The sequence below is a fragment of the Pseudomonas syringae genome (genome assembly GCF_021605415.1).
Classification (GTDB): Bacteria; Pseudomonadota; Gammaproteobacteria; order Pseudomonadales; family Pseudomonadaceae; genus Aquipseudomonas; species Aquipseudomonas syringae_S.
In genome coordinates this window covers 57,672-115,342 of sequence record NZ_WKEQ01000010.1, presented here as the reverse complement: position 1 = coordinate 115,342, position 57,671 = coordinate 57,672, and the positions used below count along the sequence as shown (strand labels likewise).

The following is a 57,671-nucleotide window of genomic DNA, read 5'->3' as shown; positions in this document are numbered from 1 at the left end:
GGCCAGTTCGCGTACGCGCTCTTCTTCGGTGTCCCACGAGCACATGAAGCGGGCGCCGCCCTTGCCGATGAAGGTGTAGAAGCGCCAGCCGCGTGCGGTGAGGGCGGCGATGGCCGGTTCCGAGAGCTGCAGGAATACGCCGTTGGCCTGTACCGGGAACATCAGTTCGACGCCGTCGATGTCGCTGACCAGTTCGGCGAGCAGTTGCGCGCAGTGGTTGGCGTGGCGGGCGTATTTGAGCCAGGCGTCGTTTTCGAGGATGCCGACCCACGGCGCCGACAGGAAGCGCATTTTCGAGGCCAGTTGACCGGCCTGTTTGCAGCGGTAGTCGAAGTCTTCGGCCAGTTTGTGGTTGAAGAACAAAATCGCCTCACCCACCGCCATGCCGTTTTTCGTGCCGCCGAAGCACAGTACGTCGACGCCGGCCTTCCAGGTCAGATCCGCCGGCGAGCAGCCGAGGAATGCGCAGGCGTTGGAGAAGCGCGCGCCATCCATGTGCAGGTTCAGGCCGAGTTCTTTACAGGTGGCGCTGATGGCGCGGATTTCTTCCGGGGTGTAGACGCTGCCGACTTCAGTGGCCTGAGTCAGGGTCACCACGCGTGGTTTCGGGTAGTGGATGTCCTGGCGCTTGAGCGCGACTTCGCGGATCGAGGCCGGGGTGATCTTGCCGTTTTCGGTGCCGGCGATCAGCAGTTTGGAGCCGTTGGAGAAGAATTCCGGCGCGCCGCATTCGTCGGTTTCGACGTGGGCGGTTTCCGAGCAGATCACGCTGTGGTAACTCTGGCACAGCGACGACAGGGCCAGGGAGTTGGCGGCGGTGCCGTTGAAGGCGAAGAACACTTCGCAGTCGGTTTCAAACAATTTGCGGAAATGATCAGCGGCGCGTGCTGTCCACTCATCGTCACCGTAGGCGCGCTGGTGGCCGTGGTTGGCTTGTTCCATGGCGGCCCAGGCTTCCGGGCAAATGCCCGAATAATTGTCACTGGCGAATTGTTGGCTCTTGTCGGTCATGGCCGGCTTCCGTGATCGATGCGCTTGTGGCGCGTCGTGGGGTCAATAAAGGGTGCGTCACTTTACCGAAGATCGTCCGGGGGAGCACACAGGATGTCGAAGTCAGAAAATTACCAGCTTGCCGGCCGATTATGCACCTGAGCCGACGCGACGGTGCGCTGGATCTGCTCAAGTGGCTGGCGTTGTTGTGCATGCTGCTGGATCACTTGCGCTATGTCGGATTCTCCGCCGACTGGCTGTTTGTACCGGGGCGGCTGGCGTTCCCGTGGTTCTGTCTGGCAATGGCGGCGAACCTGGCGCGCGGTGCTGCGCAAAAAAATGAATGGCGATATCTGGGCTGGTTGTCGCTGTTCAGCGCGGTGAGCGAGATTCCCTATCGTTTATTTATGCCTGATCCCGACACTTTGAACGTCATGCCGACCCTGGCACTGGGGTTGCTGGTGGCGCGGGGCTGGCAGGATCGAACGCTGACAGCGCGATTGCTCGGCGGTGGATCGCTTCTGCTGGCAGGGCTCTTTTCAACCCATTTGATGTTCGGCTTCTTCGGCGTACTGCTGCCATTGATGACGCTTTTGATTCTCCGCAAGCCCTGGTATTTCGCCCTGCTGCCGGGGCTGGTGTGCCTGGCCGCCAACCAATGGCAGGTGCTGTACCACTCGGCGCGATTGGGCAGTCAGGTCGCTATGCTCAGCGTAGTCACGTGCCTGATCGCGCCATGGCTGGGAGTGTTCCTGTTGCGACATGCCAAAAGCCTGTACCCGACACCGATGCGGCGTTGGGCGTATGCCCTGTATCCGGCGCATTTCCTGTTGTTGCTCGCCATCCGCCAAATCCTTGCTTAACCCCTGTAGAAGCTGCCGCAGGCTGCGATCTGTTGATCTTAAAAAAACAACATCAAAAGATCGCAGCCTGCGGCAGCTCCTACGGGGGCGGGGTTGATTCAGGCAATTGTGTCCATGTCGTAAACGAACCTTTGCGTGGCGTCCGCAGGCATTTGACCTGTCGGCGCCAGCCCTACCATCGCATCAAAGGGCACGGCCGCAACGCCGGTGCCTGAACCCCATACAAAATGGCGCACCGCCGCCGCCGGGAGAGACGCGATGTTCAGCAAGCAAGACCAGATCCAGGGTTATGACGATGCACTGCTGGCGGCGATGAATGCCGAGGAGCAACGTCAGGAAGATCACATCGAGCTGATCGCGTCGGAAAACTACACCAGCAAGCGCGTGATGCAAGCGCAAGGCAGCGGCCTGACCAACAAATACGCCGAAGGCTATCCCGGCAAGCGTTACTACGGCGGCTGCGAGCACGTCGACAAGGTTGAAGCCCTGGCCATCGAGCGCGCCAAGCAGCTGTTCGGCGCCGACTATGCCAACGTCCAGCCGCACTCCGGTTCTTCCGCCAACAGCGCCGTTTACCTCGCGCTGATCAATGCCGGCGACACCATCCTCGGCATGAGCCTGGCCCACGGCGGTCACCTGACCCACGGCGCCAAAGTGTCGTCCTCGGGCAAGCTGTACAACGCCGTCCAATACGGAATCAACACCGACACCGGGCTGATCGATTACGACGAAGTCGAGCGTCTGGCCGTCGAATGCCAGCCGAAGATGATCGTGGCCGGTTTCTCCGCTTATTCCAAGACTCTGGATTTCCCGCGCTTCCGCCAGATTGCCGACAAGGTGGGCGCGCTGCTGTTCGTCGACATGGCCCACGTCGCCGGTCTGGTCGCCGCCGGTCTGTACCCGAACCCGCTGCCGTACGCCGACGTGGTCACCACCACGACGCACAAAACCCTGCGCGGCCCGCGTGGTGGTCTGATCCTGGCCAAGTCCAACGAAGCGATCGAGAAAAAGCTCAACGCGGCCGTGTTCCCCGGTGCCCAGGGTGGCCCGCTGATGCACGTCATCGCCGGTAAAGCGGTGTGCTTCAAGGAAGCGCTCGAACCTGGCTTCAAGGCCTATCAGCAACAGGTGATCGACAACGCCCAGGCGATGGCGAGCGTGTTTATCAACCGTGGCTACGATGTCGTGTCCGGCGGTACCGATAACCATCTGTTTCTGGTCAGCCTGATCCGTCAGGGCCTCACGGGCAAAGAGGCGGACGCCGCCCTCGGTCGCGCCCACATCACCGTCAACAAGAACGCAGTGCCGAACGACCCGCAGTCGCCGTTCGTGACCTCGGGCCTGCGCATCGGCACCCCGGCGGTGACCACGCGTGGCTTCAAGGTTGCCCAGTGCGAGACGCTGGCCGGCTGGATCTGCGACATCCTCGACAACCTCGGCGATGCTGATGTCGAGGCGAATGTCGCCGAACAGGTTTCGGCCCTGTGCGCTGACTTCCCGGTTTATCGCTGAGCGTTCTGGAGTAAATGACTATGCAACGCTATTCAGGCTTCGGCCTCTTCAAACACTCGCTCAGCCACCATGAAAACTGGCAGCGCATGTGGCGCACGCCGACCCCGAAAAAGGTCTACGACGTGGTCATCGTCGGCGGTGGCGGGCATGGTCTGGCAACAGCCTACTACCTGGCGAAAGAGCACGGCATCACTAACGTGGCCGTGGTCGAGAAAGGCTGGCTGGGCGGCGGTAATACCGCGCGCAACACCACCATCGTCCGCTCCAACTACCTGTGGGACGAGTCGGCGCACCTGTACGAACACGCGATGAAATTGTGGGAAGGCCTGTCGCAGGATCTGAACTACAACGTGATGTTCTCCCAGCGTGGCGTTTACAACCTGTGCCACACCCTGCAAGACATTCGTGATTCCGAGCGTCGGGTCAGCGCCAACCGCCTCAACGGCGTCGACGGCGAGCTGCTCAACGCCAAGCAAGTCGCGGACGAGATTCCGTACCTCGACTGCTCGAAGAACACCCGCTACCCGGTAATGGGCGCGACCGTCCAGCGTCGCGGCGGCGTCGCTCGTCACGATGCCGTGGCCTGGGGCTTCGCCCGTGCTGCCGACGCCCTTGGCGTGGACTTGATCCAGCAGACCGAAGTGATCGGTTTCCGCAAAGAAAATGGCGTGTGCATCGGCGTGGAAACCAACAAGGGCTTCATCGGCGCCAAGCGCGTCGGCGTGGTCACTGCCGGTAACTCCGGGCACATGGCCAAGCTCGCCGGCTTCCGCTTGCCGATCGAATCCCACCCGCTGCAAGCGCTGGTGTCGGAGCCGATCAAACCGATTATCGACAGCGTGATCATGTCCAACGCCGTGCACGGTTACATCAGCCAGTCCGACAAGGGCGACCTGGTGATCGGTGCCGGTATCGACGGCTACAACGGCTACGGCCAGCGCGGTTCGTACCCGGTGATCGAGCACACCATCCAGGCCATCGTCGAGATGTTCCCGGTGCTCTCGCGAGTGCGCATGAACCGGCAGTGGGGCGGCATCGTCGACACCACGCCGGACGCTTGCCCGATCATTTCGAAAACCCCGGTGCCGAACATGTTCTTCAACTGCGGTTGGGGCACCGGCGGCTTCAAGGCCACACCGGGCTCGGGCAACGTATTTGCCGCGAGCCTGGCCAAGGGTGAAATGCACCCGTTGGCCGCACCTTTCTCCATCGACCGTTTCCACAACGGTGCGTTGATCGATGAACACGGCGCTGCTGCGGTTGCCCACTAACAGGAGAAATCCCCATGTTGCATATCTTCTGTCCTCACTGCGGCGAGCTGCGCTCCGAAGAGGAATTCCACCCATCCGGCCAGGCGCACATTCCGCGTCCACTGGATCCGAACGCCTGCACTGATGAAGAGTGGGGCGACTACATGTTTTTCCGTGACAACCCGCGCGGCCTGCACCACGAGTTGTGGGATCACGTCGCCGGTTGCCGCCAGTACTTCAACGTCACCCGCGACACCGTGACCTACGAGATTCTCGAAAGCTACAAAATCGGCGAGAAGCCGCAATTCACCGACAAGACCGACAGCCCGAAAGCGGCCGCGACGGCGCTGGGAGAGAAGGTATGAGCCAGATCAATCGCCTGTCCAACGGTGGCCGGATCGACCGCAACAAAGTGCTGAGTTTCACCTTCAACGGCCAGAGCTACAAAGGCTTTGAAGGTGATTCGCTGGCCGCTGCGCTGATCGCCAACGGTGTCGATATCATCGGTCGCAGCTTCAAGTACTCCCGTCCGCGCGGCATCTTTGCCGCCGGTGCCGAAGAGCCGAACGCGGTGCTGCAGATCGGCGCCACCGAAGCCACGCAAATTCCCAACGTGCGCGCCACGCAACAGGCGTTGTATCAAGGCCTGGTCGCCACCAGCACCAACGGCTGGCCGAGTGTCAACAACGACATGATGGGGATTCTCGGCAAGGTCGGCGGCAAGCTGATGCCGCCGGGTTTCTACTACAAAACCTTCATGTACCCGCAATCGTTCTGGATGACGTACGAGAAATACATCCGTAAGGCTGCCGGTCTGGGCCGCTCGCCGACCGAGAACGATCCGGACACCTACGACTACATGAACCAGCATTGCGACGTGCTGATTGTCGGCGGCGGGCCGGCCGGTCTGGCGGCGGCGCTGGCGGCAGCACGCAGCGGCGCCCGAGTCATTCTGGCCGATGAGCAGGAAGAGTTCGGCGGCAGCCTGCTCGACTCCCGCGAAAGCCTCGACGGCAAGCCTGCCGTGGAATGGGTCGCCGGCGTCATCGCCGAACTGAAGAACACCCCGGACGTGCTGCTGTTGCCGCGCGCCACGGTCAACGGCTACCACGACCATAATTTCCTGACCATTCACGAGCGCCTGACCGATCACCTCGGCGACCGCGCGCCCATCGGCCAGGTGCGTCAGCGCATCCACCGGGTTCGCGCCAAGCGTGTGGTGCTGGCGACCGGCGCTCACGAGCGTCCACTGGTTTACGGCAATAACGACGTGCCGGGCAACATGCTGGCTGGTGCGGTCTCGACTTACGTGCGCCGTTACGGTGTGGCGCCGGGCAAAAAACTTGTCCTGAGCACCAACAACGATCACGCCTACCGCGTGGCGCTGGACTGGCTCGACGCCAGCCTGCAAGTGGTCGCTATCGCCGACGCCCGCAGCAACCCGCGCGGTGCGCTGGTGGAAGAAGCCCGCGCCAAAGGCATCCGCATCCTTACCGGCAGCGCCGTGATCGAGGCCCGTGGCACCAAGCGCGTGACCGCTGCCCGTGTCGCCGCCATTGATGTCAAAGCCCACAAAGTCACCAGCCCGGGCGAATGGCTCGACTGTGACTTGGTCGCCAGTTCCGGCGGTTACAGCCCGGTGGTTCACCTGGCCTCGCACTTGGGCGGCAAGCCGACCTGGCGTGAAGACATCCTCGGCTTCGTACCGGGCGAAGCCCCGCAGAAACGCGTGTGCGTCGGCGGCATCAACGGTGTTTACGGCCTCGGCGATTCGCTGGCCGATGGTTTCGAGGGTGGCGTGCGCGCTGCCGCCGAAGCCGGTTTCCAGACCGTCGAAGCGGTGTTGCCCAAAGCCCTGAGTCGTCACGAAGAACCGACCCTGGCGCTGTTCCAGGTGCCGCACGAAAAGAACTCCGCGCGTGCGCCGAAGCAATTCGTCGACTTGCAGAATGACGTCACCGCTGGCGGTATCGAACTGGCCACCCGCGAGGGTTTCGAGTCGGTCGAACACGTCAAACGCTACACCGCGCTGGGCTTCGGCACCGATCAGGGCAAGCTCGGCAACGTCAACGGTCTGGCCATCGCGGCCCGTTCGCTGAACGTGACCATCCCGCAGATGGGCACCACGATGTTCCGGCCGAACTACACACCGGTGACATTCGGCGCGGTGGCCGGTCGTCACTGCGGACACATCTTCGAGCCGGTGCGTTACACCGCGTTGCATCAATGGCACCTGAAAAACGGCGCCGAGTTCGAAGACGTCGGCCAGTGGAAGCGTCCGTGGTATTTCCCGAAAAACGGTGAAGACTTGCATGCAGCGGTCAAGCGCGAATGCAAAGCCGTGCGCGACAGCGTCGGCCTGCTCGATGCTTCAACCCTGGGCAAGATCGACATTCAAGGCCCGGATGCCCGCGAATTCCTCAACCGCGTCTACACCAACGCCTGGACCAAGCTCGACGTGGGCAAGGCCCGTTACGGCTTGATGTGCAAAGAAGACGGCATGGTCTTCGACGACGGCGTGACGGCGTGCCTGGCCGACAACCATTTCGTCATGACCACCACCACCGGCGGCGCGGCCCGCGTGCTGCAATGGCTGGAGCTGTACCACCAGACTGAATGGCCGGACATGAAGGTCTACTTCACCTCCGTCACCGACCACTGGGCAACCATGACCCTGTCGGGTCCGAACAGCCGCAAATTGCTCAGCGAAGTCACCGACATCGATCTGGACAAGGACGGCTTCCCGTTCATGACCTGGAAAGAAGGCCAGGTCGGCGGCGTGCCGGCGCGGGTGTTCCGTATTTCGTTTACCGGTGAGCTGTCGTACGAAGTCAACGTGCAGGCCGACTACGCGATGGGCGTGCTGGAAAAGATCGTCGAGGCCGGCAAAAAGTACAATCTCACGCCGTACGGCACAGAGACCATGCACGTTCTGCGGGCCGAGAAGGGTTTCATCATCGTGGGTCAGGACACCGACAGCTCGATGACCCCGGATGACCTGAACATGGGCTGGTGCGTCGGTCGCACCAAGCCGTTCCCTTGGATCGGCCAGCGCGGCATGAACCGTGAAGACACCGTGCGCGATCAGCGCAAGCAACTGGTGGGCCTGAAGCCGATCGATCCGGAAAAATGGCTGCCGGAAGGCGCGCAACTGGTGTTTAACACCAAGCAAGCGATCCCGATGACCATGGTCGGCCACGTGACCTCCAGCTATGCGCACAACTCCCTCGGTTATTCGTTTGCCATGGGCGTGGTCAAGGGCGGTTTGAAGCGTATGGGCGAGCGGGTGTTCGCACCGCTGGCCGATGGCAGCGTGATCGAGGCTGAAATCGTTTCTTCGGTGTTCTTCGATCCGAAAGGTGATCGCCAAAACATCTGACACCACAGCACCTGTGGGAGCGGGCTTGCCCGCGATGGCGTCAGGCAGATACCACATCTGTGACTGACGGATCGCAATCGCGGGCAAGCCCACTCCCACAGGGATTACGAATTCAGGAAGGTGCTTTATGACCACAGCCAACGTTTACCAACAACGCCCGACCACCGGGGCCAAGGCCGAGTCGTCGCTGCATCACGCCGACCTCGCCTCGCTGGTGGGCAAGGGTCGCAAGAGCGCCGGCGTGATTGTGCGCGAGAAAAAACTCCTCGGTCATCTGACCATTCGTGGCGATGGCCATGACGCCGCGTTCGCCGCCGGCGTGCACAAAGCCCTCGGCATCGAACTGCCGGGTGCTCTGAGCGTCATCGTCAAAGGCGAATCCAGCCTGCAATGGATGGGCCCGGACGAGTGGCTGCTGATTGTGCCGAGCGGTGAAGAGTTCGCCACCGAACAGAAACTGCGTGAAGCACTGGGCGATCTGCACATTGCAATCGTCAACGTCAGCGGCGGCCAGCAACTGCTCGAACTGAGCGGCCCGAACGTGCGTCAGGTGCTGATGAAATCCACCAGCTACGACGTGCATCCGAACAGCTTCCCGGTCGGTAAAGCGGTCGGGACGGTGTTTGCGAAATCGCAACTGATGATTCGTCACACGGCCGAAGACACTTGGGAACTGCTGATTCGTCGCAGCTTCTCGGACTACTGGTGGTTGTGGTTGCAGGATGCTTCGGCTGAGTACGGGCTTAGCGTTCAGGCTTGATGATGATCGTTCCCACGCTCTGCGTGGGAATGCATCCCGGGACGCTCCGCGTCCCAAGAGCGGACGCCGAGCGTCCATGGCGGCATTCCCACGCAGACGGTTCGACGCCTCGACGTGGGTACGATAAGAGGAAAAAATATGAGCCGCGCCCCAGACACATGGATTCTGACCGCCGACTGCCCCAGCGTGCTCGGCACCGTGGACGCGGTGACGGGTTTTCTGTTCGAGCAGCGTTGCTACGTCACCGAACACCATTCCTTCGATGACCGGCTCTCGGGCCGTTTTTTCATTCGCGTGGAATTCCGTCAGCCCGACGGCTTCGATGAAAAGTCCTTCCGCGCAGGCCTGCAAGAGCGGGGCGAGGCCTTCGGCATGATCTTCGAGCTGACCGCGCCGAATTACCGTCCGAAAGTGGTGATCATGGTCTCCAAGGCCGATCACTGCCTCAATGATTTGCTCTACCGCCAGCGCATCGGCCAGTTGTCGATGGACGTGGCAGCGGTGGTGTCCAATCATCCGGATCTCAAGCCGCTGGCCGACTGGCACCAGATTCCGTACTACCATTTCCCCCTCGACCCCAATGACAAACCGGCGCAAGAGCGTCAGGTCTGGCAGGTGATCGAAGAGTCCGGTGCCGAACTGGTGATCCTCGCCCGCTACATGCAGGTGTTGTCGCCGGAGCTGTGCCGCAAGCTCGATGGCAAAGCGATCAACATTCATCACTCGCTGTTGCCGGGCTTCAAGGGCGCCAAGCCCTATCACCAGGCCTACAACAAAGGGGTGAAACTGGTCGGTGCGACAGCGCATTACATCAACAACGACCTCGACGAGGGGCCGATCATCGCCCAGGGCGTTGAGGCGGTGGATCACAGTCATTACCCGGAAGATTTGATCGCCAAGGGGCGGGATATCGAAGGGCTGACCCTGGCCCGGGCCGTTGGGTATCACATCGAAAGAAGGGTGTTTTTGAACGCCAATAGAACAGTTGTTCTTTAGGCCGCCATCGCTGGCAAGCCAGCTCCCACAGGGATTTGCGTCGTACACGGATTTTTGCATCCAACTCAAATCCTGTGGGAGCTGGCTTGCCAGCGATGGGGCCATAACTGACAACGCAACAATCAGCATCTGTACCCGAGCACTTAACGCGCTGCCTGCCTGGGCAACGCGGTTCCATAACAACAACAGCGAGGTGAAAGCATGTCTGGCAATCGTGGTGTGGTGTATCTCGGCGCGGGCAAGGTCGAAGTACAGAAAATCGACTATCCGAAAATGCAGGATCCGCGCGGCAGGAAGATCGAACACGGCGTCATCCTGCGCGTGGTCTCTACCAACATCTGCGGCTCCGACCAGCACATGGTGCGCGGCCGCACAACGGCGCAGACCGGTCTGGTGCTGGGTCATGAAATCACCGGCGAGGTGATCGAAAAAGGCTCCGACGTCGAGAACCTGAAAATCGGCGACCTGGTTTCCGTACCGTTCAACGTGGCGTGCGGGCGCTGCCGTTCCTGCAAGGAACAGCACACCGGCGTCTGCCTGACCGTCAACCCGGCCCGTGCCGGTGGCGCTTACGGTTATGTCGACATGGGCGACTGGACCGGCGGCCAGGCCGAATACGTGCTGGTGCCATACGCTGATTTCAACTTGCTGAAACTGCCGGATCGCGACAAGGCCATGGAGAAAATCCGCGACCTGACCTGCCTCTCCGACATCCTTCCGACCGGTTACCACGGTGCCGTCACCGCTGGCGTCGGCCCTGGCAGCACCGTGTACATCGCGGGTGCCGGCCCGGTCGGTCTGGCCGCTGCGGCTTCGGCGCGCCTGCTGGGTGCGGCGGTAGTGATCGTCGGCGACGTCAACACCATTCGCCTGGCCCACGCCAAGGCGCAGGGTTTTGAGATCGTCGACCTGTCGAAAGACACGCCGCTGCATGAACAGATTGCCGCGCTGCTGGGCGAACCGGAAGTCGATTGCGCGGTGGACTGCGTGGGCTTCGAAGCACGCGGCCACGGCCATGACGGGGTGAAATCCGAAGCGCCGGCCACGGTGCTCAACTCGCTGATGGGCGTGGTGCGCGTGGCGGGCAAGATCGGTATTCCGGGGCTGTACGTGACCGAAGACCCGGGCGCCGTCGACGCTGCCGCGAAAATGGGCAGCCTGAGCATTCGCTTCGGTCTGGGCTGGGCGAAATCCCACAGCTTCCACACCGGGCAAACCCCGGTGATGAAGTACAACCGCGCGCTGATGCAGGCGATCATGTGGGATCGCATCAACATCGCCGAAGTGGTCGGCGTGCAAGTCATCAGCCTCGACCAGGCGCCGGAAGGTTATGGCGAGTTCGATGCGGGCGTGCCGAAGAAGTTTGTGATTGATCCGCATAAGATGTTCAGTGCGGCGTAAGTTCTACCCATGTAAAAAGGGCAGCCGATCGGGCTGCCCTTTTTCGTTCTGTGTTCGACCAGTTATTTAAAGGCGCATTTGCGGGCGTCACCATCCTTGGTTGCACACTCATCACCGTTCCAATTGCTACCGGTGGCTTGAACCGGAGTGTCGTTTCTGTAGCCAGCCGAGACGCCAAGGTCTGCCTCGCCTTCGTATCGGCAGATGACAACTGAATTGACAGTGTCTTTATCTTTAAGCCGGGCAGAAGTGAAGGTGACATCTTCGGCGCCTTGCGCATGAGTCACCGATATCGTTGGGCACGTTGCAGCATAGGCGGTACTCATCATGGTCAGACCAAGCAGGGCGCCAGTGACAATTTTCAACTTCATCATTTCGTACTCCGTTACGTCATTGGAGTGGAGATATTCACTTGCATCGTTATGACTGCCAACTGTCAGATCTGACAGTTGGTTAGTTCTAATCGAAATAAACAGTCGGGTTTTAGCTTGAAGTCGAATAGTGAAGTGGCTATTCAACGATTGAACAGTTCATTTAGGTGAGTGCGTAGAGAAGGGCATGCGCCGCGAGGAACATGCCGCCCAATACCCGGTCAAACCGGCAGTTTCGTCGCCGTTTTCCGGTGGCAGCTTTTCCCCAAGAGGATGTCTGAATGAAGATTTCACGCGGTATTGCCCTGGCATCGCTCCTGACCCTGGCCGCCGGGCCGGTGTTTGCCGGTTTCAGTTTGAACGACGTGGCCGGTGCGGTAGCAGGGATGCAGGGGGGTGACAAGGCGGCCGCTGCGGCGCCGACCGCGGAGACCGCTGGTTTGTTGAGTGCTTTGAGTGCGCTCGACGTCACGCCGGAGCAGGCCGTTGGCGGCACGAGCGCGATGCTTGGGCTGGCGAAGAATCAGTTGAGCAGCACCGACTACTCGCAACTGGCCAAGGAAGTGCCGGGCATCGACAAACTGTCCGGTGGCAGCGGCAATCTGGCCGCGCTCGGGGCTTTGCTCGGTTCGTCCGGCAAGTCCGCAGGCCTTGAAAATGCGCTGGGCAACGTCAAAGACAGCAACGACCTGAACAACGCGTTCAGCGCGCTGGGCATGGACAGCGGCATGATCGGCCAGTTTGCCCCGGTGCTGCTGCAGTACCTCGGTCAGCAGGGCGTCGGCGGTTCGCTGTTGAGCAGCCTCGGCAGCATCTGGGGCACCGGCACCGGCACCGGCACCGGCACTTGAGTCAGCGGCGCTCGTTGCGCAGCTCGACGATGCGCTGATCCTTTTCGGTCCAGAGCTGGTTGACCCAGTTCTGGACGTGTTGGCGAAAGGCCGGATCCTTCTCGTAATCGCCCTGCCACAGCGCCGGATCGAGTTCGCGGGTACGAATGTCAATAATCACCCGTGGCACGCCGCCGCTGATCAAATCCCAAAATCCTGGAATCTTCGCCTGTGGATAAACCACGGTCACGTCGAGAATGGCGTCCAGTTGCTCGCCCATCGCCGCCAATACAAAGGCCACGCCACCGGCCTTCGGCTTGAGCAAATGGCTGAAGGGCGACTGTTGTTGCGCGCTTTTGGCCGGGGTGTAGCGGGTGCCTTCCAGATAATTCACCACCGTCACCGGCTGGCGCTTGAACAGTTCGCACGCGGCTTTGGTGATTTCCAGATCCTTGCCGGCCAGTTCCGGGTTCTTTGCCAGAAACGCTTTGGTGTAGCGCTTCATGAACGGGTAGTCCAGCGCCCACCAGGCCAGACCCAGCAGCGGCACCCAGATCAGTTCTTTCTTGAGGAAGAATTTGAAGAACGGCGTGCGCCGGTTGAGCGTCTGGATCAGCGCCGGAATATCGACCCAGGACTGATGATTGCTGATCACCAGATATGAAGTGTCGCTACGCAGGTTGTTGTCGCCCCGGATGTCCCATTGGGTGGGGATGCACAGCTTGAAGATCAGCTTGTCGATCTCGGCCCAGGTTTCGGCAATCCACATCACCGCCGCTGACGCGTAATCGCGCCAATGCCCGGGCGCCACCAGTTTGAGCAAGGCAAAGATCATCAACGGCCCGATCAGGATCAAGGTGTTGAGCAACAGCAGCAGGGTGACGAAACAGCCGGTGAGCAGGCGGCGCATAAGCAACTCTGTGAATTCGGGTGGGTCGTCATGATAAGCAGCTTCGGACGACAGGCCAAATCGGGTGGTGACGAATGTTTCACCTTCAGGCCGTTATGATCGTTCCCACGCTCCGCGTCCCTGTGACGCAGAGCGTCACTTGATGCATTCCCACGCAGAGCCTGGGAACGATAGACGGAACAACGGTCTAAAATCCCGCTGCCCATTTCCTCAAGGAAGCCCCTTACGTGAAATCCCTTTTTGCACTGCTTTCCTTTGTCGCCCTGCCGGTTATGGCTGCCGAGCCGACGTTATACGGTCGCTACGAATACATCGCCCTGCCGGAAATCGGCGGGGAAGTGCTCAAGGCCAAGATGGACACCGGCGCGCTGACCGCCTCGCTGTCGGCCAAGGACATCGAAACGTTCACCCGCGACGGCGACGACTGGGTGCGTTTTCGTCTGGGCACCAAGGACGGCGGCAATAAGGTCTACGAGCACAAGGTCGCGCGGATCAGCAAGATCAAGAGCCGCTCCGAAGAGGACGACGAAGAGCGCGAAGCCACTGAGGTTACCAAGCGTCCGGTGGTCGATCTGGAGCTGTGCCTGGGTAACGTCAAGCGCACCGTCGAGGTCAACCTGACCGACCGCAGCAACTTCAATTACCCATTGCTGATCGGCGCCAAGGCCTTGCGTGAATTCGGCGCGGCAGTGAACCCGGCACGCCGTTTTACCGCGGATAAACCCGATTGCTGAAAGGGTGAGCCTCGGGGTAGCGGCATGTTCCTGTGAGGATCTGCTTTGGCGGGAGGAATTGGCGACGCGGGTTTGTGGTTTGCTCGCGAAGACGCCCAAACAGCCGCCGCCGATTTAGACCTTCGGCATCGTCGCAATCATCGACGGTCGCTGACTGACCTCAAAAAACCAGTTGGCCAGTTGCGGGTTGGCCTCGCGCCAGCCCAGATCCGGGAAGCGCAGGTCGAGATAGCCGAGGGCGCAAGCGACGCTGATCGCAGCAACATCGAAATGGCTGGTCAGTTCGGCAATCGCATCGGCTTCGAGCAATGCCAGCGTGCGGCGGATCTTGTCGCGCTGTGCTTCGAGCCATTCGTCCCAGTGTTTTTCCGGGGGGCGCAGTACTTGTTCGTAACGCACCATCACCGAGGCGTCCATGATCCCGTCGGCCATCGAGGCCAGAGTCAGGCGCCGCCAGCGGGCCGAGCCGTCGCGGGGGATCAGCGGGTTGCCGACGTGCTGGTGGTCGAGGTAATCGAGGATCACCCGGCTGTCATGGATGACATTGCCATCGGCCAGGCGCAGGGCGGGGATCTTGCTCAACGGGTTGTCCGCGATCAGGGCGGCAGCCGGGTTGACCGGCGTGAGCACGCAGTCTTGCAGGGCAACGCGATCCTGCTGGCCGGTCTCGTGCAACAGCACCATCACTTTGCGCACGAACGGGGACAGGGTGTTGTGGTACAGCGTCATGCTGGGGGCGGACATTGGCACGGTCTCGATCGGGAACGATGGCGCAGCATAGCGCGTTGATGCCCGACCTCAAGCCCCACACCAATCCTTTGTGGGAGCGAGCCTGCAAAGTTGTCTAGCGGCGGTGCATTAATCCGCGCAGTCCCAGCACCGCCGGCACGCCCAGACCCACCCAGCTCATCGCGTCCCAGATTCCGTCACCCAGCAACGCGGCAAACAGCCCTGCCGCGCTGAGTAGCGCAATCACCGTCGGCACGCCGAAGACTTTCCAGAAATTCGACTGACGCGGCCTCATGCGCTCGCCTCGGCGGTTTCCAGCACTTTCTTCGCCGCTTTGCGCCGCACGACCCACAGGTAAACGCCGCTGGCCAGAACGATGATGGTCAGCACGTCGAGTACCGCCCAGAGAATCTTCATCGGCATGCCGCCGTAATCGCCGAAGTGCAGTGGCTGTGACATGCCCATGGCGTCCATGTACCACGGGCGTTCAGCCACGGCGGTGACTTGCAGGGTGCTGGCGTCGATCAGCACCGGCGTGAGCAAGTGCGACGTCAGGTGAGTGCTGCCTTTCATGAACACCGAGTAATGGTGCTCGCTGGAAAACCGCGTGCCCGGGAACGCGATGAAGTCCGGCACCATGCCCGGCGCGGCCTCCTCGGCAATGTCGAGCAAACGGGTGGCTGGCGCCAGTTGCGTGAGTGGCGGAGCGTCGCGATAGGGGGCAATCAGCGTGGTCAGGGCATCGTTGCGCCACGCGGCGATCAGCAGATCGGCGCAGGCACTGATCACGCCGGTCACGCCGACGGTCAGCGCCCAGGCCAGCGTCACGACGCCGATCAGGTTGTGCAGGTCAAGCCAGCGCAGGCGTGAGGATTTGTCCTGGCGTACAGTGCCGAATTTCAACCGGCGCATGAACGGCAGGTACAACACCGTGCCGGACACGATGGCGACGACAAACAGCAAGCCCATGAATGCCAGCAGCAATTTGCCGGGTAACCCCGCAAACATGTCCACGTGCAGGCGCAGCAGGAACAGCATTAGCCCACCATTGGCCGACGGCGTTTCCAGCGCTTCACCGGTGCGGGCGTCGAGCATGAAGGTGTGCGATGAGTTCGGCTCGGTGTCAGCCGTTTTCGCCATGATCGCGAACGCGGCGTTGGCATCGTCTTCGTCGTAACCGAAATATTGCATCACCTCGCCGGGCCGATGCTTCTGGGCCGCGTCTACCAGTTGCTGCAGATTGAGTTGCGGCGTATCGGCCGGCATCTCGCGCAACTCAGGCGCGTCGCCGAGCAGATGATCGATCTCATGAGAGAAGATCAACGGCAACCCGGTCAGCGCCAGCATCAGCAGGAATACGGTGCAGATCAGGCTTGTCCAAGTGTGGACGAACGACCAGCGACGGATGGTTTTACTCTTCATTTCATGACCTTCAAAAAGACCAAAGCCGTCCTCAGAGGGACGGCCTGGTCATTGAGCCTGTGTTCAGTTGTGAATAGTTACCATTTGTACGTTGAGCTGGCAATGACGCTGCGCCGGGTAGAGAGGGAGTGAACGGCGGAAATTGAGGAAGTGCGCCGACGTGAACCAGCTGTTTTGAATCTGCAATCGGCTCGTTTCTTCAGGTCGATGTTTAAGGCAAAACACTTCGGTCAGCGCTTTCTCTCTCCGGGCGAGGGCTGGGTGAGGGGCTTTTGATTCAGAATGAAGGACTCTGCTGCCGACGCTTCCATTGGCTCAAGCGCTGTTGCAGGTTTAGCGGGCTGTGAACCTGCTGTTGTCGTGCGCGGCTGAACAGGATCAACGCCAGTTCCGCTGTGGCCAGTGCATCGGCGCTCGCGTTGTGCCGTTCAAACACTTCAAGCTTGAACCACTCGATACAGTCATCCAGACCGGCCCCGCGAAAGTTCGCCTGCGGACACAGCAGCGGGGCGATTTGTGCCACATCGAGAAACACATGCTTAAGCTTGTAACCGAGATGTTCTTTGAGCGCGCGGCTGAGCATGTGCTGATCGAACGATGCATGAAAGGCCAGAATCGGACTGTCGCCGACAAACTCCATGAATTCCACCAGCGCCTTTACCGGTTCGCTGCCAGCCGCAATCGCGTTGGGCCCCAGCCCGTGAATCAACACGCTGGGTCCCAGTTTCAGTTCGGGGCATTGCAGGGTGCGTTCGAACTGCTGGCTGAAATCGATGGCGCCGTCCTCAATCACCACCGCGCCAATCGACAGCACTCGATCCTTGTTCAGATTAAGACCCGTGGTTTCCAGGTCCAGCACCACCCAGCGTTGCTCGCGCAGGCTGCATTCGCTCAATGCCCCTGCCACCGGCAATTGCGCCAGACGCTGACGCAAGGCCTCGGGCAGTTCGACGCTGGCCGGACGCAGCCAGGAAAACAGGCTCATAGCTGATACCGCAAGGTCAGGCTGGCTTGCAGGCGTTGGGCCTGGCGCAGGGACTCACGCAAAATGCGCCGATCCAGATGATTGAGGCTGTCGGGGTCGACGCGGTTGGAAAAAGGCTGGTTTTCCCGCGTCTGAATTTGATGCTGCTGCATGCGGGCCTGCTGGATGAAGTGGTACGCCTCTTCATACGCGGCACCGTCCAGCGGCTCGATGACCTCTTTATCCACCAGTTGGCGGAAGCGTTCGAGGGTGTTGTTGGCGTCGATACCGTTGGCCAGCGCGAGCAAGCGGGCGCCATCCACGAACGGCGTCAGGCCTTGGACTTTCAGATCAAGCGTGGCTTTTTCACCATTCTTGCGCGCCAGCACAAACTCGCGGAAACGCCCCACCGGCGGGCGATTGCGCAGTGCGTTGTCGGCCATCATGCGCTGGAACAATCGGTTGTCGCCGACCTGGTCGAGAATGCCCCGACGCAGTTGCGCACAGCCCTGTTCATCGCCCCAGACCACGCGCAGGTCGAAGTAAATACTCGAGCCCAACAGGTTCTCCGGCGTTGCCTCGCGGATGAACGCCGCAAACCGTCGCGCCCATTCGGCACGGGACAAGCACAGCTCGGGGTTGCCCGCCATGATGTTGCCCTTGCACAGCGTGAAACCGCACTGCGCCAGGCTCTGGTTGATCTGCTGGGCTATCGGCAGCAGCTTGCCGCGAATCTCCGCCGCATGCGCCGCGTCACGTGCTTCGAACAAGATGCCGTTGTCCTGGTCGGTGTGCAGCGTTTGCTCACGACGGCCCTCGCTGCCGAAACACAGCCAACTGAACGGCACGCCGGGATCACCTTTTTCGGCGAGGGTCAGTTCGATGACCCGGCACACGGTGTGGTCGTTGAGCAGCGTGATGATGTGAGTGATCTGCGTCGACGACGCGCCGTGGGCGAGCATGCGTTCGACCAGTTGGCCGATCTCGCCGCGCAGCGTCACCAGTTGCTCGACCCGTTGCGCGCTGCGAATCGTCCGCGCCAGGTGCACCAGATCGACCCGTTGCAGCGAGAACAGATCACGCTCGGACACCACGCCGCACAGGCGCTGTTCCTTGACCAGACAGACGTGGGCGATGTGCCGTTCGGTCATCGCAATCGCCGCGTCGAACGCGCTGTGATCCGGCGACAGATAAAACGGCTCGCAAGTCATGTGGCATTCGATGGGTTCGCTGAAATCACCGCTGCCGTTGGCGACCACTTCGCGCAAGTCGCGCAGGGTGAAAATCCCCTGCGGCGACTGCTGTTCGTCCACCACGACGATGCTGCCGACCTGTTGGTCGTGCATCAGCTTCACGGCATCGCGCAGCGGCGTGCCGGGGCGGCACATCACCGGGTGACGCATGGCGAGTTCGCCGAGGCGCGTGTTCAGAGAATATTGGGTACCGAGGGTTTCCACGGCTTTTTGCTGGACTTGCTGATTGACCTGATCGAGCAGGCTGCTGACGCCGCGCAAGGCGAAGTCACGAAAACTGCTGGAGAGGGCGAAGAGCTTGATGAAGGCCAGTTTGTTCAGTTGCAGACAGAACGTGTCCTCGCCGGCCAGGTGTTCGGTGCGCGTCGCTCGCTCGCCCAGTAGTGCGGCGAGCGGAAAGCACTCGCCGGTGGTGATTTCGAACGTGGTTTCCACAGCAGGTTTGGCGACGTGCTGACGCTCGCCTACCACGCGGCCCTGTTTGACGATGAAGAAGTGTTCAACCGGGCCGTCAGCAGGCTTGATGATGCTCTCGCCCTGGCCGTAGAACCGCATCTGGCATTGCTCCACCAGATAGGCGAGATGGGCGTGCTCCATCTGATTGAAGGGCGGGAACCGCTGAAGGAATTGCAAAGTGCCCTGAATGTTCTGCAACACCGCGGTTTTCCCTGCCTGGGTGAAGGCGTCCGCTTTACTCATAACCATTACCGCAGTCTTTTTTGAATTGTTGTTGGATCATTGCAGCCATGGTCGGCTCCATCGCGCAGGGTGCCCATTGGACGTAAGTCTAGGTTTGAGCGCTGTTGGGGACTTTTCGGAGATGCCCTACGTAAACTGTCGGAAATTCTCTGTTTCACCTCTTGGAAATAAATCCGACGAAGTGCACATTGAACCTGCGCGTGGCGATGTCTGACCACTGTGCAAGGGATTGTCCTGAACCATAGAGAAAGCCATGTCCGACCTCGATATTTTGAGTGACGCCGAGCGCGAAGCGCTGAATGCCGTCATGCTGGAACCCGACTTGCCGCCGCAGCGCGTGCTGATCGTCGACGACGATAAAGACGCCCGGGAGTTGCTGTCGGAGATTCTGGGGCTGGACGGTATTCGTTGTATGACGGCAGCCAGCGGCGAAACCGCGCTCAAAATGCTCGCGGACAAACCGTCCATTGGTTTGGTGATTACTGACCTGCGGATGGGCAGTGTGGGTGGTCTTGATTTGATTCGTGAAGTGCGCGAGTCGGTAAGGGCGGCGATGCCGATCATCATTGTGTCGGGCGATGCGGATGTGAAAGACGCCATAGAGGCAATGCATTTGAGCGTGGTGGATTTTCTGCTGAAGCCGATTGATACGGGGAAGTTGTTGGCGTTGGTCAAGCATGAGCTGGGGATGGATCCGTAGTTATCGTTCCTACGCTCTGCGTGGGAATGATGTGAATAAAAAAGCCCTGATCGAAAGATCAGGGCTTTTTCATTTCCTACGGTCAGATCACAACCCGTTCGCAGCCTTGAACTCGCGACGACGACGGTGCAACACCGGCTCGGTATAGCCGTTCGGCTGCTTCGTGCCTTCGATCACCAGTTCGACTGCCGCCTGGAACGCGATGTTGCTGTCGAAATCCGGCGCCAGCGGACGATACAACGCATCACCGGCATTCTGACGATCCACCACCGGCGCCATGCGCTTGAGGCTTTCCATCACTTGCGCTTCGGTGACCACACCGTGGCGCAGCCAGTTGGCGATGTGCTGGCTGGAGATACGCAGCGTCGCACGGTCTTCCATCAGGCCGACGTCGTTGATGTCCGGCACTTTCGAGCAACCAACACCTTGGTCGATCCAACGCACCACGTAACCGAGAATGCCCTGCGAGTTGTTGTCCAGTTCGTTCTTAATCTGCTCCGGCGTCCAGTTCGGGTTGACCGCCAGCGGGATGGTCAGGATGTCGTCCACCGAGGCGCGTGCGCGTTTGGCCAGTTCGGCCTGACGGGCAAATACGTCGACCTTGTGATAGTGCAACGCGTGCAGCGCGGCGGCGGTCGGCGAGGGTACCCAGGCAGTGTTCGCGCCAGCCATCGGGTGAGCGATTTTCTGTTCAAGCATGGCGGCCATCAGGTCCGGCATCGCCCACATGCCTTTACCAATCTGTGCGCGACCTTGCAGGCCAGTGCTCAGACCGATATCGACGTTCCAGTTCTCGTAGGCGCCGATCCATTTTTCAGCCTTCATGTCAGCCTTGCGCACCACCGGGCCGGCTTCCATTGAGGTGTGGATTTCGTCACCGGTGCGGTCAAGGAAACCGGTGTTGATGAACACTACGCGCTCGCTGGCAGCCTGGATGCAGGCCTTGAGGTTGACCGTGGTGCGGCGTTCCTCGTCCATGATCCCGACTTTCAGGGTGTTGCGCGGCAAGTTCAGCACGTCTTCGATGCGGCCGAACAGCTCGTTGGTGAACGCCGCTTCTTCCGGGCCGTGCATCTTCGGTTTAACGATGTAGATCGAACCGGTGCGGGTGTTCTTGCGCGACGTATTGCCGTTCAGGTTGTGAATCGCCGCCAGGCACGTCACCAGACCGTCGAGGATGCCTTCCGGCACTTCATTGCCGTTTTTGTCGAGAATCGCGTCGATGGTCATCAAATGGCCAACGTTGCGCACGAACAACAGCGAACGACCGTGCAGCGTCACTTCACCGCCATCCACCGTCGTGTAGGTACGATCCGGGTTCATGGTGCGGGTGAAGGTCTGGCCGCCCTTGGCGACTTCTTCCGCCAGGTCGCCCTTCATCAGGCCGAGCCAGTTGCGGTAGATCACCACTTTGTCGTCGGCATCGACGGCAGCCACGGAATCTTCGCAGTCCATGATGGTGGTCAGGGCGGCTTCCATCAGGATGTCTTTGATCCCGGCGGCGTCGGTCTGGCCGACCGGGGTGCTGGCGTCGACCTGGATTTCGAAATGCAGGCCGTTGTGTTTCAGCAGAATCGCGATCGGTGCGTTGGTATCGCCGTGGAAGCCGATCAGTTGCGCATCGTCACGCAGACCGGTGTTGCTGCCGCCCTTGAGGGTGACCTGCAATTTGCCGTCGGCGATTTTGTAGGCGGTGGAATCAACGTGAGAACCAGCGGCCAGTGGCGCAGCTTCGTCAAGAAAGGCACGGGCGAAGGCGATGACTTTGTCGCCACGCACCTTGTTGTAGCCTTTGCCTTTTTCCGCGCCGCCGTCTTCGCTGATCGCGTCGGTGCCGTACAGCGCGTCGTACAGCGAACCCCAGCGGGCGTTTGAGGCGTTGAGCGCAAAGCGGGCGTTCATCACTGGCACGACGAGCTGCGGGCCTGCGGTGCGGGCGATTTCGTCATCGACGTTTTGCGTCGTTGCCTGGAAATCAGCCGCTTCCGGCAGCAGGTAACCGATCTCTTGCAGGAATGCCTTGTAAGCCACGGCGTCATGGGCCTGGCCGGCACGTTGCTGATGCCAGCCATCAATGCGGGCCTGGAAGTCATCGCGTTTGGCGAGTAGGGCTTTGTTCTTCGGCGCCAGGTCATGAATGACCTTGTCGGCACCTTCCCAGAATTTTTCGGCGGTGAGGCCGGTACCGGGAATGGCTTCGTTGTTCACGAAGTCGAACAGGACTTTGGCGACCTGCAGGCCACCGACTTGAACGTGTTCAGTCATTGCTTGCCTCACTCTGCTCAGCTAATTCGCTTTTCAGCTCTTCAAATTGACAATGAAGCCTCTGGCCATTTAAACCACAAACCCCTCTACCAGTGCATGCCATTTCTGGCGGCTGGGTTGGAACCAATCAACGGCTTGGGGCCTTGCTGACGGGGCTTTCAGGGCTGCGAAGTGCCTGGGGCAGACATCGATCCAACGTTATGTAGTGCGCGCAGCGGCATACTACATGATGAATTGCGCTTGTGAAAATCAGACCATTTGCGTCGATCTGCGACCCCGTGACGCATTGCAGTCACGGCGAGGCACGGGATGTTCTCAAAAAACTGGCAGATTGTTCCAGTTAAATATTAAAAGTTGTACACGATTTGTGATTCTTCGATGTCGGTGGAATGCCAATCGCAGCAGATTGGCTCCCACAAGGTTTGTGCGTACGCAGAACTGTAGGAGCCAGCCTGCCGGCGATGAGGACAGTCGCGACGGCGCTCGCTTAACCCTTGCCTATACTTGCCTTTCAATAAAAAAGAGGGCTGCGCCATGGATCACCTCGTACTCACCGTTTTCGCCCCGGACAAACCCGGGCAGGTCGAGCGCATCGCCCAATGCATTGCGGAGCACGGCGGCAACTGGCTGGAAAGCCGCATGTCGCGAATGGCTGGGCAGTTCGCCGGGATTTTGCGCGTGGGGGTTCCCGCCGAGGCTTACGACGAATTGGTCGATGCGCTGCAAGCGCTGTCGAGTCATGGCATCCGTGTATTGATCGCCGAAAGCGGTATCGAACAGTCCTGCACGTGGAAGCCGATCACCATGGAATTGGTGGGTAACGACCGCCCGGGCATCGTGCGTGACATCACACGACTGTTGAGCGAGCAGGGCGTCAACCTTGAACGGCTGGTGACCGAAGTACGCCCGGCGCCAATGAGCAGCGAGCCGCTGTTCCATGCCGATGCGATTCTCGCCGTCCCTCTGACCCTGTCGCTGGACGTGCTGCAATCGCGCCTGGAAACCTTGGCCGATGATTTGATGGTGGAGTTGGTGCTGCGTACGGAGGCCTGACAGGTTATCCAGTTTTAACGTGCACCCGCCTGTGGATAACCTGTAGAGATGCGCTTGCAGGCCACGTCCGCCGTGGTCTGCCGGGAGGCGATCAAAAAATCACCAGCATTCAACGACTTGCGCACAATCGGCGGGGATCACGCTGTGGATAACCTTGGGAAGGAACGGCGCAGGCCACGAGAACCGTGGCCTGCGAAGGTTTGTGCGTTTTTTGTTCAGCTGCGACGGCGCAGGCTCATCCAGGCGTCGATGCTGTACACCGCAAGACCGGCCCAGATGAACATGAACGCGGTCAGGGTGCTCGACGACAAGTGCTCATCAAACAGCAGCACCGCTTGCAGCAGCACCAGGGTCGGCGCCAGGTATTGCAGAAAGCCGAGGGTGGTGTAGGGCAAATGCCGCGCGGCGGCGTTGAAACACACCAGAGGGATCAGCGTTACGGGGCCGGCGGCTACCAGCCACCACGCTTCGGATGTCGTCCAGAACTCGGCTTGGGCACTGCTCGCGGTCGGGTTCAGCAACAGCCAGGCGGCCGCGATCGGCACCAGCATCCAGGTTTCAACCACCAGTCCCGGCAGTGCCTTGACCGGCGCCTGCTTGCGGATCAAGCCGTAGAAACCGAAGGTCAACGCCAGCACCAGCGACACCCACGGCAGGCTGCCGACCTGCCAGACCTGCTGCGCCACGCCGATCGCTGCCAACCCTACCGCGACCCATTGCATCCGGCGCAGGCGCTCCCCGAGGATCAGCATGCCGAGCAGCACGTTCACCAGCGGGTTGATGTAGTAACCGAGACTTGCCTCCAGCATCCGGCCGTTATTCACCGACCAGACGTACGTCAGCCAGTTCGCCGCGATCAGCGTGCCGCTCAAGGCCAGGATCGCCAGACGCCGTGGATTATCACGTAATTCGCGCCACCAGCCCGGATGCTTCCAGACCAGCAGCAGCAAGCCGCCGAACAACGCCGACCACAGCACGCGATGGATAATGATTTCCACCGCAGGCACGCTGGCGATGGCTTTGAAATAAATCGGGAACAGTCCCCAGATGATGTAGGCGGTCAGGCCCAGAATGTACCCGCGACGCGGGTTGGCGGCTTGCATGCAGAATCCTTGCTTAGGCAGCTAACAAAAGAGGGATTGTAAGGAGATTTTTCCAAGGATGTCCGAGCTGATTAGTCAGAAAATTGTTAACACAGAATCTCTGTAGGAGTGAGCCTGCTCGCGATGGCGGTGTGTCAGTCACAGAAAGATCAACTGACAGATTGCTATCGCGGGCAGGCTCACTCCTACAAGGGACGGATTGTCAGAACAGTTTCAGCGGTTCTTCATTCAACGCCGCCAACTGCTCGCGCAACGCTAACACTTGATCGCCCCAATACCGCTCGGTGCCAAACCACGGAAAGCTGCGCGGGAACGCCGGGTCGTCCCAGCGCCGCGCCAGCCAGGCGCTGTAATGCATCAGGCGCAGGGCACGCAGCGGTTCGATCAGCGCCAGCTCGCGGGGATCGAAATCGTGGAATTCGTTGTAGCCGTCCATCAATTCCGACAATTGCCCCAGGCATTCTTGACGGTCCCCCGCGAGCATCATCCAGATATCCTGCACCGCCGGGCCCATGCGGCAGTCATCGAGGTCGACGATGTGGAACATCTCGTCGCGGCACATCATGTTGCCGGGATGGCAGTCGCCGTGCATGCGGATGTTCTGGTGCGGCGTGGTGGCGTAGACCTCTTCGACGCGTTTGAGCAGATCGCGGGCTACCGATTCGTAGGCCGGTAGCAGGCTTTTGGGGATGAAATTGCCGTCCAGCAATGTCGCCAGCGAGTCCTGACCGAAATTCTTCACGCCCAGCGCTTCGCGATGTTCGAACGGACGCGTGGCACCGACCGCGTGAATGCGCCCGAGCAACTGGCCGAGGCGGTACAGCTGATCGAGATTGCCCGGTTCCGGCGCACGGCCGCCACGGCGGGGGAACAGGGTGAAGCGGAAACCGGCGTGCTCGTGCAGGGTTTCGCCGTTGTGGATCAGCGGCGCTACTACAGGGATCTCGACGTCGGCCAGTTCGAAGGTGAAAGCGTGCTCTTCCAGAATGGCTTCATTGGTCCAGCGTTGTGGACGATAGAACTTGGCGATCAGCGGCTCGGAGTCTTCGATGCCGACCTGATAGACGCGGTTTTCGTAGCTGTTGAGCGCCAGAATGCGCGCATCGCTCAGGAACCCGATGCTTTCGACGGCATCAAGCACGAGGTCTGGGGTGAGGGTTTCAAACGGGTGGGCCATGCTGACTCCTGCGCGCAGCAGGCTGCCGCGTCCGGCCCGGCATGGTAGCGCAGATGGGGACGGATGAGGTGGATGGTGTTGCTGCCGACGCCCTCGCTGGCAAGCCAGCTCCCACAGGAATTTGGATAGGCTCTCGGTATTTGGATTGGCGGAAAAACTTGTGGGAGCTGGCTTGCCAGCGATGGCGGTGTGTCAGTCGACAATGATGTTAGATGTGCTGACGCTTTCGCGAGCAGGCTCGCTCCTACAGTTGGAATGCATTTCCTTGTGGGAGCGAGCCTGCTCGCGAAGGCGAGGGATCAGGCGCCGACGATCCCGCCATCTTCACGGGTAATCGCCATCACCGATGACCGTGGCTTGCCGTTCGGCAAATGCTCGGGGAAGGTCGACCCGCCGTTCTCCCCCGGATGTTGAATCCCGACAAACAAGGTCTTCTGATCCGGTGAAAAACTGATCCCGGTGACTTCGCAACCAATCGGCCCGACCATGAACCGGCGGATCTCTCCGGTCGCAGGATCCGCACACAGCATCTGATTGTTGCCCATACCGGCAAAATCTCCGGCATTGCTTGAATCGCCGTCAGTCAGAATCCACAGGCGTCCGGCCTTGTCGAAACCCAAACCGTCCGGGCTATTGAACATGTTTTGCGGGGTGATGTTCGACGATCCGCCCTTCGGCGTACCGGCGTGCACGCCGGGGTTGCCGGCCACCACAAACAGATCCCAGGCGAAAGTTTCGGACGCGTGATCGTCGCGTTCGGTGCGCCAGCGCAGAATCTGCCCGTAGACGTTTTTCTCCCGTGGATTCGGCCCGCCCACCGGTTGGCCGTCTTCGCCGCGTTTGGCGTTGTTGGTCAACGTGCAATACACCTGACCGTCCTTCGGGCTGACGACGATCCACTCCGGGCGATCCATGCGCGTAGCGTTCACCACCGAGGCCGCGAGGCGTGCATGAATGAGCACTTCAGCTTGATCGGCGAACCCGCTGCTGGCGTCAATGCCGTTTTTGCCGTGGGTCAGTTCGATCCATTGGCCCTGGCCTTTCGGGTGATCCGGGTTGCTGTCGCCGGCGTCGAATTTCGCCACATACAGGGTGCCGTGATCGAGGATGTCGCGGTTGGCCTTCGCGTTGCGGTGGTTGATCTTGTCGCGGCTGACGAATTTGTAGATGAACTCGCCACGCTCGTCATCGCCCATGTAAACCACGGCGCGACCGTCGCTGGTCTCGGCGAGGGCGGCGTTTTCATGTTTGAAGCGGCCCAGCGCCGTGCGTTTGACCGGTGTCGATTGCGGGTCGAACGGGTCGATCTCGACCACCCAGCCGTGACGGTTGAGTTCGTTCGGATTCTTGGCCATGTCGAAACGCGGGTCGTGAGGATGCCAGTTGATGTCCTTGCTGGCGGCGACCACGCCATAGCGCTTCTGCGCGGCATCGAATGTTTGTTCGGCGTTGCTGCTGCCGAAGCAATCGGTGAAGTTCTCTTCGCAGGTCAGATACGTGCCCCACGGTGTTTTGCCGTTGGCGCAGTTCTGGAAGGTGCCGAGGACTTTGTTGCCGTGTTTGTCGGCAGCGGTTTTCAGCAGATCGTGACCGGCGGCCGGGCCGCTGACACGGATCGGCGAATTGCCGTGAATACGGCGGTTGTAGCGCGAGTCCTGGACGAATTGCCACTGCCCGTTCTCGCGCTGCACTTCGATCACCGACACGCCTTCGCACGCCAGAGCCTTGCGCACGTCTTCGGCCGATTGCGGCATGCCGCCGTGGGGGTAGAGGTAGCGATAGTTGGTGTATTCGTTGTTGATCGCCATCAGCGCACGGTTCTGCTCGCCGGGGAATTCGAACAGGCTCATGCCGTCATTGTTGTCGCCGAACTGCACTTCCTGCGCGGCCGCCGTGCCATTGCCGCTCGGGTCGAAGGCAGGGCCGTTTTTCTGCAACGGCTGGCCCCAACTGATCAGCACCGTAGAGGTGTAACCCTTGGGCAAGGTGATGACGTCGGTGGTGGCAGCGGCGATGCTGTCGAAGCCTAGCAGGCTGCTATTGCCGGCGCTGACACCGGCTGCCAACACGCTGCGACTCAGCAGATTGCCGCCGAGGAACATTGCGGCGCCGCACAACGCACCGGCGCTGATGAACCCTCGACGGCAGAGGCCGACCATTTTTTCAAGGTCGGTGGATTGGTTTTCTTCTAATAGGCTCACATCAGGCTCCCTGCAGGTTTTTGCAGTCACCTTAATGATGGGTGATGACGCTTTTGTTGCAGTTATCCGACTAAAGCGGTGTACCGATCAGCACTTGTGACGGGGAAAACTGCACCTGCACCGAATTGTCGACAGTCAGCCCTCGGCTGCGCAGGTGCAGCGGTTCGGCGAGGGCACAAAGGGTCTGACCGTTGGGCAGGGCGATACGCACTTCGCTGGGGCCGTCCTCGGCGTCGAGGATCGCTTCGATGCGCCCGGTCAGCAGGTTTTGTCCGGCGACAGGCGTGTCGTTCATCGCCAGCAAATCAAGCCAGCCCGCCTTGATCAACGCCACGACGACCGTGCCCGGTTGCAGCTCTAAATGCACGGTGCTGTCGTGGGTGATCTGCGCGTCGATGCAGAGGTTTGCCGCCAGTTCCAGGCGCACGAGGTCATTGCGGCCATGACTCTGTATTGCGATGACCTTGCCGTGCAATTGATTGCGTGCACTGGTGCGCAACATCAGGCGACCGAGCAAGTCGAGGTCGCTGGCGTCCTCGGCGGCTTCCAGCACCTGGGCCTGCAAGGCTTGCAGCTTTTGATAGAGACGCAGCACCCGTTCGCCTTCGCTGGACAACTTCGCCCCGCCGCCGCCCTTGCCGCCGATCACGCGCTCGACCAACGGGTTCTGCGCCAGGTTGTTCAACTCATCGATCGCATCCCACGCGGCCTTGTAACTGAGCCCGGCGCTTTTCGCGGCACGGGTGATCGAGCCCTGTTCGGCGATGTGTTGCAGCAGCGCGATACGCTGCGGGCGGCGGGCGATGTGCTGGGACAACAGGGTAGGCAGGGACATGAATGGGGGCTTTTTGCTGTGGCGGTGAAAGAGGAAGTTGGCTGCTCAGTGACCAGGAGTCAAGTTGGTCGGGATACCTGTAGGAGTGAGCCTGCTCGCGATAGCGCCTGGTCAGTTGATATTGATGGGACAGGCAGTCCGCCATCGCTGGCAAGCCAGCCACAGGATTTGATGTTGGGTCAGGGAGCATCGCCCGGTTTTGGGGTGCGTGCCAGGCAGTAGACATCGACCCGCGCCGCCCCGGCGTTCATCAGCAATCGCGCCAAGGCCTGAGCGGTGGCGCCAGTGGTCAGCACGTCGTCTACCAGCGCCAGATGCCGGCCTTTGACCGGCACTTCAGGCGCGAGGATGAAAGCGTTGAGCAAGTTACGTTTGCGCGCCTTGGCATCGAGATCCTGCTGAGCGCTGGTGTGGTGGATTCGTCGCAGGATGTTTTCTTCACACGGCAGTTCAAGCTGCCGGCTCAACCACCGCCCGAGCATTGCCGCCTGATTGAATCCGCGTTGTCGCAGGCGTTTATTCGCCATCGGCACTGGCAGCAATGCATCGGGTCGTGGCAAGTCTTCATCGAAGCGATGTTGCAAGTATTGGCCTAGAACATCGGCCAACAGATGACCAAACGGCCATTTCGCGTTGTGCTTGAAGCGCGTGATCAGGCTGTCCACCGGGAAGCCATACAGCCACGGCGTTGCGACTTGTTCGAAAGCGGGTGGATCGCGCAGACAATCGGCGCATGTGAGGCCTGCGCCCGGCAAGGGCAGCGCGCACGTTTTACATTGCTCACCCAGCCACGGCAGATCGGTTTCGCAAGCCATGCAGAGGGGCGTTATGTCGTCCGCTACCTCGTCGCACAACAAACAGGATTGTTTGTTTTTTAACCAGATGTAAACCGACTTGTCGTGTCGTGGTTGACAGCTCATGACTCTTCCTTAAATATGCCGAACATCCGTGTCGCGCCTGTGGATATTCCTTTTTCGCAGGCGCTCGCCAAGCATAACCAAGGAATTGCCCATGAGCGCCAGCACCACTGCAAACCTGCGTCACGACTGGAAACTGGCCGAAGTCAAAGCACTTTTCGTCCAGCCATTCAATGACTTGTTGTTCCAGGCACAGACGGTGCACCGCGCCCATTTCGACGCCAACCGCGTTCAGGTTTCCACCCTGCTTTCGATCAAGACCGGCGCTTGCCCGGAAGACTGCAAGTACTGCCCGCAATCCGGTCACTACAACACCGGCCTGGAAAAAGAAAAGCTGATGGAGGTGCAGAAAGTCCTCGAAGAGGCTGCCCGCGCCAAGGCCATCGGTTCGACCCGTTTCTGCATGGGCGCGGCGTGGAAACATCCGTCGGCCAAAGATATGCCGTATGTGCTGAAAATGGTCGAAGGCGTGAAAGCCATGGGCCTGGAAACCTGCATGACGCTCGGGCGTCTGGATCAGGATCAGACCGAAGCGCTGGCCAAGGCCGGCCTCGATTACTACAACCACAACCTCGATACGTCGCCGGAGTTCTACGGCAGCATCATCACCACCCGCACATACAGCGAGCGCCTGCAAACCCTGGCCTATGTGCGTGATTCGGGCATGAAAATCTGCTCGGGTGGCATTCTTGGCATGGGCGAGTCCCTCGACGACCGCGCCAATTTGCTCATCCAGCTTGCCAATCTGCCCGAGCATCCGGAATCGGTGCCGATCAACATGCTGGTGAAGGTCGCCGGTACGCCGCTGGAAAACGCCGAAGACATCGACCCGTTCGACTTCATCCGCATGCTCGCCGTGGCGCGCATTCTCATGCCGAAATCCCATGTGCGCCTGTCCGCCGGCCGCGAAGCGATGAACGAGCAGATGCAGGCCCTGGCGTTCTTCGCCGGCGCCAACTCGATTTTCTACGGCGATAAGTTGCTGACCACCGCCAACCCGCAGGCCGACAAGGACATGCAACTCTTCTCGCGCCTGGGCATCTTGCCGGAAGCTCGCGAAGAGCACGCCGACGAAGTGCACCAGGCCGCGATCGAACAAGCGCTGGTGGAGCAGAAGAGCAGCGAGCAGTTCTACAACGCCGCCGTCTGATCGCGATTCACTCTGGCTGATTGAAATGCAAACCTTGTGGGAGCTGGCTTGCCAGCGATAGCGATTTTTCAGTCGACATTGTTATCGAATGTGCGTCTGCCATCGCTGGCAAGCCAGCTCCCACAGGTTCTGTGTTCATCCTTGAATCCCTAGTCTGACCTACGAGGCCTGCATGTCTTTCGATCTCGCCGCACGCCTTGCTGCCCGCCGTGCCGACAATCTCTACCGCCAACGCCCCTTGCTTGAAAGTCCGCAAGGGCCGGAAGTGGTGGTCGACGGCCAGGCATTGTTGGCGTTCTGCAACAACGACTATTTGGGCCTGGCCAATCACCCACAAGTCATCGAAGCCTGGCGTGCGGGCGCGTCGCGTTGGGGCGTCGGTGGCGGGGCTTCGCATCTGGTGATCGGCCACAGCGGCCCGCATCACGCACTCGAAGAAGCGCTGGCCGATCTCACCGGCCGCTCGCGAGCGCTGTTGTTCACCACCGGTTACATGGCCAACCTCGGCGCGGTCACGGCGCTGGTCGGACAGGGCGACACCGTGCTGGAAGATCGCCTCAACCATGCCTCGTTGCTGGACGCCGGCCTGTTGTCCGGCGCGCGCTTCAATCGCTATCTGCACAACGACGCCGACAGTCTGGCCAAGCGTCTGGAGAAAGCCACCGGCAATACGCTGGTGGTCACCGATGGCGTGTTCAGCATGGACGGTGACGTCGCCGATCTGCCGGCCCTGGCTCGTGAAGCCAAGGCCAGCGGCGCATGGTTGATGGTCGATGATGCGCACGGCTTTGGCCCGTTGGGTGCCAATGGCGGTGGGATCGTCGAGCATTTCGGCTTGAGTCAGGACGATGTGCCAGTGCTGGTCGGCACCCTCGGCAAGGCATTCGGCACCGCTGGCGCATTTGTCGCCGGCAGTGAAGAACTGATCGAAAGTCTGATTCAGTTCGCTCGCCCGTACATTTACACCACCAGCCAACCGCCGGCCCTGGCCTGCGCAACGCTTAAAAGTCTTGAATTGCTGCGCAGCGAGCATTGGCGACGTGAGCATTTACAGACGTTGATCCGCCAGTTCCGCCACGGTGCCGAACAAATTGGCCTGGAACTGATGGACAGCTTCACGCCGATCCAGCCAATCCTGATCGGCGATGCCGGTCGTGCGGTGCGCCTGTCACAGATGCTGCGCGAACGCGGATTAATGGTCACGGCGATCCGTCCGCCCACAGTGCCCGCCGGCAGCGCGCGGTTGCGCGTGACGCTGACGGCCGCCCACAGCGAGGCGCAGGTGCAGCTATTGTTAGAAGGACTGGCTGATTGTTTCGCTCAGCTCAAATCGGAACCAAGCCATGCGTGATCGACTGATTCTGTTGCCCGGCTGGGGCCTCGGCATCTCGCCGCTGGAACCGCTGGCTGCCGCATTGCGCGGGCTTGATGAGCATTTGAATGTCGACATTGAGCCGATGCCCGAGCTGGATTCCAGTGATCCGCAAGACTGGCTCGACCAACTCGATGAACGTATTCCTCAAGATGTCTGGCTCGGTGGCTGGTCGCTGGGCGGCATGCTCGCATCCGAATTGGCGGCGCGGCGCGGCGAGCGCTGTTGCGGCGTGTTTACCCTGGCGAGCAATCCTTCCTTCGTTGCGCACGAGCAATGGCCGAGCGCGATGCCGGGTGAAACCTTCGATGCGTTTCTGGCCGGCTGCTCGGCCGATCCGCGTACGACCCTCAAGCGTTTTTCGCTGCTCTGCGCCCAAGGTTCACAGGATCCGCGTGGCTTGTCGCGATTGATGCTCGGTGCTGCGCCGAATACATCGCCGGCAGCGCTGATGGCGGGGCTGGAATTGCTCGCCCAACTGGACACGCGCGACGCCTTGCAGGCCTATCGCGGCCCACAGTTGCACCTGTTTGCCGGCCTCGACGCATTGGTGCCGGCGGAGGCGGCGGGGGCGTTGTTCGCGCTGTTGGCGGATGTGGAAGTTGGCTTGATCGAACAGGCCAGCCACGGATTTCTTCTGGAGGATCCGCACGGAGTGGCGGGTGCCATCCAGGCGTTTTTACATGAGAGCGGTGATGACTGATTTATCCCTGGCGGCGTTGCACGGCGGCTTGCCGGACAAACGCCAAGTGGCCGCCTCCTTCTCCCGTGCGGCGGCCAGTTACGACAGCGTCGCCGAGTTGCAGCGTGACGTCGGAACACAGTTGCTCAATCGCTTGCCTGAGACGATTGATCCGCAGCGCTGGCTCGACCTTGGGTGCGGCACCGGGTATTTCACCCGTGCGCTGGCCGAGCGCTTTGTCGCGAGCGAAGGCGTGGCGCTGGATATCGCCGAGGGCATGCTCAATCACGCGCGCCCTCTGGGCGGTGCCGAACATTTCATTGCCGGCGATGCCGAACGCCTCCCGCTGCAGGATGCGTCCTGCGATCTGATCTTTTCCAGCCTGGCGGTGCAATGGTGTGCGGACTTCGAATCGGTACTCGGCGAAGCCTTCCGCGTACTCAAACCAGGCGGGATCTTTGCTTTTGCTAGTCTTTGTGTTGGGACGCTGTACGAACTGCGCGACAGCTGGAGGCAGGTCGATGGGCTGGTGCACGTCAACCGTTTCCGCGAGTTCGCCCGTTATGAACAGTTGTGTGCGGCCAGTGGCTTGCGCAGCGTAACCCTGGTGAATCAAGCGCATGTGCTGCATTACGCTGATGTGCGCAGCCTGACTCACGAACTCAAGGCGTTGGGTGCGCACAACCTCAATCCCGGCCGGCCTGGGGGGTTGACCGGGCGGGCGCGGATTCTTGGCTTGATTGAGGCTTACGAGCAGTTCCGGCGGATGCAAGGATTGCCGGCGACCTATCAAGTGGTCTATGCGGTGCTGGAGAAACCCTTATGAACGCAGCCTATTTCATTACCGGAACTGACACCGATGTCGGCAAGACCACCGTGGCCGCCGGATTGCTGCATGCCGCGCGCTCGGCCGGGTTGAGCACGGCAGCGGGAAAACCGGTGGCATCGGGCTGCGAGGTGACGCCCAAAGGCTTGCGCAATAGCGACGCCTTGGCGCTGATGGCTGAATGTTCGTTGCCGATGACCTATCAACAGGTCAATCCGGTGGCGTTCGAGCCGGCCATCGCTCCGCATTTGGCCGCACGGGAGGCGGGTGTGGCCTTAACGGTGCAATCGCTGCTGGCGCCGATGCGGCAGGTTCTTGCCATGAATGCCGATTTCACCTTGATTGAAGGTGCAGGCGGTTGGCGGGTGCCGTTGGCCGATCAGGACAATCTTTCTGATTTGGCCATCGCACTGAAGCTGCCGGTGATTCTGGTGGTAGGCGTGCGCCTGGGTTGCATCAGTCATGCGTTGTTGACGGCTGAGGCGATTGCCCGCGACGGCCTGCAACTGGCGGGTTGGGTGGCCAATATCATCGATCCGAAAACTTCACGGCTGGAAGAAAATCTCGCCACGTTGGCCGAGCGGATTCCGGCGCCGTGCCTGGGGCGCGTACCCAAGCTCAAGCCGGCGACAGCCGAGGCAGTGGCGGCGCACCTGCAGCTGGATCTGCTGGACTGAAGTTTCTGCCTATGACAAGGCACTGTGCCATTAGTGTTTTTGACGGGTGTTTTTCTGGCGCCTCTGGTTCAATGGCCGCTGTTGATCCTTCGCAAGGACGAGAACTTCTATGGAAATCTCAGGCAACACCGCTTTTTATGCCGGGCTGAGTACCATTCAGACGGGGCAAAACCGCGTCGATGCGGCGGCCGGCCAGATCGCCAACAACACCATCGAGCGCTCGGTGACCAGCCAGTCGTCCGAGGTTCAGGTTGATCGCCTGCTGTCGGTGGATCGCAGCCAGCAATCGGACATGGCCAGCAACATGGTCGAGATGGCTCAAGGCAAGTTTCAAACGGAGCTGGGCGTTAGTGTTGCCAAGGCTTCCGATGAAGTGCTGGGTACGTTGATCGATACGTACGCGTGATCGAATCCAGTTGAGCTTTGCCAAACGCCGCGGCTGATCGCGGCGTTTTTCGTTGTAAGTCGTTCTTCCTCAACTAATCTTTTTTCCGCACGCACGACAGGTCATGCGTGCAGCGCCGCCGTGTGCGCGGCATTTGAAAAGTGTGAAGACGAACGGCAAAACATCGACCCTTGACAAGGTTTCGGCGTAAACGTATGTTTCAAACAACTGTTTGACCGTCACAACAAATTCCATGCGGTCGTTCATTCCCGGTTACATCAGCAGAGGTTTATCGCTATGCCTGACTACAAGGCCCCCTTGCGTGATATTCGCTTCGTTCGTGACGAGTTGCTCGGCTACGAAGCGCACTATCAGAGCCTTCCAGCGTGCGCAGATGCCACGCCGGACATGGTTGACGCCATCCTCGAGGAAGGCGCCAAGTTTTGTGAGCAGGTATTGGCACCGCTGAACCGCGTGGGCGATACCGAAGGCTGCACCTGGAGTGAGTCCGGCGTGAAAACCCCGACTGGCTTCAAAGAAGCCTACAAACAATTTGTCGAAGGTGGCTGGCCGAGCCTGGCTCATGACGTCGAGCATGGCGGTCAGGGTCTGCCTGAGTCGCTAGGCCTGGCGGTCAGCGAGATGGTCGGCGAAGCCAACTGGTCGTGGGGCATGTATCCGGGCCTCTCGCACGGTGCGATGAACACCATCTCCGAGCACGGCACCCCTGAGCAACAAAACGCCTACCTGACCAAACTGGTTTCCGGCGAGTGGACTGGCACCATGTGCCTGACTGAACCTCACTGCGGCACCGACCTGGGCATGCTGCGCACCAAGGCTGAGCCTCAGGCCGACGGATCCTACAAAGTGTCCGGCACCAAGATTTTCATCTCGGCCGGTGAACACGACATGGCCGATAACATCGTCCACATCGTACTGGCTCGCCTGCCGGACGCACCGGCCGGCACCAAAGGCATCTCCCTGTTTATCGTTCCCAAGTTCATGCCGAATGCCGATGGCACTGTCGGAGCACGCAACGCTGTGACCTGCGGCTCCCTCGAACACAAGATGGGCATCCACGGCAACGCCACGTGCGTGATGAACTTCGACGGCGCGACCGGCTTCCTGATCGGCCCGGCGAACAAAGGCCTGAACTGCATGTTCACCTTCATGAACACCGCACGCCTGGGCACCGCGCTGCAAGGTCTGGCTCACGCCGAGATCGGTTTCCAGGGTGGCCTGAAATACGCTCGCGACCGTTTGCAGATGCGTTCCCTGACCGGCCCGAAAGCGCCGGACAAAGCTGCTGACCCGATCATCGTTCACCCTGACGTACGCCGTATGCTGTTGACCATGAAGGCCTTCGCCGAAGGCAACCGTGCGATGGTCTACTTCACCGCCAAACAGGTCGACATCGTCAAATATGGCGTGGACGAAGAAGAGAAGAAGAAGGCCGACGCACTGCTGGCTTTCATGACGCCAATCGCCAAAGCCTTCATGACCGAAGTCGGTTTCGAGTCCGCCAACCACGGCGTGCAGATATACGGCGGCCACGGCTTCATCGCCGAGTGGGGCATGGAGCAGAACGTACGCGACAGCCGCATTTCGATGCTGTACGAAGGCACCACCGGCATCCAGGCACTCGACCTGCTGGGCCGTAAAGTGTTGATGACGCAAGGCGAGGCTCTGAAAGGCTTCACCAAGATCGTCCATAAGTTCTGCCAGACCAACGAAGGCAACGAAGCCGTTCAGGAATTCGTAACGCCGCTGGCTGCACTGAACAAAGAATGGGGCGAGCTGACCATGAAGGTCGGTATGGCGGCCATGAAAGATCGCGAAGAAGTCGGCGCGGCTTCCGTGGATTACCTGATGTACTCCGGTTATGCCTGCCTGGCCTACTTCTGGGCCGACATGGCCCGCCTGGCAGCCGAGAAGCTGGCAGAAGGCACCAGCGATGCGGCGTTTTACACCGCCAAGCTGCAAACGGCGCGCTTCTACTTCCAGCGCATCCTGCCGCGTACCCGTACGCACGTGGCAACCATGCTGTCGGGCGCCAACAACCTGATGGACATGAAAGAAGAAGACTTCGCTTTGGGTTACTAAGCCTTAACGCGGTCTGACAAAACCGCTGCGCCTTCGGGAGCAGCGGTTTTTTTATGCCCTCTGAAAACCTGCGGTCGGGTGCCTTGCGGTTATGCGAATCACCCAGCGCAAGAAGGCCGTTGCTGTCGCAGCACAACGATCTTTTTTGTAATCGCAGTGCCCATGGCCACCAGAGATAGTGGCCATGGGCGCCGTTCCCGCGGGCAAAGGCAAAAAACCTCGTCAAAACCCTCAGAAACTCAGCCTTGCGGCCGTTAAAGAGAGAGGCTGTGATCTGGATCACAATGGAGGTGCTTAACTGGCCACATTGCAGGCACAATGCCATCAACTGATTTGCCGGTCGGAGCTTTACCCTTGCCGCGTTCTTCCGCTGTACGTCTCAGCCATTTCCTGCCTTCCCTGCTGTTATTGCTAGCGGGGCTGGCGGCTGCGTACGTCAAAGACCTCAACGTGTTTTTCACTTCGCTGTTCAACGTGCTGCCGACACTGGTGCTGCTGTTGGGCGGCGCGTACTGCGCCGTTTACCGACGTCAACGTGAACTGTTTCTGATGGTCACGGTGTACATCGCCTACTTTTTGCTCGACACCCAGACCGATTATTACCGCGACAACGGCAAAGTCCGCGAGGACGCCGCCGTGGTGTTTCATTTGGTGTGTCTGTTATTGCCGCTGCTGTTCGGCCTGTTCGCCGCGTGGCAGGAACGCACGCACTTGTTCCAGGACATGGTCGCGCGGTTTGCCGTGCTGCTGGCGTTCGGTAGCGTGGCGCTGGGTCTGGAGCAAAGTTACCCGCAGGCCTTGCTGATGTGGCTTTCGGAAATCCGCTGGCCCGCATTGCACGGAGCGTGGATGAGCCTGATTCAGCTCTCCTATCCGGTGTTCATCTCGGCGTTTCTGTTGCTGGCCTGGCAATACTGGCGCAACCCGCGACCGCTGCACGCGGCACAACTGGTCGGGTTGCTCGGCGTGTTCTGGATGTTACCGAAAACCTTCATCCTGCCGTTCACCCTGAACATCATGTGCAGCCAGGTGATGTTGATGATTGCGGCGGCGGTTGCGCACGAAGCTTATCAAATGGCTTTCCGCGACGAACTCACCGGCCTCCCGGGGCGCCGCGCACTCAACGAACGCATGCAGCGTCTGGGCCGCAACTACGTGCTGGCGATGAGCGACGTTGACCATTTCAAGAAATTCAACGACACACACGGCCACGATGTTGGCGATCAGGTGTTGCGACTGGTCGCCGCCAAACTGTCGAAAATCAGCGGTGGCGGTAGGGCGTATCGCTACGGCGGTGAGGAATTTGCCCTGGTGTTCGCAGGCAAGACCCTCGAAGAATGCATGCCGCACCTGGAAGTCATCCGCGAGTCGATTGCGTCCTACAACATCCAGTTGCGCAACCAGGAAAATCGCCCGCAGGACGATCAACAGGGGCGCCAGCGCCGCGCCGGATCCGGCGCATCGAGTGTGTCGGTGACGGTGAGTATCGGTGTCGCCGAACGACTGGAGCAGCGCAATCCGGAGCAAGTGCTCAAATCCGCCGACGAGGCGCTCTACGCGGCCAAGGGCGCGGGGCGTAACTGCGTGGTGGCGTTCGGGCAAAACCGCCGGGGCGCGGTGCGCATGGAGGCGGCTGCGGGTTGAGTGATGACGGCGCATTCAGCGTCTGCACAATGATTGTGGGGCGTGGTGGCCGGCAGTAGGTTGAAGAAATCTGCTGACGGAGAAGCACCATGCCTGAGTACAAAGCCCCCCTGCGCGACATGCGCTTTCTGATCGACCACGTCTTCGATTTCCATGCTAACTACGCCGCGCTGGGCGCCCACGACGCCAGCCCCGACATGGTCAGCGCGATTCTCGAAGAGGGCGCGAAGTTCTGTGAGAACGTTCTGGCACCGCTCAATCGCAGCGGCGACGAAGAAGGCTGCCATTTCGACAACGGCGTGGTGACAACGCCTACAGGCTTCAAGGAGGCCTTCGCACAATACGTGGAGGGCGGCTGGCACGGCTTGGCGGCAGACCCGACTTACGGCGGCCAGGGTTTGCCGAGTTCGCTGGGACTGGTGATCAGCGAAATGGTCGGTTCCAGCAACACGTCCTGGGGCATGTACCCGGGCCTGACCCATGGCGCGATGTCGGCAATCCACGCCCACGGCACCGAGGCGCAGAAAAACACCTATCTGAGCAAACTCACCGCCGGCCAGTGGACGGGCACGATGTGCTTGACCGAAGCCCATTGCGGCACTGATCTGGGCATCATCAAAACCCGCGCCGTGCCTCAGGCCGACGGCAGCTATGCGGTCACCGGCAGCAAGATTTTCATCTCGGCCGGCGAGCATGACATGAGCGGCAACATCATCCATCTGGTGCTGGCAAAACTGCCGGATGCGCCGGCGGGCACCAAAGGCATTTCGCTGTTCATCGTGCCGAAATTTCTGCCGGATGCGGCGGGTGAGGCCGGGGAGCGCAACGGCGTGTCCTGTGGTTCTATCGAACACAAAATGGGCATCAAGGCCTCGGCCACTTGCGTGCTGAACTTCGACGCTGCCAAGGGCTTTCTGATCGGTGAGGCAAACAAGGGCCTCAACTGCATGTTCACCATGATGAACCACGCGCGGCTCGGCACGGGCATGCAGGGTTTGTGTCTGGGCGAAGCGAGTTTCCAGGGCGCAATCAAATACGCCAATGACCGCTTGCAGATGCGCTCGCTGACCGGCGCAAAAGCCCCGGACAAACCGGCCGACCCGATCATCGTCCACCCGGACGTGCGGCGCATGCTGCTGACCATGAAAGCCTTCAACGAAGGCAACCGCGCGCTGACTTACTTCACCGCACAACTGCTCGACGCTGCGCACCTGAGTGAAGACGCGACAGCGCGGCAGGACGCCGAAGACCTGCTGGCGTTTCTCACGCCGATCTGCAAGGCGTTCATGACCGACTCCGGCCTGGAAGTGACCAACCTTGGCATGCAGATCTTTGGCGGCCACGGTTTCATCCGCGAGTGGGGTATGGAGCAACTGGTGCGGGACTGCCGCATCGCGCCGATCTACGAGGGCACCAACGGTATTCAGGCGCTGGATCTGCTCGGGCGCAAAGTGCTCGGCAGCCAGGGCAAATTGCTGCGCGGCTTTACCAAAATCGTCCACAAACTCTGCGAGGCCAATGCCGGTCATGCGCAACTGAGTCCGTTCGTGGCGCAACTCGCCGAGCTCAATCAGCAGTGGGGCGAGCTGACCATGAAGGTCGGCATGGCGGCGATGAAAAATCCCGACGAAGTGGGCGCTGCCTCCGTCGATTACCTGATGTACAGCGGTTACATCATTCTCGGCTACTTGTGGTTGCGTATGGCGCTGGTGGCTCAGGCGCAATTGGAAGCGGGTGAGGGCGACGGTGATTTCTGCCGAGGCAAACTGGCGACGTGCGAGTTTTACTTCAAGCGGTTATTGCCGCGCACGGCGTCGCATCGGGCGGCGATTGAGGCGGGGAGTGATTGCCTGATGAAACTGCCGGCGGAGTTGTTTGCGCTTTAGGGAAAGTCAAAAAATCGCAGCCTGCGGCAGCTCCTACTGGAGGGGTCGCCTATAGGCTGCACTTTTTCATTGACCAAAAATAACAAACCGGTCACGAGTTGACCCTATGTGTCGCAAAAGTTGTTGGGGTACACTCGGGCCCAACGAAAGCACCATTCCCACGAATCACCTGTTTAGATCCTGCGAGGTTTGCCATGGCTGACTACAAAGCGCCGCTGCGCGATATGCGCTTCGTCCTCAATGAAGTGTTCGAGGTCGCCAAGCTCTGGGCGGAACTGCCTGCACTGGCTGACACCGTCGATGCTGAAACCGTCGAAGCGATTCTCGAAGAAGCCGGCAAAGTCACCAGCAAAAGCATCGCCCCCCTGAGCCGTGCCGCCGACGAAGAAGGCTGCCATTGGGCCGACGGTGCCGTCACCACACCGGCAGGTTTCCCGCAGGCTTATCAAACGTATGCCGAAGGCGGCTGGGTCGGGGTTGGCGGTGATCCAGCTTACGGCGGCATGGGCATGCCAAAGGCCGTTTCGGCTCAGGTCGAGGAAATGGTCAACTCCGCCAGCCTGTCGTTTGGTCTGTACCCGATGTTGACCGCCGGCGCCTGCCTGTCGATCAACGCCCACGCCAGTGAAGAGCTGAAAGCGGCTTATCTGCCGAACATGTATGCCGGCATTTGGGCCGGTTCCATGTGCCTGACCGAACCGCACGCCGGCACCGACCTCGGCATCATCCGCACCAAGGCCGAACCTCAGGCCGACGGTTCCTACAAAGTCAGCGGCACCAAGATTTTCATCACCGGTGGCGAGCACGATCTCACCGAAAATATTATTCATCTGGTGTTGGCCAAGCTGCCGGACGCGCCAGCGGGGCCTAAGGGCATTTCTCTGTTCCTCGTGCCGAAGTTCATGGTCAATGCCGATGGCAGCCTGGGCGCACGCAACCCGGCGAATTGCGGTTCGATCGAACACAAAATGGGCATTCAGGCGTCCGCGACCTGCGTGATGAACTTCGACGAAGCCGTCGGTTATCTGGTCGGCGAGCCGAACAAAGGCCTGGCCGCGATGTTCACCATGATGAACTACGAGCGTCTGGGCGTCGGCATCCAGGGTCTGGCCACCGGCGAGCGTTCCTATCAGAACGCCGTTGAATATGCCCGCGACCGTCTGCAGAGCCGTTCGCCGACCGGCGCGCAAAACAAGGATAAAGTCGCTGACCCGATCATCGTCCACCCGGACGTGCGTCGCATGTTGCTGACCATGAAGGCCTCGAACGAAGGCGGCCGCGCGTTCTCCACTTATGTGGCGATGCAACTCGATACCGCCAAGTTCAGCGAAGACGCCACAACTCGCAAACGTGCGGAAGATCTGGTCGCGTTGCTGACGCCGGTGGCCAAGGCATTCCTGACCGATTTGGGTCTGGAAACCACCGTCCACGGCCAGCAAATTTTCGGCGGCCACGGCTACATCCGCGAATGGGGTCAGGAGCAATTGGTGCGTGACGTGCGCATTACTCAGATCTACGAAGGCACCAACGGCATTCAGGCGCTCGATCTGGTCGGACGCAAGATTGTTGGCAGTGGCGGGGCGTTTTATCAATTGTTCGCTGATGAGATCCGTCACTTCACGACGACCGCCAACGCGGATCTTGCCGAGTTCACCAAGCCGCTGAACGATGCTGTCGGTACCTTGGATGAATTGACGGCATGGCTGCTGGATCGGGCGAAAACCAACCCGAATGAAATCGGCGCTGCTTCGGTCGAATATTTGCAGGCCTTCGGCTACGTTTCCTACGCCTACATGTGGGCATTGATGGCAAAAGCTGCGTATGGGAAAGAAAGTCAGGACGATTTCTACGCCAGCAAATTGGGCACCGCACGGTTCTACTTCGCCCGGCTGCTGCCGCGCATTCACTCTCTGAGTGCATCCGTTAAGGCTGGCAGCGAGTCGCTGTTCCTGCTGGACGCAGCGCAATTCTGATGAAAGCACGTCATGTAAGCATTCGCTTACATGACGTGCTGCTGTTCTCCCCTATGCGCAGATTGGATCCACGGCTAATCTCTGTTTCATGGACGTCGGGCAGGAAGCCCACTAGCAACAACACGGACACGTAGGATTCTGCCAGGGTGGCGGAGTGAAATGGATGTCAGGGAAACAGTCTGCAAAGCCCCGCTTCGGCGGGGTTTTCTTTTGTCTGGAGAAAAGTGTTCAGCTCAGGCCATTCAGCGGCGCGGCGGCTGGCAGTGGCACCTCTTCACGCTGCATGACTTCCTCCAGCAAAGCCCGCAGCAATGCCAACGACGCTTGCTGGCGTTGCACATCGCGGCACACCAACCCGACTTTCAGCGGCACCCTCGGTTCACTGATCGGTTTCCATAACAGTTCGCCATTGTCGTATTCGCGCTGCGAGCGACCGGGCAGCACCGTGACCAAGCGGGTGTGCGGCAGGCTGTCGAGAATCCCCACCATATTGTTCAACTCAGCCTGCACCTGCGGACGTCGCCCGAGATTGGCCAGTTGCGACTGCCAGATCTGGCGGATCTGAAACTCTTCTCCCAGCATCAGCATTGGCAGCTCGGCCGCCTGTGTCATTGACACTTTCTTGAATTCCCGCAATGGATGATCCGCCGGGATGACCAGCGTCAGTTCATCTTCGTACAGCAACACGCCCTGCAGGCCCGGCTGACGCGGTGGCAAATAACTGATGCCGATGTCGAGCGAGCCATTAAGCAAGCGCCGCTCGATTTCCAGCCCGGTCAATTCGTAAATCTGCACGACTAAATGCGGCTGCGCCTTGCGCACTCGTTCGAGCATTTGCGGCACCAGACTGGTGTGCACGGTTTGCAGGACACCGATTGCCAGTGTGCGCAACGCCTGGCCCTTGAAGTTGCCCAAGGCTTCCCGCGCCCGCTGCATACCGTCGAGCAACGGCAATGCGTGGTTGTATAAGGTGTGCGCAGCGAGAGTCGGCAACAGGCGTTTGCTGCTGCGTTCGAAGAGGGTGACATCAAGGTTTTGTTCGAGCTGGCGGATTTGTTGAGACAGAGCCGGTTGCGAGATCGACAGGCGTTCGGCGGCCCGTCCGACATGACCTTCTTCGTAGACCGCGACGAAATAACGCAGTTGCTTGAAATCCATAAGTGATTCTTATCGAAAGTGCTGGAAAATCGAAATGGTCTGGTGCCGTCAGTGCGCCTAGTCTAACCGCAACCACAGGCTTACAGGGCCGGAAAGCGCGATGACCAGCGTTTGCTTTGAGAGAGTTTATATAGGCAGTTCAAAAAACCTCAAACGAGGTTTTTGTTGATGAACATGTTCAGTTTGCGGCGTCATACGCCGAGCCTCGACGATTTGGCGATCGACGCCAGCCAAGCGCCGGATGATGACAGCTTGAGCGCAGATCACCTGATGCCCTGCGTCGAGCGCCCACAACAGGTGTTCGTCCGTGGCCAGGGTTCCTGGTTGTGGGACAGCAACGACCGCGCGTATCTGGATTTCTCTCAGGCCGGTGGCGCCAACAGCCTCGGCCACAGCCCGACGGCGTTGGTCAAAGCCATCGCCAGTCAGGCCCAGGCGCTGATCAATCCCGGTTTCAATTTGCACAATCGCGGCATGCTCAGTCTCGCCGAACGTCTATGTGCCAGCACCGGCAGCGATCAGGCCTATCTGCTCAACAGTGGCAGCGAGGCCTGTGAGGCGGCGATAAAACTGGCGCGCAAGTGGGGGCAACGGCATCGCAACGGCGCTTCGCGGATCATCGTTGCACGACAAGGCTGTCACGGTCGTAGTCTGGCGACTATGTCAGCGTCAGACAGTTGCAACCTGCACAACCGCTTCGCACCGCTGCTGCCGGGTTTTGATCGGGTGCCATTCAATGATTTGCCGACGCTGCACGCGGCGGTGGATGCGCAGACCGTAGCGATCATGCTTGAGCCAATCCAGAGCGATGCTGGCGTCATTCCTGCCACCGAGTTGTACCTCAAAGGCGTCGAACATCTGTGCCGTGAATTGGGGATCCTGTTGATCCTTGATGAAGTGCAAACCGGCATCGGCCGTTGCGGCGCGCTGCTCGCCGAACAATCCTATGGCGTGCGAGCCGATATCGTCGTGCTTGGCAAGGGACTCGGCGGCGGCGTGCCCTTGGCGGCGCTGCTGGCCCGGGGCAAGGCGTGCTGTTTCGACGTCGGCGAGCTCGGCGGCACCCACCACGGCAACGCCTTGATGACCGCTGCGGGCCTGGTCGTCCTCGACAGCGTTCAAGATCGTACGTTTCTTGAGCAGGTCAACGACAACGGCCAGCACCTGCGCGAAGGTCTCGCTCGTCTGTCCCATCGCTACGGCCATGGCGAACTGCGCGGTCAAGGCTTGTTCTGGGGACTGAGCCTGTCCGAAGATTCAGCAAATGCTGTGGTCAGTGCCGCATTGCACGAAGGCCTGCTGCTCAACGCCCCGCAAGCCGACAGCCTGCGCTTCACCCCGGCGCTGACTGTCAGCAAAACCAACATCGACGAAATGCTTCTGCGCCTGGCCCGCGCTTTCTCCCGCGTGCGCACCGCGCAACTTCAATGCAAGAAAGGCATTGCCGTCTGATCGGAACCGTCCTGTCCGAATTCCCGAACCGTCTCGCGGTATAACGCACGCCCCATACCTGATTCTTTTGGTGTGGGGCGTTTTTTTGTGGCTGGATTTTGCCGGGCGCGGATTGGCGGTTGCGAGTTGTTTGCGCCAATGGTTTTTTAAAGCGCACTCGCAGGGACTGCGGTTTCCGAATTCGATGAATCCTGCCTGGCAACGGTGCCAGAGGCGTTTGCTGCGCAGGAGATCAAGGCGTTGCGTGAACGTAACAATGTCAGTCAGCCGGTGTTTGCGCGGTATCTGAACACCAGCGCCTCGACGATCAAACAATGGGAGGGGGTGATAAGCACCCCAGCGGAATGGCGTTGAAGTTGCTGAGTATCGTGAAGACGCACGGTCTGCAGATTCTTGCCTGAATCAATGTACTGAACCCTGACAAACGCCAAAGGTCATTAGCGTGTATGGCTCATTTGAGCCAACCCCTCAAGGAGCACGCTCATGGACTTTATCCGCATCATCATCGCCATTCTGTTGCCGCCGCTGGGTGTGTTTTTGCAAGTAGGTTTCGGCGGCGCGTTCTGGCTGAATATTCTGCTGACTTTGTGCGGTTACATCCCCGGGATCGTGCATGCGGTGTACATCATTGCCAAGCGCTGAGTGCTGCGGCATCTGATGGTCGCCTTCGCGAGCAGGCTCGCTCCTACAGGGGAAGTGTGAGCAAGATAAATCCCCTGTGGCGCGAGCCTGCTCGCGATAGCTCAATCCGCCACACCCATTACCGTTCTATAGAACTTCCACTCGTATTCCAGCGCATGCGCCTGATTCTCCGCCCGGCGGAAGCCGTGGCGTTCATCGGCGTAGTAGTGCGCTTGGACCGGGATGCCGTTGTTTTCCAAGGCTGTGACCATGTCACGGGTCTGCTGCGGCACGACCACGGCGTCGAGTTCACCTTGAAAGAAAATCACTGGTACGCGGATATTACCGGCGTGCAGTAGCGGCGTTCGGGCGGCGTAGCGTTCGGCGTCCTCAACCGGATCACCGATCAGCCAGTCCAGGTAATCGCCCTCGAACTTGTGTGTCGCGCGGCCCAGTGTAACCGGATCACTGACGCCGTAGAGGCTGGCGCCCGCGCGGAACACCTGATGAAACGCCAGTGCGCACAACGTCGTGTAGCCACCTGCGCTACCGCCGCGAATGAACGCACGCTCGCCGTCGATCATTTTGCGGTCGGCCAGGTATGCCACCACCGCGCAGGCGTCTTCGACATCCACCTCGCCCCAACCCAGCTGTAACGCTTGCCGGTACGCCCGGCCATAACCGCTGCTGCCACGGTAGTTGAGATCGGCGACGGCGAACCCACGCTGCGTCCAATACTGGATGCGCGGGTCGAGCATCGGGTAGCACGCCGATGTCGGGCCACCGTGAATGAACACCACCAGCGGCGGCTTTGTTTCGCCGTTCATCGCCGGGTAAAAGAAACCATGTGCTTCGCCCGAGCCACTGGGATAACGCAGGGTTTGCGGACGGCTGATGCGTTCGGCCGACAGCGGCGCATTGCCGCCGGCCAGCACGGTGACGTCGTGAGACCCGCGATCAATGGCAATCACCGCCGAAGGACTGACCGGCGAGGCGGCGATGCAGTAGATAAACTTTTCATCCAGCGCCAGATGCCGGAAACGGCTGTAATTGCCCGAGAAGTCCTCACCTTCAAGTCCCAGATGGCCAAAGCCGCCCTCACTCCACGTCGCCAGATAGCTATTACCCACCGGCAGCCAGGTGCAACCGCCCAGTTGCCACGGTGCCGGCGCGTGATCGGCCTCGGCGCTGCTCAGTGCTTGCAAGCCCTGCGTTGATTCGACCCACGGTTGCCAGAATCCGCCACGGTCGGTCAGGCAGAAAAGCCGTCCGTCAGCACCGAAGCGCGGTTGTTGAACAGATTCTTCAGCGGCGTTACCCGCCACGCAACGAGGCGCGGCAAACTCACCATCGGCCAACCGCTCAGCGACCATCAGACGAGTCGACGTCCACGGCTGATGCGGGCGACTCCATTCAATCCACGCCAATCGCTGCCCATCCTCACTGATGGTCGGCGCCGCATAAAAGTCCGCACCTTCGGCGAGCAAATGCCGTTGACCACCGGCCAGATCAATCGCCACCAGTCGATGACAATCAAACTGTTCCTCGACCGCCAATACCTGGCCGTGAGCGAACCGCAGATCACCGTAACGGCAGTCACCCAGGGTCAGCGCTTCGGGCTCGCCGCCCAGGGTTTGGCGATAGAGCTGCTGATCCGTCTCATTGACGAAAACCACCCCGTCAGCGGTCAGACAAAACGCGCCGCCGCCATATTCGTACACCCGACTGCGCACACTGAAACCATCCGGCGTCAGGCATTTTGCCTCACCGTCACGCCAATGCCAGATCCGGCACGCGGCGTCGACGGGACGGTATTCGTTCCAGAACAAGCCGTTGTCGCCGAGTTGCAGCTCGGCAAAGTCCACCCCGGCGGCAACGGCGGCAGTGGCGCTGAAAGGCTCAGCCTTTGGCGATGAGGCGCGAGTTTCGTTCATTGCGGAAGGCCAGTTGTTCGATGGTTTGAGTGGCGTGCTCGGCTTCTTCGCGTGCCTTGAGGATTACGCCGTGCTGTTCTGATTTGCTACACACCGGATCGGCATTACTCGCGTCACCCGTGAGCATGAACGCCTGGCAGCGGCAGCCGCCGAAGTCCTTTTCCTTCTCGTCGCAGGAGCGGCACGGCTCAGGCATCCAGTCGTAACCGCGAAAGCGATTGAAGCCGAACGAGTCGTACCAGATGTGCTGCATTGTGTGGTCGCGGACGTTGGGAAATTGTACCGGCAGCTGTCGGGCGCCATGACAGGGCAGGGCGGTTCCGTCCGGGGTGACTGTAAGAAAAATGCTACCCCAGCCGTTCATGCAGGCTTTCGGGCGCTCTTCGTAGTAGTCCGGTGTCACGAAAATCAGCTTGCACGGATGCCCTTCGGCTTCCAGTTTGGCGCGGTATTCGTTGGTGATGCGTTCGGCACGCACCAGTTGTTCCTTGGTCGGCAACAACCCGACGCGGTTGAGCTGCGCCCAGCCGTAGAACTGGCAGGTGGCGAGTTCGACGAAGTCCGCTTCCAAAGCGATGCACAGCTCGATGATGCGGTCGATTTTGTCGATGTTGTGCCGATGGGTGACGAAGTTCAGCACCATCGGATAGCCGTGGGCTTTCACCGCGCGGGCCATTTCCAGCTTTTGCGCGAAGGCTTTTTTCGACCCCGCGAGCAGGTTGTTCACTTGCTCGTCACTGGCCTGGAAGCTGATCTGGATGTGATCGAGACCGGCCTTCTTGAAGTCGCTGATTTTCTGCTTGGTCAGACCGATGCCGGAGGTGATCAGGTTGGTGTAGAAACCCAGTTTGCGCGCCTCGCCGATCAGCTCGGCCAGATCCTGGCGCACCAGCGGTTCGCCGCCGGAAAAGCCCAGTTGCGCCGCGCCCATTTCCCGCGCCTCTTTGAACACCTTGATCCACTGCTCGGTGCTCAGCTCTTTGCCTTGCTCGGCGAAATCCAGCGGATTGGAGCAATACGGGCATTGCAGCGGGCAGCGGTACGTCAGCTCGGCAAGCAACCACAGCGGCAGGCCGATTTCGGGTGTGGGCGGTACTTGCACCGATGAGTCAGGCAAGTTCGATCCAGTGCTGCGCACGGGCAACCTCCATGAATTGCTCGATGTCTTCACCGAGTTCAGGCACGCCGGGGAACTGCTCGTCGAGTTGGGCGATGATGGCCGCGACATCCCGCTCGCCGTCGATCAGACCACCGATCAGCGCGGCGCTGTCGTTGAGTTTGATCATCCCTTCCGGATAGAGCAGCACGTGGCCCTTTTGCGCCGGCTCGTACTGGAAACGATAGCCGGGACGCCAGGTCGGGGTTTTGCTGCGGTCGAAACTCATAAGGTGATTCCTTTATGCCAGACCCGTTCTGCTGTGACGCTGTGATACGGCGGGCGGTTCAGTTCGTAGGCCATGCTCATGGCATCGAGCATGCTCCAAAGGATGTCCAGTTTGAACTGGAGAATTTCCAGCATGCGCTCTTGGCCTTCGCGGGTCGTGTAGTGCTGCAACGTGATCGTCAGGCCATGCTCAACGTCGCGGCGCGCCTGACCGAGGCGGGTGCGGAAATATTCATAACCGGCCGGGTCGATCCACGGGTAATGCTGCGGCCAGCTGTCGAGGCGCGACTGGTGGATCTGCGGTGCGAACAGTTCGGTCAGCGAGCTACTGGCGGCCTCCTGCCAACTGGCGCGGCGGGCGAAATTGACGTAAGCATCGACGGCGAATCGCACGCCAGGCAGCACCAGTTCCTGAGAACGCAGTTGATCCGGGTCGAGGCCGACAGCCTCGCCGAGGCGCAACCAGGCTTCGATGCCACCGTCTTCACCGGGCGCGCCGTCGTGGTCGAGCAGGCGCTGGATCCACTCGCGACGGATCTCGCGATCCGGGCAGTTGGCAAGAATCGCCGCGTCTTTCAGGGGGATGTTCACCTGATAGTAGAAGCGGTTGGCGACCCAGCCCTGAATCTGCTCGCGGGTGGCGCGCCCCTCGTACATCGCCACATGATACGGGTGATGAATGTGGTAATAGGCGCCCTTGGCGCGCAGGGCCGCTTCGAATTCAGCGGGGGACATCGGGGTGTCGGTCATTGCGGTTCTCCGGGGAACAACCGTTGGAATCTTGGATGTCTGTACAGACGTCATCGCTGGCGAGCCAGCCCACAGGTTTCGTGTACGCCACAGAACATTGTGGGAGCTGGCTTGCCAGCGATAGGGCTATCCGTTACAGCACAATACTCATGCCATCAAAGGCCACTTCAACATCACGCCGCGCCAGTTCGGCACGTTCCGGCGAATCTTCATCGAGAATCGGGTTGGTGTTGTTGATGTGTATGAGGATTTTGCGTTGTTCGGGCAATCGCTCAAGCACTTCGAGCATGCCGCCGGGGCCGTTCTGCGCGAGGTGGCCCATCTCGCGCCCGGTGCGGGTGCCGACGCCGCGACGTTGCATTTCATCGTCGTCCCACATCGTGCCGTCCACCAGCAGGCAGTCGCTGGCGGCCATGATTTCGAGCAGCGGCGCGTCCACCTTGCCCAGGCCCGGCGCATAAAACAGTTTGCCGCCGGTCTTCAAGTCTTCGACGATCAGGCCAATGTTGTCGCCCGGATGCGGATCGAAGCGGTGTGGCGAATAAGGCGGCGCGGCGCTGCGCAGTGGCAGCGGGGTGAAACGCAGGTTCGGGCAGGCGGCGACGGTGAAACTCTGGTCGAGTTCGATGCGGTTCCAGTCCAGCCCGCCATTCCAGTGCGTCAACATGGTGAACAGCGGAAAACCTGTGCTCAGGTCTTCATGAACCATGTCCGTGCACCAGACCTGATGCGGGCAGCCCTCGCGCAAGCTCAGCAGACCGGTGGTGTGGTCGATCTGACTGTCCATCAAAATGATCGCGCTGATGCCGGTGTCGCGCAGGGCTCGGCCCGGTTGCATCGGAGCGAAACTTTGCAACTGCGCGCGGATGTCCGGCGAAGCGTTGCACAGCACCCAGTTCACGCCGTCATCGGAGATTGCGATGGACGATTGGGTGCGGGCGTGGGCATTCAGGCTGCCGTCACGAAAACCTGCGCAGTTGACGCAGTTGCAGTTCCACTGCGGAAAACCACCGCCGGCGGCGGAACCCAGAATCTGGACAAACATGAGCGCTCCATCATTTCAACGCTGAAAATAAAAACGCCCCGGCGAGCCGAGGCGTTGCACTGCAATTTTCTAGAAGCAGAACTCAGCGGCTGGCGAAGTACATGGTGACTTCGAAGCCGATGCGCAGGTCGGTGTAGGCTGGTTTTGTCCAAGACATAAATGACTCCTTCTTCAGGTGGGTGGGATAGCGCTATCCATAGGTATAGTCCACGGCAGCACTGGGATGTTCCATTTAGATAGGCTGCTATGTTACTCAAAATTTCAGGGGGATTGCCCGTGAAACTTTGAGAAAGCTCGTTGCAGCGTCGGTAATGATCATTTTGCCGCTTGCCATGGGGCGCCCGGTGTCGGGGAAGTCGCTAGACAGCGCCAACCGCCAGCGGCGTCGATCAATTGTTGAGCACTGGCGAGCAGCTTGGCGCGATCCAGTTGGCCCAAAGCGCTGGCGAGCTGCGACAGATATTCCGACGAGTGGCCCGCAAGTTTGGCCTGCCAGAGCAACTCGGCCGCCTCCTTGAACGACAGGTTCCGTTCATCAATTTGATCCGCCAAGGCCTGGCGCTGCTCGCTCAGGCTCGAATCATCGAGATTGCCGATGATCGCCGGCAAGCTGTCGACAACCTGCTGAAGATGTTCAAGCAGCGCCGCAGGCGCAACATTCGGCGACTGCACGCCGAACAGGATTCCCGTCTGGCCATGAATCTGGCGCAGCGAACTGAACACCGCGTAGCCCAATTGCAGTTCTACCCGCAGGCGCTGATAGAACGGTGTCTGGATCAAATGCGCGAGCAGACGCCAAGCCGCTTCGTCGGCGATTGCACGGCTGGCTGTCGGGCAGAACAGCAAAATAGCGTGTTCGGTGGAGGTGCAGTCGATTTGATCCCACAGTCGCAGGCCACTGATTGCGGCGGGCGCGGGCAATTGATTGTCGGGCACACCGGGAATCCGGCTGAGTGCCAGGCCCATCGCCGCCTGGGTCTGGTGACTGAGACCAAGCGCCAGTCCGTCCCAACGCGCCGTTGTCCACAGGCTTGGGGTGTCAACGACAGTCGCCGCCGGTTCAAGACAATGGTCGGGAAGAACTTGGAGCAACTGACGGATCGGTATCAACAACGTTTGCGGCGCCTGTTTAACGGAATCGGCGTCAGGTTGCGTGAGAATTTTCAGCGCGTGTTCCAGGACACCGGGCATCAGTTCCTGAAGCCCGGTCAGTTTCAGCACGCACTGGTTTCCCGCGCAGGTGAAGGACAATTCGACGCCGGCCTGGCGCGCGTCCTCAATAATCTCTTCAAGTCGATATTGCAGATCAGCGTCGGGCGCCCGCGCCAATACCCAGCGCACGTACACGGCGCCTTCGCTGGTGTTGTCCGGCAAAACCTGGCTGAACTGCATCGCTGAATGTTCCCGACGATTGCGCGAACGATCCTGAGCGAAGGTGCGCAAACCACGGTGAGCGCTGGTCTGGCCGCGAATCAGGCCGGCGTTGGCCGGTGGCTCGGTGGATCGCAGGAAGGGGTTGGCGCCCGGCAATTGCCAGTGAGTGCTGAAGTTATCCACAGCGCCCATTTCTTTTAGGATTTGTTTCAATGCGGCGACGGCGGATTCGGACAGGCTCGAATCTTCAAGCCGCGCCAGTTGCAGAGCGCCGCTCACCTGTTGCTGACGTTGCAGCAATGTTGCGTATTCTTCGCGCAGTGCAGGCCAGTCCTGCCGCGCGGCGAAGAAGCCGAGCCAGTCCAGTAGCTGTTCGCCAATGACGGTGGCCGACTCGGCATTCGCCGTGAACTGGATGTGCAACAGTGCTTGTCTGGCAAAGCGATACAGTGGCTTGGCTATCACGCCCTCGGCGAGGTTAAGTTGCTGCAAATGAGCGTGTAATCCACCGGGTTTCGGGCTGTTGATCCAGTGACACAAAAATGCCAATGCGTCGCCCGCCGAGTCCGGCAGGTTTTCGAACGCGAACAGCCAATTGACCTGGCGCTCGGTGGCCTGTTGATAACTTTTCGGCGGGCCATCCATCAACGGAACGGTAGCGGCTTGCGAGAACTTATCCCCAACCGGCAGCCCGGCTGCGAACTGTTCTGCCAACAAACGCAACGCCTCCAGGCTCTGCGGCCCGGTCAAGCTCAGAGTCATTTGTCCGGTGCGGTAAAACTGTTGATGAAAGTCCTTCAGTGCTTGCTGAAACGCCGGATTGTCCACCGGCAGGCTGTCACGATTGCCGGCATGGAATCCGCGCAGTGGATGCGCCGCCGACAGGCCGTCATACAATGCCATTTGCTGTTGCGCCGTGGCGTCCTGCGACCAGGCAACAAATTCCGCCTGCAGCACTTCCCGTTCCCGCAACTGATCGTCCAAATTCATACGCGGGTGGGCGAGCATGTCTGACAGACGCTCAAGCCCTCCGGCGAAGGCTCGGGTCGGCAATTCAAAGAAGAAATCAGTGGTTCGTTCGCGAGTGCTGGCGTTTACCTGCCCGCCATGACTTTGCACGTAGGGCATCAGCCCTTGGGTCGCAGGAAAACGCTCGGTGCCGAGAAACAGCAGGTGCTCAAGAAAGTGCGCCAGCCCCGGCCACGCCAACGGCACGTCATGACTGCCGGCCGCGACCCGCAACGCTGCTGCGCTGCGCTTGAGGTTCGGCGCATGACGCAAGATCACGCGCAAGCCATTGGCGAGGGTTTCTGAATGGGGGCGAAGGTGAGTCGGCGCAGGCATGGGCACTTCCAGAGCAGTGAAGTGCCAATGCTAGCGGATTAGCGCTTGTTCAGCGCGCCGTAAAGCTGCGGGCGGCGGTCTTGCAGGTAACGGTTGGCCGCGCGGGAGTCGTTCATCAACTGACGATCCAGTTCACCGACGATCAAGGCTTCATCCAGACCGGCCTGGGCGATTCGGCTGCCATCCGGCGCGGCGATGCTGCTTTGGCCGCAATAATGGATATCGTCTTCGCTGCCGCAATAGTTGGCATACGCCACGTAGCACTGGTTTTCAAAGGCGCGGGAGCGGACAGTAACGTCGGCGATGAACTCAAAGGGAATCATGTTGGCCGTCGGCACCAGAATCAGCTCGGCACCTGCCAGCGCCAGACGACGGGCGTTCTCCGGGAACTCCAGGTCATAGCAAATCAGGAAACCGAGCTTCCAGCCGTTGAGCTCGACAAGGGGGAAATCATCGTCGCCCGGGCTGAACATCGCCCGGTCGAGATCGCCGAACAGATGCGTCTTGCGGTAATTGCACAGACGCTCGCCATGCGCGTCGATCAACTGCACGGCGTTGTAAATCTGCCCATCGGCGGTGCGCTCGGGGTAGCCATACAAAATCGCCATCCCGGCCGCTTTGGCGATCCGGCCAATCTGCTGCGCCCATTCACCGTTATAGACCTCGGCCAGCGTGCTCACGGCCTCGGCGCCAATGTTGTAGCCGGTCATGAACATCTCCGGTAACACGAGCAAGTCGGCGCCGTGAGCCTCCATGGCCAGCTGATGCAAGCGATGAAGGTTGGCGGCAGGATCAAGTGCCAACGGCGGACATTGGTAAAGGGCTACACGCATCGGGATTCCTCTTACTCGGGCAGGGCGATAGGGCCGATGTCTTTGAACACATCACCGGGGCCCGGGTTCTCTTTATGTGTAACACCGCCGAAATGTTTCATGATCCCCCACACTGCATTGAGCGATGTTTGCACCGCGCCTTCGACCCACGCCGGCGTCCACGATACGTCATCGCCAGCGATGAAAATCCCGCGTTGCTCGGCGGGCATCTCGTCCTGCATGAAGTGCGCATACATGCGCTGGTTGTAGCGATAGTGACCGGGCAGGGCGCCTTTGAAGGCACCAAGGAAGTGTGGATCGGCTTCCCATGACACGGTAATCGGATCGCCGATGATGCGGGCGGCGATGTCGACTTTCGGGTAAATCTTCTTCAGCGCGTCCAGCGCCAGTTTCACGCGTTTCTCCACCGGGTGCGGAAGCATCTTCAGCGCGTCGCTCATCCACGAGTACGACAGACAGATCACGCCGGGTTTGTCGTCACCGTTGTCGAACAGGTAGGTGCCGCGGGTCAGGCGATCGGTAAGGGTCATGCTCATGAGGTCACGGCCGGTTTCAGGATCCTTGTCCTTCCAGAACGGCCGATCGACCATCACGAAGGTCTTCGACGACTGCATATAGCGGGTGCGGTCGAGGGCCATCCACATCTTTTGCGAGAACAGGGTTTCGTCGCATTCGATCTGCGTGGTCAGCAACCAGCTCTGGCACGTGGTCAGTACGGCGGCGTATTCGCGGGTGTCACCGTTGTTGTCGGTCACGGCGAAACGGCCGTCCGGAGCGTGGGCGATTTTCTTCACGCCGGAACGTGGCGCGCCCCGGTGCAGCGACTTCAGGCTGGTGCCTTGTGGCCAGTGCACGCAGCGCTCCGGCACATGACGCCAGATGCCTTGTGGAACCTGTTCAACGCCGCCGACCACCAGATGCTGGTGATCGTCGCAGTTGGTCATCACGACACGGAAGATTTCCAGCATCGAGTTGGGAAAGTCCGAATCCCAGCCACCGGTGCCAAAACCGACCTGACCGAAGACTTCGCGGTGATGGAACGACAATTTGGCGAAGGCCTTGGACGTGGCAACGAAATCGTAGAACGTGCGGTCGTCCCACAGCGGCACCAAGGTGTTCCACAACTCCTTGAGGCGCGGCACATCGCGCTCGCGAATGGCTTGCTGGATATCGGAGAACTGGGAACCGGCCTCCAGCGCATCCGCCCAAGCGTCAGCCACTTCCTGGAACAGTGCAGGAAGATCCGCCAGTTTCTGTGCGTAATGGGTTTTGCCTTCGAGGTCGATCACGGTGCTGCCGGAGGCCGGCGTCAGCGGGTTCGGGAAGGGTTTCGTTTCCAGACCGAGTTTATCGACGTAGTGATAGAACGCGGTGGAAGACACCGGGAAACGCATGCCGCCCAGTTCGGCGACGATGCCGTCGGTGCCGTTAAACGCCTGCGAGCGCAAGCGTCCACCCATCTTCGATGCTTCGTAAACCACCGGTTTAAGGCCGAGCTTCATCAGTTCGTAAGCCGCCACGAGCCCGGCGATGCCCGCGCCGACAATCGCCACTTCGGCGCCATGATTGTGCTCGGGAATACTGCCGAGACCGGCCGGGTGTTCGATCCAGTCGTCAAAGGCAAATGGAAAGTCCGGGCCGAAAACCGTGACTGGTTTTTTACCGTCTGCCGGGTGGCGATTGTTCTTGTTCATGACTGACCTTACTGGCGACTCGAAGCGGGATGCGCGTCTGAGTATAGGAAAAGATGCCAGCCATTCTAGGGAGCCCGGTGCACGTTAATAAGACGCAAAGTGTCGTCGTTTTGCTATTTATCAAGTCAATGTGACGATGCAAAGCTACACACCGACCTCTATAGGAGCGGCCGGCTCGCGAAGAGGCGCTGTTACTCAATCAAGAAATATCAGCCGGAAAAGATCAGACCGGCTGCCCCCGGTCAATCTTGCTACTCAAAATAATAGACGTCGTGGTCTTCTCCACTCCATCCACACTGCCGATCTGATCCAGCAACTGATCCAGTTGCTCCGGCGAATCCGTACGCAACCACGCCACGTAATCGAATTCGCCACTCACCGCACACAGCTGCTGCACCTGCGCCATCGCACTCAACCGGCGCAACACCTCTTTGCCGGAACGCGGCTGCACCTTGATCCCGACATACGCTTGCAAACCGCCATCGACCACACGCTGGCCGAGGCGCACGCCGTAACCGGTGATTACTTTGGCTCTCTCCAGCCGCGCGAGCCGCGATGTCACGGTGGTGCGCGCGATGCCCAGTTGCCGGGCGAGCATCGCCACACTTTCGCGGGCATTGATTTGCAGGGCGGCGATCAACTGGCGGTCGATTTCATCGAGCGCGGGTGGGCGAGTGTCGGGCAAGGGCGGCTCCAGTGGCGCGGGTTGGTGGCGTCGCATGTTACAGAGTTGCGTGGTGTTGTCTTGGCTGTAATCTCGCTGGCGTTTACGCATAAAAATCACGGACGTTCATACGCAGTCGTTAAATGGGCCGCGCCCGGGCAAGATTAACGCATGAATCATCACCTGCGATGCGCTCCGGATCCCTGTGCGGATCGTTGGCTTCCCGTCCGATACTAATTTCGGACGCGTCTTACATCTTCAGGTTTTTACTGTTGGATACGGGCGGGCGTTTGGCCGACGGTGAAACCGAATCAAGGAAGAAGAGCGATGCCCCGTGGGCAATGGAGGACGCGGGCATTTATGAGCGCTAGGTGATTCGCGGGCACACAAAACTGATCCGCTGAAAATTCAGGGTGGACACTTTGTGGACATTTAGCGTCTCGATGCCGGAAAAACTAAAGCCAATCAGGTCTACAGAAACGCGAAAGCCGCGCAATGCGCGGCTTTCAAAGTGGTGGGCCCACACGGACTTGAACCGTGGACCAAAGGATTATGAGTCCTCTGCTCTAACCAACTGAGCTATAGGCCCTCAGTAGGTCGCGGATTATAACGACGGTTTCTCGGCTGTGCTATCCGAAAAGTCTGAAACCGCTATACGAAGAAACGTCGCGGCGAATTCTTCTGCTGGCAGTGGCAGGCTGACGATGTAGCCCTGGATCTGTTCGCAGCCCTCGGCGGCGAGAAATTGCTGCTGGGCTTCGGTTTCCACACCTTCGGCGATGACGGTGAATTGCATGCTGCGGCCCAGCGCGATGATGGCACGGACAATCGCCGCGTCATGGGGGTCGTCGGGCAAACCGCGGACGAAAGACTGGTCAATCTTGAGGATGTCCAGCGGCAGCCGTTTGAGGTAACTGAGCGAGGAATAGCCGGTGCCGAAGTCATCGATGGCCAGTTGCACGCCCAGGTGTTTGAGCTGATGCAGCACCGCCAGCGCTTCTTCCGCCTGGCTCATGATGAAGTTTTCGGTAATTTCCAGTTGCAGTAAATCCGGCTCCAGACCGTTGTCCTTGAGCAGTTGCTCGATGCGACCAAGCAGGTTCGGCTGGCGCAGTTGCGCCCCGGCGAGGTTGACCGACAGTGGGCCCAGACTGTCGTAGATCTGGTTCCACTCGAACATTTGCCGGCAAGCGGTTTCGAGCACCCAGTCACCGATCTGCAGGATCATGCCGTTCTCTTCAGCCAGCGGAATGAAGTGCTCTGGCGGTACTTCACCGAAGGTCGGGTGGCGCCAGCGAATCAGTGCTTCGGCGCCGACCAGACGATGGTCGTCGAGGCTGATTTTTGGCTGATAGCAAAGATGCAGTTCGTTGCGCTCGATAGCTCGCCGCAGCTCATGCTCCAGT

50 protein-coding genes, 1 tRNA gene and 1 pseudogene (2 of these 52 cut by a window edge) are annotated in these 57,671 nt (G+C 60.1%); 25 read left to right on the top strand and 27 right to left on the bottom strand.

The window, feature by feature from the left end; translation table 11 throughout:
• A protein-coding gene (locus tag GIW69_RS09740) for a threonine aldolase family protein (protein ID WP_236482090.1) crosses the window boundary here: on the bottom strand, positions 1–1,011 show its 5' portion. It extends 30 nt beyond the left edge of the window; the window shows 1,011 of its 1,041 coding nt (coding positions 1–1,011); it begins with the start codon at positions 1,009–1,011; its stop codon lies beyond the left edge, outside the window.
• A gap of 131 nt (positions 1,012–1,142) precedes the next feature.
• Between GIW69_RS09740 and GIW69_RS09735 the strand changes: the two genes are divergently transcribed.
• From GIW69_RS09735 to fdhA, 8 genes are all read left to right on the top strand, one after another.
• Positions 1,143–1,853 carry a TraX family protein gene (locus GIW69_RS09735; protein ID WP_236482088.1) on the top strand — a complete coding sequence of 237 codons (711 nt, stop codon included), beginning with the start codon at positions 1,143–1,145 and terminating at the stop codon, positions 1,851–1,853.
• 258 nt (positions 1,854–2,111) lie between these two features.
• Positions 2,112–3,365 (top strand): serine hydroxymethyltransferase, encoded by a 1,254-nt coding sequence (gene glyA / locus GIW69_RS09730; protein ID WP_236482086.1) that lies wholly within the window; start codon positions 2,112–2,114, stop codon positions 3,363–3,365.
• A gap of 20 nt (positions 3,366–3,385) precedes the next feature.
• On the top strand, positions 3,386–4,636 hold the full coding sequence (locus GIW69_RS09725; protein ID WP_003206307.1) for a sarcosine oxidase subunit beta: 1,251 nt from the start codon (positions 3,386–3,388) through the stop codon (positions 4,634–4,636).
• Between the two features lie 14 nt (positions 4,637–4,650).
• The gene (locus GIW69_RS09720) at positions 4,651–4,980 is read left to right on the top strand and encodes a sarcosine oxidase subunit delta (RefSeq protein ID WP_236482084.1); all 330 of its coding nucleotides are present in this window, start codon (positions 4,651–4,653) and stop codon (positions 4,978–4,980) included.
• Positions 4,977–7,994 carry a sarcosine oxidase subunit alpha gene (locus GIW69_RS09715; protein WP_236482083.1) on the top strand — a complete coding sequence of 1,006 codons (3,018 nt, stop codon included), beginning with the start codon at positions 4,977–4,979 and terminating at the stop codon, positions 7,992–7,994. The genes GIW69_RS09720 and GIW69_RS09715 overlap by 4 nt, the downstream gene beginning before the upstream one ends.
• 127 nt (positions 7,995–8,121) lie before the next feature.
• A complete protein-coding gene (locus GIW69_RS09710) occupies positions 8,122–8,754 on the top strand; it encodes a sarcosine oxidase subunit gamma family protein (protein WP_236482081.1) in 633 nt (210 codons plus the stop codon).
• A 138-nt stretch (positions 8,755–8,892) separates the two neighbouring features.
• Positions 8,893–9,750 carry a formyltetrahydrofolate deformylase gene (gene purU, locus GIW69_RS09705; RefSeq protein ID WP_236482079.1) on the top strand — a complete coding sequence of 286 codons (858 nt, stop codon included), beginning with the start codon at positions 8,893–8,895 and terminating at the stop codon, positions 9,748–9,750.
• A 201-nt stretch (positions 9,751–9,951) separates the two neighbouring features.
• Positions 9,952–11,151: a formaldehyde dehydrogenase, glutathione-independent gene (fdhA, locus tag GIW69_RS09700; protein ID WP_236482077.1), complete on the top strand. Its 1,200-nt coding sequence runs from the start codon at positions 9,952–9,954 to the stop codon at positions 11,149–11,151.
• Positions 11,152–11,213: 62 nt separating this feature from the next.
• Here fdhA and GIW69_RS09695 read toward each other — a convergent pair whose 3' ends face one another.
• Positions 11,214–11,525, bottom strand: coding sequence for a hypothetical protein (locus GIW69_RS09695; RefSeq protein WP_236482076.1), 312 nt, complete (start codon positions 11,523–11,525; stop codon positions 11,214–11,216).
• Between the two features lie 278 nt (positions 11,526–11,803).
• On the opposite strand from GIW69_RS09695, the gene GIW69_RS09690 reads away from it, so the two are divergent.
• Entirely contained in the window at positions 11,804–12,373 is a 570-nt protein-coding gene (locus GIW69_RS09690; protein ID WP_236482074.1) for a DUF2780 domain-containing protein, read from the top strand.
• Between the two features lies 1 nt (position 12,374).
• On the opposite strand, the gene yihG is transcribed toward GIW69_RS09690, so the two are convergent.
• A complete protein-coding gene (gene yihG / locus GIW69_RS09685; RefSeq protein ID WP_236482073.1) occupies positions 12,375–13,262 on the bottom strand; it encodes a 1-acylglycerol-3-phosphate O-acyltransferase, YihG family in 888 nt (295 codons plus the stop codon).
• Between the two features lie 227 nt (positions 13,263–13,489).
• Between yihG and rloA2 the strand changes: the two genes are divergently transcribed.
• Positions 13,490–13,996 carry a retropepsin-like aspartic peptidase RloA2 gene (gene rloA2 / locus GIW69_RS09680; protein ID WP_236482071.1) on the top strand — a complete coding sequence of 169 codons (507 nt, stop codon included), beginning with the start codon at positions 13,490–13,492 and terminating at the stop codon, positions 13,994–13,996.
• 114 nt (positions 13,997–14,110) lie between these two features.
• Here the strand turns inward: rloA2 and GIW69_RS09675 are convergent, their stop codons facing one another.
• From GIW69_RS09675 to GIW69_RS09655, 5 genes are all read right to left on the bottom strand, one after another.
• Complete coding sequence (locus GIW69_RS09675) at positions 14,111–14,740, bottom strand: glutathione S-transferase (protein WP_236482069.1); 630 nt, start codon at positions 14,738–14,740, stop codon at positions 14,111–14,113.
• 100 nt (positions 14,741–14,840) lie between these two features.
• A complete protein-coding gene (locus tag GIW69_RS09670) occupies positions 14,841–15,020 on the bottom strand; it encodes a hypothetical protein (protein WP_236482067.1) in 180 nt (59 codons plus the stop codon).
• Positions 15,017–16,147 carry a PepSY-associated TM helix domain-containing protein gene (locus GIW69_RS09665; RefSeq protein ID WP_236482065.1) on the bottom strand — a complete coding sequence of 377 codons (1,131 nt, stop codon included), beginning with the start codon at positions 16,145–16,147 and terminating at the stop codon, positions 15,017–15,019. Before GIW69_RS09665 ends, GIW69_RS09670 begins: the two co-directional genes overlap by 4 nt.
• 277 nt (positions 16,148–16,424) lie before the next feature.
• On the bottom strand, positions 16,425–17,132 hold the full coding sequence (locus GIW69_RS09660; RefSeq protein ID WP_236482063.1) for a 3'-5' exonuclease: 708 nt from the start codon (positions 17,130–17,132) through the stop codon (positions 16,425–16,427).
• Positions 17,129–19,063: a putative nucleotidyltransferase substrate binding domain-containing protein gene (locus GIW69_RS09655; RefSeq protein WP_496570907.1), complete on the bottom strand. Its 1,935-nt coding sequence runs from the start codon at positions 19,061–19,063 to the stop codon at positions 17,129–17,131. Before GIW69_RS09655 ends, GIW69_RS09660 begins: the two co-directional genes overlap by 4 nt.
• Before the next feature lie 253 nt (positions 19,064–19,316).
• Between GIW69_RS09655 and GIW69_RS09650 the strand changes: the two genes are divergently transcribed.
• Positions 19,317–19,763, top strand: coding sequence for a response regulator (locus GIW69_RS09650; RefSeq protein WP_236482061.1), 447 nt, complete (start codon positions 19,317–19,319; stop codon positions 19,761–19,763).
• An 87-nt stretch (positions 19,764–19,850) separates the two neighbouring features.
• Here the strand turns inward: GIW69_RS09650 and GIW69_RS09645 are convergent, their stop codons facing one another.
• Complete coding sequence (locus GIW69_RS09645; RefSeq protein ID WP_236482059.1) at positions 19,851–22,028, bottom strand: malate synthase G; 2,178 nt, start codon at positions 22,026–22,028, stop codon at positions 19,851–19,853.
• Between the two features lie 534 nt (positions 22,029–22,562).
• Here GIW69_RS09645 and GIW69_RS09640 point away from each other — a divergent pair.
• Positions 22,563–23,081 (top strand): glycine cleavage system transcriptional repressor, encoded by a 519-nt coding sequence (locus tag GIW69_RS09640; protein ID WP_236482057.1) that lies wholly within the window; start codon positions 22,563–22,565, stop codon positions 23,079–23,081.
• A 215-nt stretch (positions 23,082–23,296) separates the two neighbouring features.
• Here the strand turns inward: GIW69_RS09640 and rarD are convergent, their stop codons facing one another.
• The 5 genes from rarD to GIW69_RS09615 form a co-directional block, all read right to left on the bottom strand.
• Complete coding sequence (gene rarD / locus GIW69_RS09635) at positions 23,297–24,184, bottom strand: EamA family transporter RarD (protein WP_236482056.1); 888 nt, start codon at positions 24,182–24,184, stop codon at positions 23,297–23,299.
• 202 nt (positions 24,185–24,386) lie between these two features.
• Positions 24,387–25,361, bottom strand: coding sequence for a serine/threonine protein kinase (locus GIW69_RS09630; RefSeq protein ID WP_236482054.1), 975 nt, complete (start codon positions 25,359–25,361; stop codon positions 24,387–24,389).
• 299 nt (positions 25,362–25,660) lie between these two features.
• On the bottom strand, positions 25,661–27,562 hold the full coding sequence (locus GIW69_RS09625; protein WP_236482053.1) for a PhoX family protein: 1,902 nt from the start codon (positions 27,560–27,562) through the stop codon (positions 25,661–25,663).
• A gap of 70 nt (positions 27,563–27,632) precedes the next feature.
• Positions 27,633–28,397, bottom strand: a complete 765-nt coding sequence (locus GIW69_RS09620; RefSeq protein WP_236482051.1) for a TOBE domain-containing protein — start codon at positions 28,395–28,397, stop codon at positions 27,633–27,635.
• 179 nt (positions 28,398–28,576) lie between these two features.
• Positions 28,577–29,317, bottom strand: a complete 741-nt coding sequence (locus GIW69_RS09615; RefSeq protein WP_236482049.1) for a ComF family protein — start codon at positions 29,315–29,317, stop codon at positions 28,577–28,579.
• Between the two features lie 91 nt (positions 29,318–29,408).
• On the opposite strand from GIW69_RS09615, the gene bioB reads away from it, so the two are divergent.
• The 10 genes from bioB to GIW69_RS09565 all read left to right on the top strand — a co-directional run bounded on the left by bioB (position 29,409) and on the right by GIW69_RS09565 (position 42,012).
• Positions 29,409–30,464: a biotin synthase BioB gene (bioB, locus tag GIW69_RS09610; RefSeq protein ID WP_236482048.1), complete on the top strand. Its 1,056-nt coding sequence runs from the start codon at positions 29,409–29,411 to the stop codon at positions 30,462–30,464.
• 172 nt (positions 30,465–30,636) lie between these two features.
• Positions 30,637–31,815, top strand: coding sequence for an 8-amino-7-oxononanoate synthase (gene bioF, locus GIW69_RS09605; protein WP_236482046.1), 1,179 nt, complete (start codon positions 30,637–30,639; stop codon positions 31,813–31,815).
• A complete protein-coding gene (locus GIW69_RS09600; RefSeq protein ID WP_236482044.1) occupies positions 31,808–32,539 on the top strand; it encodes an alpha/beta fold hydrolase in 732 nt (243 codons plus the stop codon). Before bioF ends, GIW69_RS09600 begins: the two co-directional genes overlap by 8 nt.
• Positions 32,532–33,344: a malonyl-ACP O-methyltransferase BioC gene (bioC, locus tag GIW69_RS09595; protein WP_236482042.1), complete on the top strand. Its 813-nt coding sequence runs from the start codon at positions 32,532–32,534 to the stop codon at positions 33,342–33,344. Before GIW69_RS09600 ends, bioC begins: the two co-directional genes overlap by 8 nt.
• Positions 33,341–34,021 (top strand): dethiobiotin synthase, encoded by a 681-nt coding sequence (gene bioD / locus GIW69_RS09590; protein WP_236482040.1) that lies wholly within the window; start codon positions 33,341–33,343, stop codon positions 34,019–34,021. Before bioC ends, bioD begins: the two co-directional genes overlap by 4 nt.
• A gap of 109 nt (positions 34,022–34,130) precedes the next feature.
• Entirely contained in the window at positions 34,131–34,427 is a 297-nt protein-coding gene (locus tag GIW69_RS09585) for a pyrroloquinoline quinone biosynthesis protein PqqE (RefSeq protein WP_236482038.1), read from the top strand.
• Positions 34,428–34,703: 276 nt separating this feature from the next.
• Positions 34,704–36,509, top strand: a complete 1,806-nt coding sequence (locus GIW69_RS09580) for a phenylacyl-CoA dehydrogenase (protein ID WP_236482036.1) — start codon at positions 34,704–34,706, stop codon at positions 36,507–36,509.
• Positions 36,510–36,863: 354 nt separating this feature from the next.
• Positions 36,864–38,153: a GGDEF domain-containing protein gene (locus GIW69_RS09575; RefSeq protein WP_236482034.1), complete on the top strand. Its 1,290-nt coding sequence runs from the start codon at positions 36,864–36,866 to the stop codon at positions 38,151–38,153.
• 89 nt (positions 38,154–38,242) lie between these two features.
• Entirely contained in the window at positions 38,243–40,039 is a 1,797-nt protein-coding gene (locus GIW69_RS09570) for an acyl-CoA dehydrogenase C-terminal domain-containing protein (RefSeq protein WP_236482033.1), read from the top strand.
• Between the two features lie 194 nt (positions 40,040–40,233).
• Positions 40,234–42,012 (top strand): acyl-CoA dehydrogenase C-terminal domain-containing protein, encoded by a 1,779-nt coding sequence (locus tag GIW69_RS09565; protein ID WP_236482031.1) that lies wholly within the window; start codon positions 40,234–40,236, stop codon positions 42,010–42,012.
• Between the two features lie 228 nt (positions 42,013–42,240).
• Here GIW69_RS09565 and GIW69_RS09560 read toward each other — a convergent pair whose 3' ends face one another.
• Positions 42,241–43,170, bottom strand: a complete 930-nt coding sequence (locus GIW69_RS09560) for a LysR family transcriptional regulator (RefSeq protein WP_236482029.1) — start codon at positions 43,168–43,170, stop codon at positions 42,241–42,243.
• Positions 43,171–43,338: 168 nt separating this feature from the next.
• On the opposite strand from GIW69_RS09560, the gene GIW69_RS09555 reads away from it, so the two are divergent.
• From GIW69_RS09555 to GIW69_RS09545, 3 genes and pseudogenes are all read left to right on the top strand, one after another.
• Complete coding sequence (locus GIW69_RS09555) at positions 43,339–44,622, top strand: aminotransferase class III-fold pyridoxal phosphate-dependent enzyme (protein ID WP_236482027.1); 1,284 nt, start codon at positions 43,339–43,341, stop codon at positions 44,620–44,622.
• A gap of 174 nt (positions 44,623–44,796) precedes the next feature.
• Positions 44,797–45,023: pseudogene (locus GIW69_RS09550) on the top strand (helix-turn-helix domain-containing protein); the annotation flags it as partial.
• Between the two features lie 82 nt (positions 45,024–45,105).
• Positions 45,106–45,264 (top strand): YqaE/Pmp3 family membrane protein, encoded by a 159-nt coding sequence (locus GIW69_RS09545; protein WP_003228885.1) that lies wholly within the window; start codon positions 45,106–45,108, stop codon positions 45,262–45,264.
• A gap of 101 nt (positions 45,265–45,365) precedes the next feature.
• On the opposite strand, the gene GIW69_RS09540 is transcribed toward GIW69_RS09545, so the two are convergent.
• The 12 genes from GIW69_RS09540 to GIW69_RS09485 form a co-directional block, all read right to left on the bottom strand.
• On the bottom strand, positions 45,366–47,177 hold the full coding sequence (locus GIW69_RS09540; RefSeq protein WP_236482026.1) for an alpha/beta hydrolase family protein: 1,812 nt from the start codon (positions 47,175–47,177) through the stop codon (positions 45,366–45,368).
• Positions 47,143–48,279: a pyrroloquinoline quinone biosynthesis protein PqqE gene (gene pqqE, locus GIW69_RS09535; protein WP_496570908.1), complete on the bottom strand. Its 1,137-nt coding sequence runs from the start codon at positions 48,277–48,279 to the stop codon at positions 47,143–47,145. The genes GIW69_RS09540 and pqqE overlap by 35 nt, the downstream gene beginning before the upstream one ends.
• A gap of 7 nt (positions 48,280–48,286) precedes the next feature.
• On the bottom strand, positions 48,287–48,562 hold the full coding sequence (pqqD, locus tag GIW69_RS09530; RefSeq protein WP_236482023.1) for a pyrroloquinoline quinone biosynthesis peptide chaperone PqqD: 276 nt from the start codon (positions 48,560–48,562) through the stop codon (positions 48,287–48,289).
• Positions 48,559–49,311, bottom strand: coding sequence for a pyrroloquinoline-quinone synthase PqqC (pqqC, locus tag GIW69_RS09525; protein ID WP_236482021.1), 753 nt, complete (start codon positions 49,309–49,311; stop codon positions 48,559–48,561). Before pqqC ends, pqqD begins: the two co-directional genes overlap by 4 nt.
• A 133-nt stretch (positions 49,312–49,444) precedes the next feature.
• Positions 49,445–50,356, bottom strand: a complete 912-nt coding sequence (pqqB, locus tag GIW69_RS09520) for a pyrroloquinoline quinone biosynthesis protein PqqB (protein WP_236482019.1) — start codon at positions 50,354–50,356, stop codon at positions 49,445–49,447.
• An 82-nt stretch (positions 50,357–50,438) separates the two neighbouring features.
• The gene (pqqA, locus tag GIW69_RS09515; RefSeq protein ID WP_003422658.1) at positions 50,439–50,513 is read right to left on the bottom strand and encodes a pyrroloquinoline quinone precursor peptide PqqA; all 75 of its coding nucleotides are present in this window, start codon (positions 50,511–50,513) and stop codon (positions 50,439–50,441) included.
• A 158-nt stretch (positions 50,514–50,671) separates the two neighbouring features.
• Positions 50,672–53,074, bottom strand: coding sequence for a pyrroloquinoline quinone biosynthesis protein PqqF (pqqF, locus tag GIW69_RS09510; RefSeq protein WP_236482017.1), 2,403 nt, complete (start codon positions 53,072–53,074; stop codon positions 50,672–50,674).
• 38 nt (positions 53,075–53,112) lie between these two features.
• Positions 53,113–53,907, bottom strand: coding sequence for a carbon-nitrogen hydrolase family protein (locus GIW69_RS09505; RefSeq protein ID WP_236482015.1), 795 nt, complete (start codon positions 53,905–53,907; stop codon positions 53,113–53,115).
• 11 nt (positions 53,908–53,918) lie between these two features.
• A complete protein-coding gene (locus GIW69_RS09500) occupies positions 53,919–55,601 on the bottom strand; it encodes an NAD(P)/FAD-dependent oxidoreductase (RefSeq protein WP_236482014.1) in 1,683 nt (560 codons plus the stop codon).
• A 223-nt stretch (positions 55,602–55,824) separates the two neighbouring features.
• The gene (locus tag GIW69_RS09495; protein ID WP_027610706.1) at positions 55,825–56,286 is read right to left on the bottom strand and encodes an Lrp/AsnC family transcriptional regulator; all 462 of its coding nucleotides are present in this window, start codon (positions 56,284–56,286) and stop codon (positions 55,825–55,827) included.
• Between the two features lie 491 nt (positions 56,287–56,777).
• Positions 56,778–56,854: transfer RNA gene (locus tag GIW69_RS09490), tRNA-Ile, on the bottom strand.
• A gap of 15 nt (positions 56,855–56,869) precedes the next feature.
• Positions 56,870–57,671, bottom strand: the end of a protein-coding gene (locus GIW69_RS09485; protein ID WP_236482012.1) for an EAL domain-containing protein. The gene runs 2,945 nt beyond the window's last position; 802 of the gene's 3,747 nt are visible here — the last part of the coding sequence; its start codon lies beyond the right edge, outside the window — the gene reads right to left on this strand; the stop codon is at positions 56,870–56,872.

Coding starts and splice junctions, on each gene's coding strand:
- pqqF (WP_236482017.1), bottom strand. CDS start 53,074: ATGCCTGCGCCGACTCACCTTCGCCCCCATTCAGAAACCCTCGCCAAT.
- GIW69_RS09555 (WP_236482027.1), top strand. CDS start 43,339: ATGAACATGTTCAGTTTGCGGCGTCATACGCCGAGCCTCGACGATTTG.
- GIW69_RS09695 (WP_236482076.1), bottom strand. CDS start 11,525: ATGATGAAGTTGAAAATTGTCACTGGCGCCCTGCTTGGTCTGACCATG.
- GIW69_RS09640 (WP_236482057.1), top strand. CDS start 22,563: ATGGATCACCTCGTACTCACCGTTTTCGCCCCGGACAAACCCGGGCAG.
- purU (WP_236482079.1), top strand. CDS start 8,893: ATGAGCCGCGCCCCAGACACATGGATTCTGACCGCCGACTGCCCCAGC.
- fdhA (WP_236482077.1), top strand. CDS start 9,952: ATGTCTGGCAATCGTGGTGTGGTGTATCTCGGCGCGGGCAAGGTCGAA.
- GIW69_RS09505 (WP_236482015.1), bottom strand. CDS start 53,907: ATGCGTGTAGCCCTTTACCAATGTCCGCCGTTGGCACTTGATCCTGCC.
- bioC (WP_236482042.1), top strand. CDS start 32,532: ATGACTGATTTATCCCTGGCGGCGTTGCACGGCGGCTTGCCGGACAAA.
- GIW69_RS09675 (WP_236482069.1), bottom strand. CDS start 14,740: ATGTCCGCCCCCAGCATGACGCTGTACCACAACACCCTGTCCCCGTTC.
- GIW69_RS09655 (WP_496570907.1), bottom strand. CDS start 19,063: ATGAGTAAAGCGGACGCCTTCACCCAGGCAGGGAAAACCGCGGTGTTG.
- GIW69_RS09585 (WP_236482038.1), top strand. CDS start 34,131: ATGGAAATCTCAGGCAACACCGCTTTTTATGCCGGGCTGAGTACCATT.
- GIW69_RS09690 (WP_236482074.1), top strand. CDS start 11,804: ATGAAGATTTCACGCGGTATTGCCCTGGCATCGCTCCTGACCCTGGCC.
- GIW69_RS09710 (WP_236482081.1), top strand. CDS start 8,122: ATGACCACAGCCAACGTTTACCAACAACGCCCGACCACCGGGGCCAAG.
- GIW69_RS09665 (WP_236482065.1), bottom strand. CDS start 16,147: ATGAAGAGTAAAACCATCCGTCGCTGGTCGTTCGTCCACACTTGGACA.
- GIW69_RS09540 (WP_236482026.1), bottom strand. CDS start 47,177: ATGAACGAAACTCGCGCCTCATCGCCAAAGGCTGAGCCTTTCAGCGCC.
- bioD (WP_236482040.1), top strand. CDS start 33,341: ATGAACGCAGCCTATTTCATTACCGGAACTGACACCGATGTCGGCAAG.
- GIW69_RS09615 (WP_236482049.1), bottom strand. CDS start 29,317: ATGAGCTGTCAACCACGACACGACAAGTCGGTTTACATCTGGTTAAAA.
- yihG (WP_236482073.1), bottom strand. CDS start 13,262: ATGCGCCGCCTGCTCACCGGCTGTTTCGTCACCCTGCTGCTGTTGCTC.
- GIW69_RS09560 (WP_236482029.1), bottom strand. CDS start 43,170: ATGGATTTCAAGCAACTGCGTTATTTCGTCGCGGTCTACGAAGAAGGT.
- GIW69_RS09725 (WP_003206307.1), top strand. CDS start 3,386: ATGCAACGCTATTCAGGCTTCGGCCTCTTCAAACACTCGCTCAGCCAC.
- GIW69_RS09565 (WP_236482031.1), top strand. CDS start 40,234: ATGGCTGACTACAAAGCGCCGCTGCGCGATATGCGCTTCGTCCTCAAT.
- GIW69_RS09715 (WP_236482083.1), top strand. CDS start 4,977: ATGAGCCAGATCAATCGCCTGTCCAACGGTGGCCGGATCGACCGCAAC.
- glyA (WP_236482086.1), top strand. CDS start 2,112: ATGTTCAGCAAGCAAGACCAGATCCAGGGTTATGACGATGCACTGCTG.
- bioF (WP_236482046.1), top strand. CDS start 30,637: ATGTCTTTCGATCTCGCCGCACGCCTTGCTGCCCGCCGTGCCGACAAT.
- rarD (WP_236482056.1), bottom strand. CDS start 24,184: ATGCAAGCCGCCAACCCGCGTCGCGGGTACATTCTGGGCCTGACCGCC.
- GIW69_RS09660 (WP_236482063.1), bottom strand. CDS start 17,132: ATGAGCCTGTTTTCCTGGCTGCGTCCGGCCAGCGTCGAACTGCCCGAG.
- pqqD (WP_236482023.1), bottom strand. CDS start 48,562: ATGAGTTTCGACCGCAGCAAAACCCCGACCTGGCGTCCCGGCTATCGT.
- GIW69_RS09600 (WP_236482044.1), top strand. CDS start 31,808: ATGCGTGATCGACTGATTCTGTTGCCCGGCTGGGGCCTCGGCATCTCG.
- GIW69_RS09650 (WP_236482061.1), top strand. CDS start 19,317: ATGTCCGACCTCGATATTTTGAGTGACGCCGAGCGCGAAGCGCTGAAT.
- GIW69_RS09500 (WP_236482014.1), bottom strand. CDS start 55,601: ATGAACAAGAACAATCGCCACCCGGCAGACGGTAAAAAACCAGTCACG.
- bioB (WP_236482048.1), top strand. CDS start 29,409: ATGAGCGCCAGCACCACTGCAAACCTGCGTCACGACTGGAAACTGGCC.
- GIW69_RS09620 (WP_236482051.1), bottom strand. CDS start 28,397: ATGTCCCTGCCTACCCTGTTGTCCCAGCACATCGCCCGCCGCCCGCAG.
- pqqB (WP_236482019.1), bottom strand. CDS start 50,356: ATGTTTGTCCAGATTCTGGGTTCCGCCGCCGGCGGTGGTTTTCCGCAG.
- GIW69_RS09670 (WP_236482067.1), bottom strand. CDS start 15,020: ATGAGGCCGCGTCAGTCGAATTTCTGGAAAGTCTTCGGCGTGCCGACG.
- GIW69_RS09630 (WP_236482054.1), bottom strand. CDS start 25,361: ATGGCCCACCCGTTTGAAACCCTCACCCCAGACCTCGTGCTTGATGCC.
- GIW69_RS09580 (WP_236482036.1), top strand. CDS start 34,704: ATGCCTGACTACAAGGCCCCCTTGCGTGATATTCGCTTCGTTCGTGAC.
- pqqC (WP_236482021.1), bottom strand. CDS start 49,311: ATGACCGACACCCCGATGTCCCCCGCTGAATTCGAAGCGGCCCTGCGC.
- GIW69_RS09570 (WP_236482033.1), top strand. CDS start 38,243: ATGCCTGAGTACAAAGCCCCCCTGCGCGACATGCGCTTTCTGATCGAC.
- GIW69_RS09545 (WP_003228885.1), top strand. CDS start 45,106: ATGGACTTTATCCGCATCATCATCGCCATTCTGTTGCCGCCGCTGGGT.
- GIW69_RS09720 (WP_236482084.1), top strand. CDS start 4,651: ATGTTGCATATCTTCTGTCCTCACTGCGGCGAGCTGCGCTCCGAAGAG.
- GIW69_RS09645 (WP_236482059.1), bottom strand. CDS start 22,028: ATGACTGAACACGTTCAAGTCGGTGGCCTGCAGGTCGCCAAAGTCCTG.
- GIW69_RS09735 (WP_236482088.1), top strand. CDS start 1,143: ATGCACCTGAGCCGACGCGACGGTGCGCTGGATCTGCTCAAGTGGCTG.